Origin of the sequence: Pseudomonas sp. GM50 (genome assembly GCF_000282375.1) — a bacterium.
Classification (GTDB): domain Bacteria; phylum Pseudomonadota; class Gammaproteobacteria; order Pseudomonadales; family Pseudomonadaceae; genus Aquipseudomonas.
On record NZ_AKJK01000012.1, the window covers coordinates 1 to 55,359 of the forward strand.

At 59.6% G+C, this 55,359-nt stretch carries 56 protein-coding genes (1 of these 56 only partly in view); 23 read left to right on the plus strand and 33 right to left on the minus strand.

Annotated elements, in window-relative coordinates; all coding sequences use genetic code 11:
- Positions 1–178: 178 nt before the first annotated feature.
- Together PMI30_RS26645 and PMI30_RS26640 are read right to left on the minus strand one after the other, a co-directional pair.
- Positions 179–2,629: a penicillin acylase family protein gene (locus tag PMI30_RS26645; protein WP_008005782.1), complete on the minus strand. Its 2,451-nt coding sequence runs from the start codon at positions 2,627–2,629 to the stop codon at positions 179–181.
- A gap of 297 nt (positions 2,630–2,926) precedes the next feature.
- Positions 2,927–3,571 carry a glutathione binding-like protein gene (locus PMI30_RS26640; RefSeq protein ID WP_008005784.1) on the minus strand — a complete coding sequence of 215 codons (645 nt, stop codon included), beginning with the start codon at positions 3,569–3,571 and terminating at the stop codon, positions 2,927–2,929.
- A gap of 146 nt (positions 3,572–3,717) precedes the next feature.
- On the opposite strand from PMI30_RS26640, the gene PMI30_RS26635 reads away from it, so the two are divergent.
- Positions 3,718–4,275 carry a cysteine hydrolase family protein gene (locus PMI30_RS26635; RefSeq protein WP_008005785.1) on the plus strand — a complete coding sequence of 186 codons (558 nt, stop codon included), beginning with the start codon at positions 3,718–3,720 and terminating at the stop codon, positions 4,273–4,275.
- A 200-nt stretch (positions 4,276–4,475) separates the two neighbouring features.
- Here PMI30_RS26635 and PMI30_RS26630 read toward each other — a convergent pair whose 3' ends face one another.
- From PMI30_RS26630 to PMI30_RS26615, 4 genes are all read right to left on the minus strand, one after another.
- Positions 4,476–4,685 carry an SEC-C metal-binding domain-containing protein gene (locus tag PMI30_RS26630; protein ID WP_007906737.1) on the minus strand — a complete coding sequence of 70 codons (210 nt, stop codon included), beginning with the start codon at positions 4,683–4,685 and terminating at the stop codon, positions 4,476–4,478.
- A gap of 5 nt (positions 4,686–4,690) precedes the next feature.
- The gene (locus PMI30_RS26625; protein ID WP_008005786.1) at positions 4,691–5,176 is read right to left on the minus strand and encodes an LEA type 2 family protein; all 486 of its coding nucleotides are present in this window, start codon (positions 5,174–5,176) and stop codon (positions 4,691–4,693) included.
- Positions 5,177–5,289: 113 nt separating this feature from the next.
- Positions 5,290–5,766 (minus strand): YchJ family protein, encoded by a 477-nt coding sequence (locus tag PMI30_RS26620; RefSeq protein ID WP_008005787.1) that lies wholly within the window; start codon positions 5,764–5,766, stop codon positions 5,290–5,292.
- 4 nt (positions 5,767–5,770) lie between these two features.
- The gene (locus PMI30_RS26615; RefSeq protein ID WP_008005788.1) at positions 5,771–6,268 is read right to left on the minus strand and encodes a DUF6231 family protein; all 498 of its coding nucleotides are present in this window, start codon (positions 6,266–6,268) and stop codon (positions 5,771–5,773) included.
- A gap of 201 nt (positions 6,269–6,469) precedes the next feature.
- On the opposite strand from PMI30_RS26615, the gene PMI30_RS26610 reads away from it, so the two are divergent.
- The 4 genes from PMI30_RS26610 (at position 6,470) to PMI30_RS26595 (ending at position 9,162) form a co-directional block, all read left to right on the plus strand.
- Positions 6,470–7,165 (plus strand): OmpA family protein, encoded by a 696-nt coding sequence (locus PMI30_RS26610; protein WP_008005791.1) that lies wholly within the window; start codon positions 6,470–6,472, stop codon positions 7,163–7,165.
- A 90-nt stretch (positions 7,166–7,255) separates the two neighbouring features.
- Complete coding sequence (locus tag PMI30_RS26605) at positions 7,256–7,969, plus strand: OmpA family protein (RefSeq protein ID WP_008005793.1); 714 nt, start codon at positions 7,256–7,258, stop codon at positions 7,967–7,969.
- A gap of 163 nt (positions 7,970–8,132) precedes the next feature.
- Complete coding sequence (locus PMI30_RS26600) at positions 8,133–8,411, plus strand: DUF1145 domain-containing protein (RefSeq protein ID WP_008005795.1); 279 nt, start codon at positions 8,133–8,135, stop codon at positions 8,409–8,411.
- Complete coding sequence (locus tag PMI30_RS26595) at positions 8,404–9,162, plus strand: collagen-like triple helix repeat-containing protein (RefSeq protein ID WP_008005796.1); 759 nt, start codon at positions 8,404–8,406, stop codon at positions 9,160–9,162. The genes PMI30_RS26600 and PMI30_RS26595 overlap by 8 nt, the downstream gene beginning before the upstream one ends.
- 123 nt (positions 9,163–9,285) lie before the next feature.
- On the opposite strand, the gene PMI30_RS26590 is transcribed toward PMI30_RS26595, so the two are convergent.
- Entirely contained in the window at positions 9,286–9,750 is a 465-nt protein-coding gene (locus PMI30_RS26590) for a CopD family protein (protein WP_008005798.1), read from the minus strand.
- 99 nt (positions 9,751–9,849) lie between these two features.
- On the opposite strand from PMI30_RS26590, the gene dinG reads away from it, so the two are divergent.
- The 5 genes from dinG to pdxH all read left to right on the plus strand — a co-directional run bounded on the left by dinG (position 9,850) and on the right by pdxH (position 17,906).
- Positions 9,850–11,994 (plus strand): ATP-dependent DNA helicase DinG, encoded by a 2,145-nt coding sequence (dinG, locus tag PMI30_RS26585; protein ID WP_008005800.1) that lies wholly within the window; start codon positions 9,850–9,852, stop codon positions 11,992–11,994.
- A 96-nt stretch (positions 11,995–12,090) separates the two neighbouring features.
- A complete protein-coding gene (locus tag PMI30_RS26580; protein ID WP_008005802.1) occupies positions 12,091–14,613 on the plus strand; it encodes a beta-galactosidase in 2,523 nt (840 codons plus the stop codon).
- Positions 14,614–14,878: 265 nt separating this feature from the next.
- Positions 14,879–16,024 (plus strand): EstA family serine hydrolase, encoded by a 1,146-nt coding sequence (locus PMI30_RS26575; protein WP_008005804.1) that lies wholly within the window; start codon positions 14,879–14,881, stop codon positions 16,022–16,024.
- Between the two features lie 112 nt (positions 16,025–16,136).
- The gene (locus PMI30_RS26570; protein ID WP_008005806.1) at positions 16,137–17,234 is read left to right on the plus strand and encodes an OmpA family protein; all 1,098 of its coding nucleotides are present in this window, start codon (positions 16,137–16,139) and stop codon (positions 17,232–17,234) included.
- Positions 17,235–17,258: 24 nt separating this feature from the next.
- Entirely contained in the window at positions 17,259–17,906 is a 648-nt protein-coding gene (gene pdxH / locus PMI30_RS26565) for a pyridoxamine 5'-phosphate oxidase (protein WP_008005815.1), read from the plus strand.
- Positions 17,907–17,911: 5 nt separating this feature from the next.
- Here the strand turns inward: pdxH and PMI30_RS26560 are convergent, their stop codons facing one another.
- Entirely contained in the window at positions 17,912–18,148 is a 237-nt protein-coding gene (locus tag PMI30_RS26560; RefSeq protein ID WP_008005816.1) for a hypothetical protein, read from the minus strand.
- A 166-nt stretch (positions 18,149–18,314) separates the two neighbouring features.
- Here PMI30_RS26560 and PMI30_RS26555 point away from each other — a divergent pair, with 166 nt between their 5' ends.
- Positions 18,315–18,779 (plus strand): glycine zipper 2TM domain-containing protein, encoded by a 465-nt coding sequence (locus tag PMI30_RS26555; RefSeq protein ID WP_008005817.1) that lies wholly within the window; start codon positions 18,315–18,317, stop codon positions 18,777–18,779.
- Positions 18,780–18,837: 58 nt separating this feature from the next.
- Here the strand turns inward: PMI30_RS26555 and PMI30_RS26550 are convergent, their stop codons facing one another.
- The 4 genes from PMI30_RS26550 to nhaA form a co-directional block, all read right to left on the minus strand.
- On the minus strand, positions 18,838–19,110 hold the full coding sequence (locus PMI30_RS26550) for a pyocin S6 family toxin immunity protein (RefSeq protein WP_008005818.1): 273 nt from the start codon (positions 19,108–19,110) through the stop codon (positions 18,838–18,840).
- Positions 19,111–19,136: 26 nt separating this feature from the next.
- Positions 19,137–19,391, minus strand: a complete 255-nt coding sequence (locus PMI30_RS26545; RefSeq protein ID WP_008005819.1) for a colicin E3-like toxin immunity protein — start codon at positions 19,389–19,391, stop codon at positions 19,137–19,139.
- Positions 19,392–19,398: 7 nt separating this feature from the next.
- Positions 19,399–20,616 carry an S-type pyocin domain-containing protein gene (locus PMI30_RS26540; protein WP_008005820.1) on the minus strand — a complete coding sequence of 406 codons (1,218 nt, stop codon included), beginning with the start codon at positions 20,614–20,616 and terminating at the stop codon, positions 19,399–19,401.
- Between the two features lie 121 nt (positions 20,617–20,737).
- Positions 20,738–21,925, minus strand: a complete 1,188-nt coding sequence (nhaA, locus tag PMI30_RS26535) for a Na+/H+ antiporter NhaA (RefSeq protein ID WP_008005821.1) — start codon at positions 21,923–21,925, stop codon at positions 20,738–20,740.
- Positions 21,926–22,172: 247 nt separating this feature from the next.
- Between nhaA and PMI30_RS26530 the strand changes: the two genes are divergently transcribed.
- Complete coding sequence (locus tag PMI30_RS26530; RefSeq protein ID WP_177318828.1) at positions 22,173–23,270, plus strand: PLP-dependent cysteine synthase family protein; 1,098 nt, start codon at positions 22,173–22,175, stop codon at positions 23,268–23,270.
- A 125-nt stretch (positions 23,271–23,395) separates the two neighbouring features.
- On the opposite strand, the gene PMI30_RS26525 is transcribed toward PMI30_RS26530, so the two are convergent.
- From PMI30_RS26525 to PMI30_RS26515, 3 genes are all read right to left on the minus strand, one after another.
- Positions 23,396–25,009, minus strand: coding sequence for an NAD(P)/FAD-dependent oxidoreductase (locus tag PMI30_RS26525; protein ID WP_008005824.1), 1,614 nt, complete (start codon positions 25,007–25,009; stop codon positions 23,396–23,398).
- A gap of 95 nt (positions 25,010–25,104) precedes the next feature.
- Complete coding sequence (locus PMI30_RS26520) at positions 25,105–25,761, minus strand: COG3650 family protein (RefSeq protein WP_008005826.1); 657 nt, start codon at positions 25,759–25,761, stop codon at positions 25,105–25,107.
- 188 nt (positions 25,762–25,949) lie between these two features.
- Positions 25,950–26,549 carry a short chain dehydrogenase gene (locus tag PMI30_RS26515; protein WP_007906681.1) on the minus strand — a complete coding sequence of 200 codons (600 nt, stop codon included), beginning with the start codon at positions 26,547–26,549 and terminating at the stop codon, positions 25,950–25,952.
- Between the two features lie 106 nt (positions 26,550–26,655).
- On the opposite strand from PMI30_RS26515, the gene PMI30_RS26510 reads away from it, so the two are divergent.
- On the plus strand, positions 26,656–27,570 hold the full coding sequence (locus tag PMI30_RS26510) for a LysR family transcriptional regulator (RefSeq protein WP_008005828.1): 915 nt from the start codon (positions 26,656–26,658) through the stop codon (positions 27,568–27,570).
- A 118-nt stretch (positions 27,571–27,688) separates the two neighbouring features.
- Here PMI30_RS26510 and PMI30_RS26505 read toward each other — a convergent pair whose 3' ends face one another.
- The 12 genes from PMI30_RS26505 to PMI30_RS31205 all read right to left on the minus strand — a co-directional run bounded on the left by PMI30_RS26505 (position 27,689) and on the right by PMI30_RS31205 (position 37,020).
- The gene (locus PMI30_RS26505) at positions 27,689–28,192 is read right to left on the minus strand and encodes a DoxX family protein (RefSeq protein ID WP_008005830.1); all 504 of its coding nucleotides are present in this window, start codon (positions 28,190–28,192) and stop codon (positions 27,689–27,691) included.
- A complete protein-coding gene (locus tag PMI30_RS26500; RefSeq protein WP_008005832.1) occupies positions 28,189–28,947 on the minus strand; it encodes an HvfC/BufC N-terminal domain-containing protein in 759 nt (252 codons plus the stop codon). Before PMI30_RS26500 ends, PMI30_RS26505 begins: the two co-directional genes overlap by 4 nt.
- The gene (bufB, locus tag PMI30_RS26495) at positions 28,944–29,798 is read right to left on the minus strand and encodes an MNIO family bufferin maturase (protein ID WP_008005834.1); all 855 of its coding nucleotides are present in this window, start codon (positions 29,796–29,798) and stop codon (positions 28,944–28,946) included. Before bufB ends, PMI30_RS26500 begins: the two co-directional genes overlap by 4 nt.
- Before the next feature lie 25 nt (positions 29,799–29,823).
- Positions 29,824–30,129: a BufA1 family periplasmic bufferin-type metallophore gene (locus PMI30_RS26490; RefSeq protein WP_008005836.1), complete on the minus strand. Its 306-nt coding sequence runs from the start codon at positions 30,127–30,129 to the stop codon at positions 29,824–29,826.
- A 116-nt stretch (positions 30,130–30,245) separates the two neighbouring features.
- A complete protein-coding gene (locus PMI30_RS26485) occupies positions 30,246–30,938 on the minus strand; it encodes an RES family NAD+ phosphorylase (RefSeq protein WP_008005842.1) in 693 nt (230 codons plus the stop codon).
- Entirely contained in the window at positions 30,932–31,336 is a 405-nt protein-coding gene (locus PMI30_RS0129375) for an antitoxin Xre-like helix-turn-helix domain-containing protein (RefSeq protein ID WP_032834787.1), read from the minus strand. The genes PMI30_RS26485 and PMI30_RS0129375 overlap by 7 nt, the downstream gene beginning before the upstream one ends.
- A gap of 356 nt (positions 31,337–31,692) precedes the next feature.
- Positions 31,693–32,394 (minus strand): ABC transporter ATP-binding protein, encoded by a 702-nt coding sequence (locus PMI30_RS26480; RefSeq protein WP_007906649.1) that lies wholly within the window; start codon positions 32,392–32,394, stop codon positions 31,693–31,695.
- Positions 32,395–33,162, minus strand: coding sequence for a high-affinity branched-chain amino acid ABC transporter ATP-binding protein LivG (livG, locus tag PMI30_RS26475; protein WP_008005847.1), 768 nt, complete (start codon positions 33,160–33,162; stop codon positions 32,395–32,397).
- The gene (locus tag PMI30_RS26470) at positions 33,159–34,415 is read right to left on the minus strand and encodes a high-affinity branched-chain amino acid ABC transporter permease LivM (protein WP_008005849.1); all 1,257 of its coding nucleotides are present in this window, start codon (positions 34,413–34,415) and stop codon (positions 33,159–33,161) included. The genes livG and PMI30_RS26470 overlap by 4 nt, the downstream gene beginning before the upstream one ends.
- The gene (livH, locus tag PMI30_RS26465; protein WP_008005854.1) at positions 34,412–35,335 is read right to left on the minus strand and encodes a high-affinity branched-chain amino acid ABC transporter permease LivH; all 924 of its coding nucleotides are present in this window, start codon (positions 35,333–35,335) and stop codon (positions 34,412–34,414) included. The genes PMI30_RS26470 and livH overlap by 4 nt, the downstream gene beginning before the upstream one ends.
- 233 nt (positions 35,336–35,568) lie before the next feature.
- Positions 35,569–36,696: a branched-chain amino acid ABC transporter substrate-binding protein gene (locus PMI30_RS26460; RefSeq protein ID WP_008005856.1), complete on the minus strand. Its 1,128-nt coding sequence runs from the start codon at positions 36,694–36,696 to the stop codon at positions 35,569–35,571.
- Positions 36,697–36,873: 177 nt separating this feature from the next.
- Complete coding sequence (locus PMI30_RS31205; protein WP_157173008.1) at positions 36,874–37,020, minus strand: hypothetical protein; 147 nt, start codon at positions 37,018–37,020, stop codon at positions 36,874–36,876.
- A gap of 27 nt (positions 37,021–37,047) precedes the next feature.
- Here PMI30_RS31205 and PMI30_RS26455 point away from each other — a divergent pair, with 27 nt between their 5' ends.
- Positions 37,048–37,353: a DUF2288 domain-containing protein gene (locus PMI30_RS26455; RefSeq protein WP_008005857.1), complete on the plus strand. Its 306-nt coding sequence runs from the start codon at positions 37,048–37,050 to the stop codon at positions 37,351–37,353.
- 298 nt (positions 37,354–37,651) lie between these two features.
- On the opposite strand, the gene PMI30_RS26450 is transcribed toward PMI30_RS26455, so the two are convergent.
- Positions 37,652–39,847, minus strand: coding sequence for a hypothetical protein (locus tag PMI30_RS26450; RefSeq protein ID WP_008005858.1), 2,196 nt, complete (start codon positions 39,845–39,847; stop codon positions 37,652–37,654).
- 197 nt (positions 39,848–40,044) lie between these two features.
- On the opposite strand from PMI30_RS26450, the gene PMI30_RS26445 reads away from it, so the two are divergent.
- The gene (locus PMI30_RS26445) at positions 40,045–40,941 is read left to right on the plus strand and encodes an NAD(P)-dependent oxidoreductase (RefSeq protein ID WP_081501227.1); all 897 of its coding nucleotides are present in this window, start codon (positions 40,045–40,047) and stop codon (positions 40,939–40,941) included.
- Here PMI30_RS26445 and PMI30_RS26440 read toward each other — a convergent pair.
- On the minus strand, positions 40,832–43,114 hold the full coding sequence (locus PMI30_RS26440; protein WP_032834780.1) for a putative bifunctional diguanylate cyclase/phosphodiesterase: 2,283 nt from the start codon (positions 43,112–43,114) through the stop codon (positions 40,832–40,834). The genes PMI30_RS26445 and PMI30_RS26440 overlap by 110 nt on opposite strands.
- Before the next feature lie 148 nt (positions 43,115–43,262).
- Positions 43,263–43,628 (minus strand): YkgJ family cysteine cluster protein, encoded by a 366-nt coding sequence (locus PMI30_RS0129380; RefSeq protein ID WP_032834782.1) that lies wholly within the window; start codon positions 43,626–43,628, stop codon positions 43,263–43,265.
- A 371-nt stretch (positions 43,629–43,999) separates the two neighbouring features.
- On the opposite strand from PMI30_RS0129380, the gene PMI30_RS26435 reads away from it, so the two are divergent.
- Positions 44,000–45,349, plus strand: coding sequence for a spinster family MFS transporter (locus tag PMI30_RS26435; protein ID WP_008005862.1), 1,350 nt, complete (start codon positions 44,000–44,002; stop codon positions 45,347–45,349).
- Positions 45,350–45,536: 187 nt separating this feature from the next.
- Here PMI30_RS26435 and rapA read toward each other — a convergent pair whose 3' ends face one another.
- Positions 45,537–48,383 carry an RNA polymerase-associated protein RapA gene (rapA, locus tag PMI30_RS26430; protein WP_008005864.1) on the minus strand — a complete coding sequence of 949 codons (2,847 nt, stop codon included), beginning with the start codon at positions 48,381–48,383 and terminating at the stop codon, positions 45,537–45,539.
- 69 nt (positions 48,384–48,452) lie between these two features.
- Between rapA and PMI30_RS31470 the strand changes: the two genes are divergently transcribed.
- From PMI30_RS31470 to ccoM, 4 genes are all read left to right on the plus strand, one after another.
- Positions 48,453–48,608 carry a hypothetical protein gene (locus PMI30_RS31470; protein WP_008005867.1) on the plus strand — a complete coding sequence of 52 codons (156 nt, stop codon included), beginning with the start codon at positions 48,453–48,455 and terminating at the stop codon, positions 48,606–48,608.
- Positions 48,609–48,613: 5 nt separating this feature from the next.
- A complete protein-coding gene (locus PMI30_RS26425) occupies positions 48,614–48,955 on the plus strand; it encodes a hypothetical protein (protein ID WP_008005869.1) in 342 nt (113 codons plus the stop codon).
- A gap of 105 nt (positions 48,956–49,060) precedes the next feature.
- A complete protein-coding gene (locus tag PMI30_RS31475) occupies positions 49,061–49,222 on the plus strand; it encodes a hypothetical protein (protein ID WP_007935839.1) in 162 nt (53 codons plus the stop codon).
- A 144-nt stretch (positions 49,223–49,366) separates the two neighbouring features.
- A complete protein-coding gene (ccoM, locus tag PMI30_RS31955; protein WP_007906619.1) occupies positions 49,367–49,483 on the plus strand; it encodes a cytochrome c oxidase subunit CcoM in 117 nt (38 codons plus the stop codon).
- Positions 49,484–49,754: 271 nt separating this feature from the next.
- Here ccoM and PMI30_RS26415 read toward each other — a convergent pair whose 3' ends face one another.
- On the minus strand, positions 49,755–51,230 hold the full coding sequence (locus tag PMI30_RS26415; RefSeq protein ID WP_008005871.1) for an inorganic phosphate transporter: 1,476 nt from the start codon (positions 51,228–51,230) through the stop codon (positions 49,755–49,757).
- 378 nt (positions 51,231–51,608) lie between these two features.
- Positions 51,609–51,809: a hypothetical protein gene (locus tag PMI30_RS26410; RefSeq protein ID WP_007903846.1), complete on the minus strand. Its 201-nt coding sequence runs from the start codon at positions 51,807–51,809 to the stop codon at positions 51,609–51,611.
- Between the two features lie 668 nt (positions 51,810–52,477).
- On the opposite strand from PMI30_RS26410, the gene pcaR reads away from it, so the two are divergent.
- The 3 genes from pcaR to PMI30_RS26395 all read left to right on the plus strand — a co-directional run.
- Positions 52,478–53,320, plus strand: a complete 843-nt coding sequence (gene pcaR / locus PMI30_RS26405; protein ID WP_007903845.1) for a pca regulon transcriptional regulator PcaR — start codon at positions 52,478–52,480, stop codon at positions 53,318–53,320.
- Between the two features lie 288 nt (positions 53,321–53,608).
- Positions 53,609–54,955, plus strand: a complete 1,347-nt coding sequence (locus tag PMI30_RS26400) for an MFS transporter (RefSeq protein WP_008005874.1) — start codon at positions 53,609–53,611, stop codon at positions 54,953–54,955.
- Between the two features lie 271 nt (positions 54,956–55,226).
- A protein-coding gene (locus PMI30_RS26395; RefSeq protein ID WP_007903838.1) for a CoA transferase subunit A crosses the window boundary here: on the plus strand, positions 55,227–55,359 show its beginning. It continues 725 nt past the right edge of the window; 133 of the gene's 858 nt are visible here — the first part of the coding sequence; the start codon lies at positions 55,227–55,229; its stop codon lies off the right edge, out of view.

Genomic DNA, 55,359 nt, shown 5'->3' on the forward strand with positions numbered 1-55,359 from the left:
CCCGCTGGGGCGCGCAGCGGCCCCGAATCTGCCATCGAGGGAATCCAGATAGAACACCGACGTCGGTTTTGCGACTGCTTCGCAGCCGAGCGGGAGCAAGCTCCCTCGCCACAATGGATTTTCAACATCAATGGGACCGGCAGCATGCTTTCGCGAGCAGGCCCGGTCCCACTCGAGGTTACTTGCCAGGCGTCAGCGTCAACCGCGTCTTGCCGTAGACTTTGTCAAAGTTCTGCGGCTGCATCGGCAGGCTGATGTATTGCCCCTTGAGCCATGGCTCGACGCTGTCGAGATAGTGCGGGCTGGCCGGGTTGCCGGACTGGCCGGTACCGTTCTGGCCCATCAGCGGTTCGGCCTGGCCGAAATCGACGATAAAGCGCATGGCCGGCGCCAGCGTGGTGTTGAAGTCCTGACCCCAGGTGAATGCGGCGGTGTTGAGCGTGGTGTGGTCGCCGCCGGCTGCCAGCGGACCGCGCACGGTCTGGCCGCTGGCGTTCTTCCACTCGTAGCGATGCAGTTTGCCCCACTGCCAGGCTTTGTGATCGCCACCCAACTGGCTGTCACCCGCGCTGATCGCGGCCGCCAGGCTACGGGCGAGGATCGCCGGTTTGTCCTCTTTCTGCGCAGTGCGCGAGTCATCCCAGAACGGACTGTCCTCACGGCCCAGCAAGTGATCGGCCTGCGCCGCGTAGGACAACTTGCCGTTGGCGATAAAGGCTTTCCACGCCGGGCTGCTTTCCGGGCCCAGTTCGTCGAGGAAAATCTGTTTAGTGCTTTCCTGCAGGAACAGCTCGTAGATCGCCGCGTCGGCGGAGGTCGGGCTGAGTTTGCCGTCGAAGGCCATCAAGCGCGTATAAGCCTCGCGAGCCTTGCCGCGATCGGCAACCGGCAGCGCTTCGATGGCTTGCTTGAGTGGCTGGGACATGCCCGGTGCTTCAAACATCTTCTTCAGCTTGGCAGCGAAGGTGGTGGTCTGGTCGTATTGCATGGCGATCAGGCTACGCGTGTCGTGTTTGCCCACGCCTGCCAGTTCGGCCATGCGCTCACCGCGCTCCGGCGCCGACCAGGAATTGGACAGCTGCATGCCGTAGCCATGGGGAATGACCCGCTGGTTGGCGGTGCCGAGCCAGCCTTGAGCCGGGTCCTGGTCATACGGATGGAGCATTGGGTCGGCGTAACCGTCCCAGTCGTAACGACCTTCCCAGCCCGGCGACGGCAGCAAGCCTTCGCCTTCGCGACGGTTCGGGTAGCGACCGGTGACTTGCCAGCCGATGTTGCTGGCATCGGCAAACACCAGATTCAGGGCGATGGCGCGGATTTCACGGCTGGCGTCCGAGGCTTTCTCGACGCTCTGCGCTCGGGACAGGTCGAAAAAGGCGTCCAGGGTTTTGTCGTCGGTGAAGTTCGGCGTCTGCAAGGCCAGGCCGAAACCATTCGCCAACGCGGTGCCTTGGGCGCTGTTGAGCAGCGATCCGTGGCGGGTTTCGTACACCGCTTCGCGAATCGGCTTCTGGCCTTTGACGAAGTAGGTTTCGTTGCGCACGATCGCCGGTTGCCATTTGCCGCCGACCTCATACGTGAGGCCGTTGCCTTGGCGTTTGATTTTTTCCAGGAACAGGTCCTGGTTGTCGCCCATGACGGTGGTCATGCTCCACGCCACTTTGCCGTTGAAACCACCGAGCACCATCGGTAACCCGGCAATGGTCACGCCGGAGGCCTGGTATTTAGGCGCGCGAATCTGCACGTAACTGAACAGCGACGGTACGCCCAGCGGCCCGTGGCTGTCGCTGGCCAACAGGCTTTTGCCGCTGCGGCTGCGTTGCGGGGCAATCGCCCAGTTGTTCGAAGACGTGGCGCCCAGCAGGTTCAGGTCGGACAGTTGACCGGTGGCTTTGCTGATTTCGCTCAGCCCCGGGATTTGCCCGTTGAGTTTGATGCCCTGGAGTTTTTCGGCTTCAGCGACCGGCAGTTTTTCGTCAGGGGCGGACGGCGCAAGCCACGCCAGCTTGTCGGTACTGACCGTCTGGGCCAGCATCAATGAGGAAATTTCTTCCGGCAGGTTCGCCGATTGACTGAAATTCAGCAGGCAGAAAATCAGCGCCGAATCTTCCGGTTTCCAGTACTCAGGCTTGTAGCCAGTGGCGGCCAGGTCCGCCGGCAGTTTGTCGCGGTAGCGGAACAGGTAGGCGTTGACCCCACGGGCATAGACTTCGAAGAAACGCTTGAGGCGCGGCGAAGAAGCCTTGTACAGCTCACCCGCGCTTTTCTTCAGGTTGACCGCACGCATGTAGCGGTCGGCGTCGAGCAGGTCCGCGCCGGACATCTCAGCCAGACGGCCCTGGGCCAGCAGGCGCAGAGTGACCATTTGGCTGATGCGGTCGCTGGCGTGCACGTAGCCGAGGGTGAATAGCGCGTCGTGAAAGCTGTTGCTCTCGATCAGCGGCATGCCCATGGCATTGCGCCGAATCGAAACGTTCTGCGCCAGGCCCTTGAGCGGTTGCACGCCGGAGGCCGGCGGGAGGGTGTCTTGAGCGTTCCAGGTCTGACAACCGGTCAGGCTTAAAACACTGGCCACTGCTGCGGCAACGCCGAACCGGGGAAGAAAATGTGTGAGGGCTGGCGAGGCCATGGCAAAGCTCCTGCGGGGGTAGTGACGCAATAAAGGCGCTACGTTAGTGAGCAGGAGGTGGCCGCGCAAGCGGGGTATCGGGTTATTTCAATATTTGTCTGATAAACCACAAACTTGTCGGCGATGCATTACCTGTGGCGAGGGGGCTTGCCCCCGTTGGACCGCGAAGCGGTCCCAATACCGAGGACGATGTTCCCCAAGAGAACTGCGGTGATGGTTTCACGACTGCTGCGCAGCCGAACGGGAGCAAGCCCCCTCGCCACAGGGTTTGTGGATGCCTGAGGGGGTGTGTTGGCCTCAGGATTTCGGCGGATTGACCTTGGCCACCAGCGCATACGCCTTCACCGTCGCCGGGCGGTTCTGGATATGGTTGAACCAGCGCAGCACGTTGGGGAAGTCTTCCAGGTTCTGGCTCTGCCATTTGTGAGAAACGATCCACGGGTAGATCGCCATGTCGGCAATGCTGTATTCGCTGCCGGCGACAAAGTCATTGTTGGCCAATTGCTTGTCGAGCACGCCATAGAGGCGGGCGGTTTCGTCGATGTAGCGCTTGATCGCGTAGGGGATTTTCTCCGGTGCGAATTGGCTGAAATGATGATTCTGCCCGGCCATCGGCCCCAGGCCACCCATCTGCCAGAACAGCCATTGCAACGCTTGCTGGCGCCCATGCAGATCCTTGGGCAGGAACTTGCCGGTTTTCTCCGCGAGGTACAGCAGAATCGCCCCCGACTCGAACAATGCCAACGGCTCACCGCCATCGACCGGCTCATGATCGACGATGGCCGGAATTTTATTATTCGGCGAGATCTTCAGGAATTCGGGTTTGAACTGGTCGTTCTGGCTGATGTTGATCGGGTAAACGTTGTAGTGCAGGCCGGCTTCTTCCAGGAATATCGAAATCTTGTGGCCGTTGGGGGTGGTCCAGTAATACAAGTCGATCATGAAGTACTCCAAATCAAGAGACATCGTCAGGTACGGACAGCGACCGCCGGCATCAGGTCGTCCTGTTTGCGTTGGATGGCTTGCCAGTAGCAAGAGGTGATGCTGAAGTGCGGGAAATTCAATGCCCCAGCAGGAGAAAAGTCGGCATGGAGCTCAAGACAAACGCGGCGCTGATCATCATCGATCAACAAAAAGGCATCCTGCATCCCAGGTTAGGTCGTCGAAACAACCCTCAGGCCGAAGAGCGCATCCTGGAATTGCTGGGGCATTGGCGTCGAACCGGACGGCCGGTGATTCATGTGCAGCACCTGTCCCGCTCAGAGGATTCAGTGTTCTGGCCGCAGCAATCGGGGGTGGAGTTTCAGGAGCGTTTTCAACCATCGATGGGTGAGTGGCTGATTCAGAAGCAGGTTCCGGATGCCTTTTGTTCGACGGGGCTGGAAGCACGATTGCGCGAGGCGGGGATCGATCAGTTGATCATCGTTGGCGTGGCGACCCACAACTCGGTGGAATCCACGGCGCGAACGGCCGGGAATCTGGGGTTTGAAGCGTGGGTTGCTGAGGATGCGTGCTTTACCTTCGATAAGGCGGATTACTTTGGCAATGCTCATTCAGCCGAGGAAGTGCACGCGATGTCGCTGGGTAATTTGCATGGCGAGTATGCGACGGTGATCAGTACCGCAGAAATATTAACGGCTGGCTGAAAACCTGTGGGAGCGAGCCTGCTCGCGATAGCGGTCTAACGGCCAAATTGATAGCGAATGTGCTGCCATCATCGCGAGCAGGCTCGCTCCCACAGTTGATCGGCGGTGTTCACAATTTTGTGGTTCACAAAAGATCCCTGTGGGAGCGGGCTTGCTCGCGATAGCGATTCAACAGGCGAAAAAGATATCCGCCCGAAGCATCAAGCGCCGTGGCACTTCTTGAATTTCTTGCCGTTGCCGCATGGGCAAGGGTCGTTGCGGCCGACGTCTTTCAGGGCGTTGCGCACCGGTTCCTGGTGGGCATGGCCGCAGTTCGGGCCGTGGACATGGCCATGGTCGTGATCATGGTGGTCGTGATGGTCATGATCGTGGTTGCAGTCAGGGCCATGGACATGAGGTTGCTGGGTCATCGGGGTCACTCCGGAATTAAATCGGCGGCGATTATCACGCCATTACGCGCCAGGTGCACGTAGTGCGCGATGAATAAACCGGTTTCCAGTTCACCTTCCAGACGATAGGGAATGGGTTGGTCGGGTTTTTTCAGCAGCTTGACCAGGTCCCGGACTTTGGGCCACAGGTTGGTGCGGATCGGCACTTTAAAATAGGCGCTGCGTTTGGGGCCGACCGTGAACCAGTGTTCGTGCTCGCCTTCGGTCAGCAGTATGTCCCCCAAGTGAATGCGATATTCCAGGGCACGCACCGTCAGGTCTTGGTCATTGGGATTGTCGACGCGAAAATGCAGCAGGAATTTCTGCTCCAGTAGTTTGGCCCGCACCACCTCGACCTTGACCAGATGCACCTGCGGCTCCGGCAAGTCGTCGTCGAACCACGACGCACAGCCGCCGAGCCCCAGAAACAGGAGCAGGGTGAACAGCTGTAATGCGCGCCGTTGACGGGTCATGGTGAGGTATCTCCCTTGAGACCCAGTCTAGCCTTAAAAAGATCGCAGCCTTCGGCGGCGCCCACAGGCGCGTAGGAGCTGCCGAAGGCTGCGATCTTTTGCTGTTGGTCACCTCAAGCGCCAAAGTAACTCGCGCAGCACTTCTTGAACTTCTGCCCGCTGGCGCACGGGCACGCATCGTTACGTCCGGCCTTGAGTGACACGGTGGGGTCGATGAAATACCAGTGGCCGGCGTTTTGTACGAATGACGAACGTTCGCGGTGGCTGTGTTCGCCGCTGCTGTCGTGCCAGCGAGCGGTGAAGGTGACGAAGGCGTGTTCCGGCTGTCCGCCGAAAACCTCGGCGCTTTCCACCTCCAGGCCCAGCCAGGTGCTTTGGGCGCTCCAGTCGCTGATCGACTGGCGATCCAGGCCGGTCTGTTGCGCGGGCAGGGTGGTCGCCACCAGATAGTCGATCAACCCCAGTACATAGGCGCTGTAGCGCGAACGCATCAAGACTTCGGCGCTGGGGGCGGGGTGGCCGGCGTGGTAATGGCCACAGCAGGCATCGAGCAGTGTGCCGCTACCGCAAGGGCAAATGGATGTACTCATTGCGTTACCACCAATATTTCCCGAAGTTTTCCGGATTGGCCCAGAAGCGTGAATTCAGCCAGTCGGGCACCTGTTTATAGTCAAGCAGATCATAGGTAAACAGGGTCAGCACTTGATCATCGCGCTGGAAGCGTTCGCTGGCTTGCAGCGCCAGGGAGAAAAAGTCCGTTTCCTGCCAACCGCATGCCGGCAAGTCGGCCAGCACCGCAATGCGACTGGCATTGAGGTTGCGTATCCCGCCGAGCAGATTCAGGCCGTCGCGCTTGGGCAAGTGTTCAAGGCAATCGACCACCAGCGCCAGATCAAACCGCTGTGCTGCCTGTTCGGCGGGCAGTGGCCCGGGCGCAGCAAAGGCGACGATGCTGTCCGGGTGCGCGAGCTTGAATGCCTCAAGCGCGGGGAATTCGCTGGCACCAATCAGCAACAGACGCGCCGGGGCGTAACGATCAAGCAAAGCGGCCAACGCCTGCTGGGGCGTGCGCGAAGAAATACCTGCAATCATCGAAGATCCTCAATCAGAACGCCAAGACTAGCCTGCCCCAACGTCCGGGCCTAGTGTCCCGTCTCGCGGGTTTAGCCAAAAAGCGCCGATCTTCCGCGAACACGGGGCAAAACAGCAATGGCCTATTGCTGGCGGAGATTAAAAGACGGGTCTTTACTCCCTAGAATCGGTTTTAAGCCGATCCCTCAGGAGAAGAACTAGATGAGCATAATTCGGACAGCATTACCCTTGGTTCTGCTAACCAGTGTGTTGACTGGTTGCGCAGGTTTGCAGAAAACCGACTGGCCGACCTGTGCGGGTGTCGGTGGTGTCATCGGTGCAGGGCTCGGCGCGACCGAAAGCTCGGCATGGGCGGGGTATGGCGCGCTGCTGGTCGGCGGCACGGCAGCAGCCTGGTGCTGGGTGCACGGCGATGGCGATGAAGACGGCGATGGTGTGCTGGACAGCCGCGACAAGTGCCCGGGTACACCTAAAGGCGTGCGGGTCGATGCCGACGGCTGCCCTCCACCAGCGCCTGCGCCGGTGGTCGAGGAGAAAGCGGTGGTCAAGGAAGAAGTCATCGTTATCCGTGATGTGCACTTCCAGTTCGACTCGGCCAAGCTCACTCCTGCCGATAAAGACGTACTCAACACCATTGCCACGCGCCTGAAACAGGAGTCCTCCAGCGCCCAACTGACCGTGACCGGTCATACCGACAGCGTCGGCAGCGATGCCTACAACCAGAAACTGTCGGATAGACGCGCCCATTCGGTGGTGGAATACCTGATTTCCCAAGGCGTGCCACGCAGCAGTTTCGTGTCTGTGACCGGTGCCGGTGAAAGCCAGCCGGTGGCCGATAACAAAACCGCTGACGGCCGGGCGTTGAACCGTCGCACGGAAATCAAAATCAACCGCTAGACCTCTCGCATCCCGCGGCTTGTACAGTCGCGGATGCGGGTCTTTACTCCTGTGTGACCGGTATGGGCCGGTGACACAGGAGCATTCACAATGAGCGTTCTCACAAGGACCGTCTTGCCGGTTCTGCTGCTTGGCAGTCTTCTGACCGGTTGTGCGACTCACAGCGATGGCACCGCCCCCCTCAATCAACGTACCTGGCCGATCTGCAGCGTCATTGGCGGACTGGTCGGCGGCGGTTTGGGCGCGATCGAAAGTGGTGGCTGGGCAGCCGGTGGAGCGGCGCTCGGGATCTTGACCGGTGGCCTGATCTGCTACGCCCAGGATGGCGATGAAGACGACGATGGTGTCTTCGATCGACGTGATCGTTGCCCCGATACACCCGCCAATACACCTGTCGAACATCACGGTTGCCCGCTGCCGCAATACCCGGCCAGCGTGAAGCCTGTTGAAGCACCGGTCTCCGAAGTCATCACCCTGAACGGCAACGTGCTGTTCGCTTACAACCGATCCGAGCTGATGCCCGAAGCGCGCAGTGAGCTGGACTCGTTGATGGCCAAATTGCAGAACACCGACGTGGCGAGCATTAAAGTCATCGGTCATACCGACAGCCAGGGTTCGGACGCCTATAACCAGAAACTGTCGGAGCGTCGTGCCAGCAGCGTCGCTGCCTATCTGTTGAGCCAGGGAGTCGCGCCGAACAAACTCACCAGCGAAGGCCGGGGCGAAAGCCAGCCGGTGGCCGATAACGACACGGAAGAAGGACGGGCGCAAAACCGTCGCGTGGAATTGCACATCAATCGCTAAGCTCTGTGACTAATAACCGCGTGATAGAGCCGTCGGACAACGATTCGGGTTGATCCGGCGGCCAATCCGCGACCTTCTGGAAGAATTTTCTGTTGCCCTCTGGCTTATCCCGCGTGGAAGCCGTTACTGTGCGTGCAAAGAATAATTCTCAACGGAGGAGCGTATGAAGGTGTTTTGGGGGCTGGGGAAGTTGTTGACCCTGCTGTTCTGGCTGGTGGTGCTGGTCAATCTGCTCATACCGTTTGTTCATCCACTGCACCTGTTGGTCAATCTGGCGGGCAGCGTGTTGGCAGGGCTCCATCTTCTGGAGCTGGTGTTCTGCAACCGCAGCCTCAAAGGTCGAGCCCACCCTTGGCGTGATCGCCTGAAGATCGTCTTTTTCGGCGTTTTCCACCTGCAAACCATTCCGGCCCCGGCCGCTTCGAAGGCCTCCCATGCGTAAACTCTGTCTGCTCGCTGCACTTATCAGCCCATTGGCCTGCGCGCAGGTGGTGAGCGTCGAAACCAACTCGCTGATGCGCTTGCCCAACACGACCAGTACCTTGCAACTGGAACGGCTGGAAGTCGCCGATTACGGCACTTTGCTGATTCCCTCGAACGTGACCGAAGTGACGGTCGGCGAGCTGCACCTGGGGCGCGACGCGCGGATCGCCATTGTGCCGAGCGAACAAGCTCTGGCGTTGAAGGTCAGCCGTGCCGAATTGGCCGAAGGCAGCCAGATCACTGCACGTGGCGCGCCGGGGACTTACCTCAAGGCCGCTCGCTCCGGGCGTAATCTGGATTTGCAGATCAAAGCGTTGAACGCGCCGCAATTGTCGGTAGACGCTCGCGGTGGCGCGGGTGCTCCAGGTTTTGTCGGCCTTGACGGGGCCAATGGTCAAGCACCGGGTTGTACCTGGGGCCAGGCCGGTCGCGGCGCCGATGGCAGTAATGGCAGCGACGGCCAGCCGGGCGCACCAGGGGCGCTGGTTCGGTTGGAAGTGCCGCGTGATTACCCTGCGCAGCAGATCAAGGTCGAGGTTGCGGGCGGGGTTGGTGGCGCGGCAGGTCCGGGGGGTAAACCTGGGGCGGGCGGCAAGGCCAAGGGCTGCGTCGTCTATAAAGCCGATGGCGGCAAGAGCGGTCGTCCCGGTGTTGATGGCCAGCCAGGGCCTGCGGGAGTGGCGGGTTCGGTGAGCATTCAGCGGTTGTAAGTGGTTTCTGAAATGTTTGTTGTCTGACAGATAGCTTTCGCGGGCAAGCCTCGCTCCTACAGATTTTGCGTTGGTTCGCGAACGACATGAATCCTGTAGGAGCGAGTCTTGCCCGCGAAGCTCTTAGAACATCGGCCGAGCCGCAGCAATCGCCACCAGCACCAACCCGACCACCAAATTAATCCCCACCAACCGGCGAATCCTGCCCAGCACCGCCGCGCCCGTCGGCCAGTCCTGAGCCGCCACCGCCGTGCGCAGTTCCGGCAGCAGCAACGCCTGTATCCGGATAAACAGCGCGGTCATCACCACATACAATCCCATCATCACCTGCACATACCGCGGCGCCGCTTCAAACCCCGAGAACTGCAGATGAATCATGCCCACGCCACTGATCGGCAAAAGCACTACCGCGATCCAGACCCAGCGGAAAAAACCTTGAAACACTTCCACCCACAGCTTCAACCGGGCAGGGCCTTCCAGCGCCTTCATCGCCGCGGGGCGCAAGACCATCCAGGCGAAAAACATGCCGCCGACCCACACCAGGGCGGCGAGGACATGCAGGGTATAAACGATGCCAAAAGGTGTCATTGAGGTACTCCGTTCTGCGCGGGATTAATTAGCGGGGTATGATAGCGGCCGATCCGAACCACTGAAAATTTATCCAGCGTTTTTTGCGCCCGACAATCCATGATCAGCACTGAACTCAAAACCACGATCCAGGGCGCCTACTCGCGTTTTCTCGAAGCCAAGAGCCTCAAGCCGCGCTACGGCCAACGCCTGATGATCGCCGAAATTGCCAAGGTCCTCGGTGCCATCGACACCGACGACGAAGGCCGGCGCAGTGGCGACCCCGCGATTGTCGCGGTGGAAGCCGGCACCGGTACCGGCAAAACCGTGGCCTACAGCCTGGCGGCCATCCCAACCGCCAAGGCCGCCGGCAAGCGTCTGGTGATCGCCACGGCCACCGTGGCCCTGCAAGAGCAGATCGTCTACAAGGATTTGCCCGACCTGATGCGCAACAGCGGGCTGAATTTCAGCTTCGCCCTGGCCAAGGGCCGGGGGCGCTACATGTGCCTGTCCAAGCTGGATATGTTGCTCCAGGAAGGTCATGCGCAGACTGCCACCGCGCAGCTGTTCGAAGAAGAAGGCTTCAAGATCGAAGTCGATGAGGCCAGCCAGAAGCTGTTCACCAGCATGATCGAGAAGCTCGCCGGCAATAAGTGGGACGGCGATCGCGACAGTTGGTCGACGGCGCTGGAAGACGCCGATTGGGCGCGCCTGACCACCGATCACAGTCAGTGCACCAATCGTCATTGCCCGAACTTCGGCCAGTGCGCCTTCTACAAGGCCCGCGAAGGCATGGGCAAGGTCGACGTGATTGTCACCAACCACGACATGGTCCTGGCCGATCTGGCCCTGGGCGGCGGTGCGGTTCTGCCGGACCCGCGTGACACCATCTACGTGTTCGACGAAGGCCATCACCTGCCGGACAAGGCCATCGGTCACTTCGCTCACTACACGCGTCTGCGTTCCACCGCCGACTGGCTGGAAACCACCGCCAAGAACCTCACCAAACTGCTGGCCCAGCACCCGCTGCCGGGCGATCTGGGCAAGTTGATCGAGCAGGTGCCGGAACTGGCCCGGGAGATCAAGACCCAGCAACAATTCATGTTCAGCGCCTGCGAACAGGCCGCCGACTTCAAACCCGGCGAAGACGTCGAAGGCCGCGAGCGGCCGCGTCACCGTTTCGTCGGCGGGGTGATTCCCGAACACATGCGCGAAATGGGCATCGAGCTGAAGAAGGGCTTTGCCCGCCTGACCGACCTGTTCACCCGGCTCACCGAACTGCTCAAGGAAGGCATGGACGGCGAGGTCAATATCGGCATCGCCAGCAACCAGGCCGAAGAGTGGTATCCGCTGTTCGGCAGCCTGTTGTCCCGATCTTCGGGCAACTGGGAGTTGTGGACCGCCTTCACCGTCGAAGACCCGGAAGACAACCCGCCCATGGCCCGTTGGCTGACCCTGGCCGAAAGCGGTTCGCTGTTCGACATTGAGGTCAATGCCAGCCCGATCCTCGCGGCGGACATGCTCCGGCGCAACCTGTGGAACGTGGCTTACGGGGCGCTGGTGACATCGGCGACCCTGACCGCTCTCGGCACTTTCGACCGCTTCCGCATGCGTGCCGGCCTGCCTAAAACAGCCGTGACCGCAGTGGTCCCGAGCCCGTTTCACCATGCCGACGCCGGCGTGCTGCGGGTGCCGGACCTCAAAGCCGACCCGCGTGACGCTCCGGCCCACACAGCTGCAATCATCCGCGACCTGCCGCAACTGGTAGAAGGTTCACGTGGCACCCTGGTGCTGTTCTCCTCACGCAAGCAGATGCAGGACGTGTTCGACGGCCTGGATCGCGACTGGCGCAAGCAAGTGTTCATTCAAGGCAACCTGTCGAAGCAGGAAACCCTGAACAAACACAAGGCGCGGGTCGATGGCGGGGATTCCAGCGTGTTGTTCGGCCTGGCGAGTTTTGCCGAAGGGGTCGACTTGCCCGGTGCCTATTGCGAGCACGTGGTGATCGCGAAGATCCCATTCTCGGTGCCCGACGATCCGGTCGAAGCGGCGCTGGCGGAATGGATCGAGGCACGGGGTGGCAATCCGTTCATGGAAATCTCCGTGCCGGACGCCTCGCTGAAGCTGGTCCAGGCCTGCGGTCGCTTGCTGCGCACCGAAGAAGACCGCGGCACCATCACCTTGCTCGATCGACGCCTGGTCACCCAGCGTTACGGCAAGGCAATCCTCAATGCGTTGCCACCCTTCCGTCGTGAAATTTCCTGATACACCGGTGGGCAAATTTGCCCACCGCGTTGTCTATCTCTCTGCCATCGCTTTTCCACTGGCCCATTGAAGGTCGTTAGGGAGAACCTCGTTCCTATGATTCGCCGTTCGTTGCCTGCTGTTTTCGCTCTGATGTTCGCAGCCCCTTTGCTGGCGGCCCCTGCCGGCCAGCAGACGCTGTTCAACTTTGTGCGTCCCGCCGATGTGGTTCAGGTGGCGACCCAGGACGCCAGCCTGCCGCAATCCAATGCGGAGCAAACGGCCGAAGGAGAAGTGCTGCGCCGCGTGACCTTCAACCCGGCCGTCCAGCCGACCTTGCGCCTGACGCCGCAGACCGGTGCCTGGGACTGGTCGCAGTCGGGTGTCATGAGCCTGCGGATCCAGAGCGCGATGAACTGGGCCGTGACCCTGTACGTGAAAATCCAGAGCAACGACGGCAAGACCCTGGTCAGCCGTGTTGATCTGCCGGCCGGCCCTGCACAAACCCTGCTGGTACCACTGCAGCCGAGTACACCGTTGAGCCAGGGCATGAAAGCCGGCCCGCCGATGCCGATCAGCTTCGAAGGCCAGCGTGTATTGCTGGCCAGCAGCGCCGGTGAGCTGGACCGCAGCCAAGTGGTGTCAGTGACCTTGTCGATGGATCAGCCGAAAGTCGCCCAAAGCATCCTGCTCGAACGCTTCGGCGTGCAGGACGGCGAGGCTGTCACCAAGGCTGCTTATGGCGGTCTGGTGGACGTCTATGGCCAATCGACCCGGGCCAAGTGGCCAGAGAAGGTCAGCAGCGACGAGCAACTGAAGTCCGCTGTGGCCAAAGAACAGCAACAACTGAAAACCTGGCTGGCCGAGCGCGAGAAACAGTCCCTGGACAAGTTCGGCGGCTGGACCAAAGGCCCGGCATTCAAGGCCAGCGGCTTTTTCCGCACCGAAAAACGTGATGGCCGTTGGTACCTGGTGACCCCCGAAGGGCATCCGTTCTATTCCCTCGGCGTCAACAGCGTGACCCCGAGCGCAAACCAGACCTACGTCGCCGGTCGCGAGTGGATGTTCGAATCCCTGCCCAAACCCGACGAGCCCCTTGCCAGCTATTATGGCGAAGGCGACAACCGTGGCGGCAATGGCGCCGATCAGGGCCGAGCCTATAACGCCGGGCGCTGGTACGATTTCTATGGCGCCAACCTGCAGCGTCTGTATGGCAAACCTTGTGCACCGGGCAGCGACACCAAGGCCGGTGTCGCCGAAGCGGCGAAGGCCGATGCGGTCGAGGCGATGACCGATAAGGCTGCCGAGCAATCAGCCGCTCCTGCTGCGACCGAGTCCGTGGCTGGTGTTGCCGAAGCGGCCAAGACTGGCGCCGTTGAGGCGTCAGTCGAAAAAGCCGCCGAGCAAACAGCCGCCGAACCCTGCAAAGTGGTTTTCGACGAAAATCGCTGGGCCAGTCATACCCTCGATCGCCTGCAAGCCTGGGGTTTCAATACCATTGGCAATTGGAGCGCACCGGTGTTTGGCAACGCAGACCGAGTGCCGTACACCTTGCCACTGTCGATCGTCGGCGATTACGCCAGCATCAGCACCGGCACCGATTGGTGGGGCGGCATGCCTGACCCGTTCGATCCGCGATTCGCCATGGCCACCGAACGCGCCGTGGCCATCGCCGCCCGCGACCATCGCGACGATCCGTGGCTGATCGGCTACTTCGCCGACAATGAACTGGCCTGGGCCGGTCCCGGCGATGACCCGAAGGCCCGTTACGCGCTGGCCTACGGCACTTTGAAAATGACCACCGATGTGCCGGCCAAACGTGCCTTCCTCAAACAGCTGCGCGACAAGTACCGCAACCAGGCGGGCCTTTCCAAGGCATGGGGCATTGATCTGCCAGCCTGGGAATTGATGGAAGACCCGGGCTTCGTGCCGCCGCAGCCGAGCGCCGAGTACCCGGAAATCGAAGCCGACTTCAAATACTTCCAGAAAGTGTTCGCCGACACGTACTTCAAAACCGTCTCCGACTCGCTCAAGTGGCATGCGCCGAACCAGTTGTTGCTGGGTGGCCGTTTTGCCGTCAGCACCCCGGAAGCCGTCGAGTCCTGCGCGCAATACTGCGACGTGTTGAGCTTCAATATGTACACCTTGCAACCCCAGGACGGTTACGACTTCGCCAGACTGCGCAGCCTGGACAAGCCGGTACTGATCACCGAATTCAACTTCGGCTCGGCGGATCGCGGCCCGTTCTGGGGTGGCGTGACACAACTGGCGAAAGAAGAAGACCGCGGCCCGGCCTACGCCAACTTCCTCAAACAAGCGATGAGCGAACCGTCGATTGTCGGGGTGCATTGGTTCCAGTACCTCGATCAACCCGTGACCGGTCGCCTGCTGGATGGCGAGAACGGTCACTTCGGGCTGGTGGGTATTACTGACCTGCCGTTCCAGGGCTTTGTCGACACGGTGCGCAAAAGCAATGTGCAGACTGTCGATCAACTCGGCAAAGAGGCCGAGAAGGCCAGGACCGAGGCGGAAAAAGCCACCGGGAACCATGAAGGCGAGGGCGGCAAGCAAGGCGCTGCCGGAAAAGGTGCGGAGAAGGGCGCCGGCCATGCGGGTGGGCATTCGGGCAATGGTCATTAAGCACTGAGATCCCCCGTGGCGAGGGGGCTTGCCCCCGTTGGGGCGCGAAGCGGCCCCCATGTTTTTACAGATACACCGCAAATTCAGGCTTTGCGACCGCTTCGCAGTCGAACGGGGGCGAGCCCCCTCGCCACAGGGATCGCACCATCGATATCTGAGGCATTCTCACGGCGGGCGACCGCCCGGCCCGACCCTGTTCCCAAAACCCTCAAGGGCTGGAACAATGCGGGCCACTTTATAGAGCGTTTATCCGGGAGAGTTGTGGGTGCAGATTCAGGGTCATTACGAGCTTAAGTTCGAAGCGGTGCGCGAAGCTTTTGCGGCGCTGTTCGACGATCCTCAGGAGCGTGGCGCGGCGTTGTGCATCCGGATTGGCGGTGAAACTGTCCTCGACCTCTGGGGTGGTACCGCTGACAAGGACGGCACCGAAGCCTGGCACAGCGACACCATTGCCAACCTGTTTTCCTGCACCAAGACCTTCACCGCCGTGACCGCGCTGCAACTGGTGGCCGAAGGCAAGCTGCAACTGGATGCCCCAGTCGCCCGCTACTGGCCCGAGTTCGCTGCCGCCGGCAAAGAATCCGTGACCCTGCGCCAATTGCTCTGCCATCAGGCCGGCCTGCCTGCGCTACGCGAGCTGTTGGCTCCTGAAGCACTTTACGACTGGCAGACCATGGTCGATGCCCTGGCCGCCGAAGCACCATGGTGGACACCGGGTGAAGGTCACGGTTATGCGGCGATCACCTATGGCTGGCTGGTCGGTGAATTACTGCGTCGCGCCGACGGTCGTGGGCCGGGTGAATCCATCGTGGCGCGGGTCGCGAAGCCTTTGGGGCTGGACTTCCACGTCGGCCTCGCCGACAAAGAGTTCCATCGCGTGGCACACATTGCCCGCAGCAAGGGCAATCTCGGTGATGCCGCGGCCCAGCGCTTGCTGCAAGTGACCATGCGCGAGCCGACGGCCATGAGCACCCGGGCTTTCACCAACCCGCCGTCTATAATGACCAGCACCAACAAACCGGAATGGCGGCGCATGCAGCAGCCGGCCGCCAATGGCCATGGCAATGCCCGTAGCCTGGCCGGGTTCTACGCCGGTTTGCTCGACGGCAGCCTGTTGGAAAGCGAAATGCTCGACGAGCTGACCCGCGAACACAGTGTCGGCGAAGACAAGACTTTATTGACCCGGACCCGCTTCGGCCTGGGTTGCATGCTCGATCAACCGGACGTACCCAACGCCACCTACGGCCTCGGCCCACGGGCGTTCGGTCACCCCGGCGCCGGCGGTTCCATCGGTTTTGCTGACCCAGAACACGATGTGGCCTTCGGCTTTGTGACAAATACCCTGGGGCCGTACGTCTTGATGGATCCACGAGCCCAACAGCTTGTGCGAGTACTGGCCACTTGTCTGTAAATCACGCTCAAGGGGGCCAGGGCCGGAACCCGAAAGCCTTTGTGGTTTCAAAGCGCTGTTTATCCGGGTTAACCCGGTCTGATTCTTCATTACTTCATTTTGTGGATATCCAATGTCATCCAATAAAACTCTCGCCCTGGCCCTGTGCTTCGCTATTACCGGTTGCGCACAAACCCCACAAAATGACGCAGACGGCGGCAGCTGGTGGCCGTTCGGCTCTTCCGACAAGGTTGCGACCAAAGAGCCGGCCCCGGCCCCGCTGAAACCTGCTGCAACAGCACCCGTCGCCAAGGCTGAAAGTGCATCCCCTTGGTACTGGCCGTTTGGTTCCGATGACGCTGCCGACAAAGTGGCCAAACCGGACGTGAAACCAGACGTTAAACCTGAAGCCAAGCCGGCCGTTGTAGCCAAGGCTGAAGCCGATGCCGGTGGCAATTGGTGGTGGCCGTTCGGCGGCAAGGAGCAAAGCACCGCCAAGGCCGTGCCGATGCCCGACCCGAAAGTCACCCAAGCCTGGCTCGACGACTACGAACCGCGCCTGCGTGAGGCGATCAAGGACAGCAATCTGAAACTCGAGCGCCGTGAAAACGTGCTGGTCGTCACTGCACCGGTAGACGGCTCGTTCAACCCTGACCGTCCGGCCATGCTGCTGCCGGTGACACTCGGCCCGTTCACCCGTGTCGCGAAAATCCTCGAAGTCGATCCGAAGACTGCCGTGCTGGTACTCGGTCACAGTGATACGTCGGGCGCCGCTCCGGCCAACGTGAAACTGAGCCAGGAGCGCGCCCAAGCAGTGGCGGCGATCTTCCGTCTCAGCGGTCTGCAGCGTGATCGCCTGATGCTGCGTGGCATGGGTGGTGAGGCTCCGCGCGCCGCCAATGACAGTTCTGAAGGTCGTGCCTTGAACCGTCGCGTCGAGCTGTTGGTGACGCCGGCAAACACCATGGTCGCGTTGCTGAGCAAGTACAACATGCCGGCTCCTGCACCAGTGAAAACCATGGTCGCTGCGCAAGACATCAAGCCAGTGGCCAAGCCTGTGACCCCGGCGCCTGCTGCGAAGAAAGCGGCTGTGCCAGCGACGAAAAAGGCTCCGGCCAAGAAAGCGGCTGCCAAGGCTCCAGCCAAAAAAGCCGTGGTGAAAAAGACTGCGCCCGCCAAAGCCGCTGTCGACACCAAGAAAGTCGCTGTCGCCGATGACACAAAGAAGTGATTCGTTAACCAAAAGGAATGCGCCATGACCCGGCCCTTGGCAGATATGCGTCGCGACTACACCCGAGATGGCCTGACCGAGGCGCAAGCCCCGGCCGAGCCGTTCGCGCTATTCCATCAGTGGTTTGCCGATGCGGTGAAAACCGAGCAAGTACCGGTGGAGGCGAATGCCATGACGCTGGCCACCGTCGATCAGGACGGTCGGCCGCATTGCCGCATCCTGCTGCTCAAGGGCCTGGACGAGCAGGGCTTCACCTTCTTCACCAACTATGAAAGCGACAAGGGTCAGCAACTGGCAGCCAATCCATTTGCGGCCATGACGTTCTTCTGGCCAGCCCTGGAGCGCCAGGTGCGCATCGAAGGGCGAGTGGTGAAGGTCACGCCTGAAGAATCCGACGCCTACTATCAGGTTCGCCCTCTGGGCAGTCGTCTCGGAGCCTGGGCCTCGCCCCAGAGCCGGGTGATCGCCGATCGCGGTGAACTGGAAGCGTTGCTCAAGAACACCGAGCAACGTTTCAGCGACACCCAGCCTCACTGCCCCGAGCACTGGGGCGGCTATCGCTTGCTACCCGAGCGCATCGAATTCTGGCAGGGCCGTCCGAGCCGTCTGCACGATCGCCTCAACTACCGCTTGCAAGGCACCGACTGGGTTCGTGAACGCCTGGCGCCGTAAACAGTCTACCGATCGGGATACCCTGCCGCAGCGGCCTCAAGCCACTGAGGCAGGTCTCGTCGCTTGATCTTCTGCGTTTGAGCGTTCGCCAGTTGCTGGAGCATGAAGGCTCTTTTCTGTTCGTCTTTACCCGCCAGTGACAACGCCAGATCGCGGTCCATCCAGCGTTTGATCCGCACGTACAGCCACCAATGGAAGTACAAGCCGGCGACGGTCGTGACAACAATGATGAAGTAATCCATGAAAATCCTTGGGTCAGTGGCGCGGATTTTGTAATTTGGCGCTACTGTGTGCTGAGTTCGAAGTGCCTGTACTTGGCCTGAATGAAACCAATTTTATCCGGGCGACGCCGTGACAGGCGTCAAGCAGCGGAGTTTAATGGATACCTGTCCTATGGAGTTTGATGCTATGCGTAAGTCTGTTCTGCTGGTTGCTTCCTTTTCCACGATGGCGATGTTGCTCACTGGCTGCCAATCGAGCCTGACCGGTGACTCCTACTCCCGTGACGAAGCGCGTCGTGTGCAGACGATTCGCATGGGTACCATCGAAGCGCTGCGTCCAGTGAAAATCGAAGGCACCAAAACCCCGATCGGTAGCGCCGCGGGTGCAGTCGTGGGTGGTGTCGGCGGTAGCGCCATCGGTGGCGGTCGCGGCAGCATCGTCGCAGCGGTCATCGGCGCTGTTGCCGGCGGCCTGATGGGCTCGGCTGCCGAAGAAGGCCTGACCCGTACGCAAGGTGTTGAAATCACCGTGCGCGAAGACGATGGCAGCATGCGCGCCTACGTGCAGGAAGTTCAGCCAAACGAAGTGTTCCGCGTGGGCGAGCGAGTGCGGATTGCCACGGTTGATGGCACCAGCCGCGTTACGCACTAAGCGGAGCGAAGGGTAAAAGAAACCCCGATCAGGTCAGCTGGTCGGGGTTTTGTGTTTTTTAAGGGATTGTTCGCGCTACCGCACGGGTGCCGATGAAATATTCCAGTCCTTCGGGAAAGTCGACATCGAGCAATTGCTTTAATGCGAGAACCTGATTCTCGCTTAGCTCCAACTCACCGGGTTCCAGATCTGCCAATGGCTTTGACTCGATCAGTTGCGCGACGGCTTCGTTGAGTTCCAAACCTTCGATATCCAGTTCAAATTGCAGGGAGTCATCTTGCTTCTCGTCTGGGTAGAAACCGGTTATGTTCAAGCGTCGCATGCTAGCCATTTCGATTGTCCTTAATCGTGTGAAACCTACCAATTGTCACGATAGATGAACGCTACCTGGTAGTCGTAAGAGGATAAATTAATGACATGATGGAAGTGGGGCTGAAGAGTGCCAACCCAGTTGGAAGCAACGTCAAATCCACCGTTATTTATATTGTTTTCAATGGGCATTCCCAGTGCTTCAATAACGGAGCCATCATCGCCAAAATCTTTCGATAACTCTTCTCCTTGGCCTATTTCAGTTTTCTTGTCATACCACTCAAGTCTTATTTTCAGTCCCATAAAGTCCTCATAAGTATTTTTTAATGCTGCGTTTCTTCTTGGGTGGATCTAGCTGCTCACCCGTTTTATGGTCAAATGAACCTAGGTGGCTGCCATCACTTGAGCGATACGCTTCAAGCTCACCGTGCAGAAAGTCCCACTCGTAGATTGTTCTACCCTTTGCATCCATCCAGCGATCCCGAAGACCTCCTTTGTACGGGGTTTTCTTTTTTACCCGTGTTAGGCCAGGAAATGCGGTGATGTCTTCGGTTTCGGGAGACGGATGGTAGGTATGACCGGCTTCGGCCGTACCTTTGCGGCGGACACTCACCACAATATAAACCGGCAACACCCCCGAATCCGCCGGAAACACCAGAATGAAATCCTTGTACTCAGGCGGGTACACCGGATTCACGATGATGCTGTCAGCCGCCTTCGTCGGCGGGTAAACCCAGATGTGCGGCGCTTGCGGTGCGGCTTCCAGCGCGGGGATGCCGAGGATGTTTGAACCGTCCTCGGCCGGTGTCCAGATCAGCTCAACGCCGTCTCCAAGATCAGCCACCTGCTGACTGCCGCGCAAGGCGAATTGCACGACATCGACCATCTCCCAGTCACGGTTTTTACCGGTGTAGAAACCGTATCCCTTGAGACTGCCGTCAGCCTGTTGCTCGACTCTGAGGCGCACGCGGGAGCGGGCCTGTTTGAGGGCGCGCAGTTGGTCCTCGGTGTAGAGCGAGCTGTCGCCAAGGCTGGATGGTATGACCAGGGCCACCAGGCCTGCCAAGGTAGCCGCAGCGGTGCTGGCGGCGACGGCGGGCAGAGCGGCGAACGCTGAGCCGGCTAGCGCGAAGCTGCCGAAACCCGCCGGAATCGCAGTGCCACTGATTTTCTTGAGCGGGATGCCGCCGCTTTCATCGGCCTTGCGAGCACCGAGCAGGATCAGTTCGCCGTAGTCTTTCAGACTGTCAGTCGGAACAACGCCAGAGGGATTCGTGTAGTCGATGATTGCATCGGGCAGTTTGCAGGACTTGGCGAATACGCAGCCCGCGCGGACAACATTGTCCTTTTTCGCAGCGACTTGAAGGCTGTCTTCGAAGGCCTGCTGCCGGGCGAGCATGGCGTCGTAGGCATTTTGCCTGGCATCGCGCTCGGCCAGTTCAGTGGCCGTCATGAAGCGGTGGGTGACGTGATGCCCGTCGCCTGACGGCGGGTTTGGTACCCGGGGGATGTCCTTGTTGCCAGCCACTGATTGTCCTTTCGCTCGTCCATCGGCAACCCCTGAAAGAGGGGCTGCACGACGTTAACGAACGTGGCTAATCGTGGCTGTAGGACGAATCCTGAATATCGCTAAGAGTGTTCTCTATCGCTCAGGAAGGCAGTGCGGTGTTCTTGCGACTCGCTGCCGCCGTCACCGCATAACCGATCAATGCCGCCAGAATCGAGCCGGTCAGAATCCCCATGCGATCCATCCCGGCGTATTCACTGGTGCCGGGCACGAAGGCCAGGGAGCCGACAAACAGGCTCATGGTGAAACCGATGCCGCAGAGGATTGCCACGCCCAATACCTGACCCCAGTTGGCGCCTTGGGGCAGGGCGGCGATGCCGATTTTTACCGCCAGCCAGGTCAGGCCGAACACGCCGACGGTCTTGCCCAGCAGCAGGCCAACGGCGATGCCCATCGGCACGTCGTGGGTGAAGCTTTCGGTGGTCACGCCGCTCAGTGACAGGCCGGCGTTGGCGAAGGCAAACAGCGGCAGGATGCCGTAGGCCACCCACGGATGCAGGGCATGTTCCAGAGTCAGCAGCGGCGAAGGTTCGGCGTTTTTCGTGCGCAGTGGAATGCAGAAGGCCAGGGTCACGCCGGCCAGTGTGGCGTGCACGCCGCTCTTGAGTACGCAGACCCAGAGGATCAGCCCGATGATCATGTACGGCCCGAGCTTGACCACGCCGAGTCGGTTCATCCCGATCAAGGCCGCGATGCAGGCTGCGGCCAATGCCAGGGACAAGGTCGACAGTGCGCCGGAATAGAAGATCGCAATGATGATGATCGCGCCCAGGTCGTCGATGATCGCCAGGGTCATGAGGAACAGTTTCAGCGACACCGGCACGCGTTTGCCCAACAGGGCCAGTACGCCGAGGGCGAAGGCGATGTCGGTGGCGGTCGGAATGGCCCAGCCACTCAGGGCGGGCGGATTGTCGCGGTTGAGGAACCAGTAGATCAGCGCCGGCACCACCATGCCGCCAATCGCCGCCGCGCCGGGCAGGACGATCTGCGAGGGTTTCGACAGTTGACCGTCGAGGACTTCGCGTTTCACTTCCAGGCCAATCAGCAGGAAGAACAGGGCCATCAAGCCGTCGTTGATCCACAACAGCAGCGGCTTGGCGATTTTCAGTGCGCCGATCTGAGCCACCACCGGGGTGTCCAGCAGCCCGCTATAGAGCCACGACAGCGATGAATTGTTGATGATCAGGGCGAGAGCGGCCGCGGCGATCAATAACAGACCGCTGGCAGCTTCCAACTGAAAGAAACGCGTGAACGTGCTACGCAGAGGCAAGGTCGCTCTCCATGATGAATTCAAAAGGTGGCACACCCTAACCCGTACCGTTAGTTGTTAAAACAAAAGTTATATTCTTTTTTGTTATATGCCGTTACAACGTGGGCGGTCAGCAAAGGTCTGAGCCTAGCAGTTGCCGGACGTATTGGACCTCAGCTGTATCTGTGCATGATGTAGGTTCTTTCCTAAGCTTGTGGGCTGAGCCTTGCGACAAGGCCGACTCTTTGCCTGATTCAACGAGAAAACCATCATGAGCGACAACCGACAGTGGGCCCGCGAAGCCATCCGCATCATCGAAGCTGACTTCCAGCGCAGCGCCGATACCCACCTGATCCCCTTGCCGCTGCCGGGGTTGCCGGGCATCGAGTTGTATTTCAAGGATGAGTCGAGCCATCCCACCGGTAGCCTGAAACATCGGCTGGCGCGCTCGTTGTTTCTCTACGCCCTGTGTAACGGCTGGCTCAAACCGGGTGCGCCGGTGATCGAAGCCTCCAGCGGTTCGACGGCGATTTCCGAGGCGTACTTCGCCCGGATGCTGGGGTTGCCGTTCATTGCAGTGATGCCCGCAAGCACGTCCAAGGAAAAGATCGCGCAGATCGCTTTCTACGGTGGCAAGAGCCATCTGGTGGACGATCCGACGCAGATCTACGCCGAGTCCGAACGCCTGGCTCGCGAACACGACGGGCACTTCATCGACCAGTTCACCTACGCCGAGCGCGCCACCGACTGGCGGGCGAACAACAACATCGCCGAGTCGATCTTCCAGCAGATGCGCTTCGAGCAGCACCCCGAACCGAGCTGGCTGATTTCCAGCCCAGGCACCGGCGGCACCACCGCGACGCTCGGCCGTTATGTGCGCTATCGCCAGCACTGCACCCGCGTGTTGTGCGCCGATGCCGAGCGTTCGGTGTTCTTCGATTATTACCAGACTGGCGACGCCAGCCTGCGCCTGGATTGCGGTTCGCGAATCGAGGGGATCGGTCGGCCACGGGTGGAAGCGTCGTTCCTGCCCAAGGTGATCGATGCGATGGTCAAGGTGCCGGACGCCTTGTCGCTGGCGGCCATGCATTATCTGGCGCAGCGTTTGGGTCGGCATGTAGGCGGATCAAGCGGCACCAACCTGATTGGCGCGCTGATGGCGGCGCTACAGATGAAAGCGGCGGGGGAGTCGGGGTCGATCGTGGCTATTTTGTGCGATGGCGGCGAGCGCTATGCCACCACCTATTACGATCAGGCTTGGCTCAAGGCCCAGGGGTATGAGTTGAGTGGTTTGATGGATGCCGTGGCGGCGAGTGTCGAGCGTGGCGAGCCGTTGCCGGCCAGCGTGTTGCGCGCCAACATCTGACACCAAACACCGCCCCCTGTAGGAGCGAGGCTTGCCCGCGAAGAACGATAATGCGGTCTTTCAGAAAGACCGCGTCAACTTCTTCGCGGGCAAGCCTCGCTCCTACAGGGGCGTGTGATCGTTCCTTAGGCCTCGAGGCCAAGGATGTCTCGGGCCACCGCTTCGGCAATCCGAATCCCGTCGACACCCGCCGACAGAATCCCGCCCGCATAACCCGCGCCTTCACCGGCCGGGAACAAGCCCTTCACGTTCAGGCTTTGCATCGACTCGTTACGGGTAATGCGCAGTGGCGATGAGGTGCGCGTCTCGATCCCGGTCAACACGGCGTCGTGCAGCGAGTAGCCACGAATCTGCTTCTCGAACGCCGGCAAGGCTTCGCGAATGGCTTCGATGGCGAACGCCGGCAAAGCCAGGGCCAAATCACCCAAGGCAACGCCCGGCTTGTAGGACGGCTCGACGCTGCCCAACTCAGTGGACGGCTTGCCTGCAATGAAGTCACCGACCAATTGCGCCGGCGCTTCGTAATTGCTGCCGCCCAACACAAAGGCGTGGGATTCCAGGCGTTCCTGCAACTCGATGCCGGCCAGCGGGCCACCTGGATAATCGACTTCCGGGGTGATCCCGACGACGATCCCGGAGTTGGCGTTGCGCTCGTTACGCGAGTACTGGCTCATGCCGTTGGTGACCACGCGGTTCGGCTCGGAGGTCGCCGCCACCACGGTGCCGCCCGGGCACATGCAGAAGCTGTAGACCGAACGACCGTTGCTGGCGTGGTGCACCAGTTTGTAGTCGGCAGCGCCGAGTTTCGGGTGCCCGGCGTATTTGCCCAGGCGTGCGCGGTCGATCAGCGATTGCGGGTGTTCGATGCGGAAACCCACCGAAAACGGCTTGGCTTCCATATACACGCCACGACCGTGGAGCATGCGGAAGGTGTCCCGGGCGCTGTGGCCGAGGGCCAGGATCACGTGTTTGGAATGGATCTGCTCGCCGCCATTGAGCTCGACGCCGACCAGTTGGCCATCTTCGATCAAAACATCGGTGACGCGCTGCTGGAAGCGCACTTCGCCGCCCATGGCGCGAATCTGTTCACGCATGTTTTCCACTACACCGGTCAGACGGAACGTACCGATGTGCGGTTTGCTGACGTAGAGGATTTCTTCCGGAGCGCCGGCCTTGACGAACTCGTGCAAGACTTTGCGACCGATGAATTTCGGGTCCTTGATCTGGCTGTAAAGCTTGCCGTCGGAGAACGTACCCGCGCCGCCTTCACCGAACTGCACGTTGGATTCGGGGTTGAGCACGCTTTTGCGCCACAGGCCCCAGGTGTCCTTGGTCCGCTGACGCACTTCGGTGCCACGTTCGAGGATGATCGGCTTGAAGCCCATTTGCGCCAGCAGCAGCCCGGCGAAGATCCCGCAGGGGCCGAACCCGACCACGATCGGGCGCTGGCTCAGGTCGGCCGGCGCCTGGCCAACCACTTTGTAGCTGACATCCGGCGCCACGTTGACGTTACGGTCATCGGCGAATGTGTGCAGCACCGCCGCCTCATCGCGAACGTTGAGGTCAATGGTGTAGATGAAGCACAGTTCGGAGGACTTTTTGCGCGCATCGTAGCTGCGCTTGAACAAGGTGAAATCGAGCAGGTCATCATTGGCGATGCCCAGACGCTGCACGATGGCAGGGCGCAGGTCTTCTTCGGGATGGTCGATCGGCAACTTGAGTTCGGTGATTCGTAACATGACGGGATCCGGTTCGCGGGGCGCACAACTGCGCCAAGGCGTTTGAAGCCCGCGATTATAAGCCTCAAAGGATGATTCCCGTGAGGCAAAAACGATCAGTCGTCGCGCGATCCGCCAAAATACCCACAGCCGCGTTGCACCTGGCCGTCGATGCGTAGCTCGGCGCTCATGTGCTGCACGCTGCCGGTGCTGCTGTCGACGCAACGTTGCGGCGCGACCCAGAGCTCGATGCGCTGGTTATTGGCTTCGGTGCTGAGGTTGAAACGGCCATCGCCCAGTTGCTCTTCAACGTACGGCAGGGCCAGGGGCGGCTGGCCGGCGCGGTCGATGACCATGCCTTTGCCGCTGACTTTGACGTTCCATTCAGGGGCATGACCGGCGGCGCGCAGGATCAGCTGCTTGAAATTGGGATCGTCACACGCCGTGCCCGAGCGTTCGACGCGGTACAACTGCTCCAGATCCAACTGGCCGCTGGTGGTGATCCGGCCGCGCACGTCAGCAAACAACTTGCCCTGATCATCGGCCAGGGTTGCGGCCTCTTGCAGGACGCTGGTGCCGCCGGTGTCGTTGACCACATAACTGCGCTGTTCATTGCACGGTTGGAACAGCAACTTGCCGTCGGCCGCCGTCAACTGGCCCTGCAGGCGGGTCTGGCCCACATGGGAAGCACTTTCGCGCGGGCCATCAAGCAACTGGCAGGCGGCGAACAGCGGAAGCAGGGCAACAAGCACCAAGGAACGGGCAACACGCATCTTTGAGTCTCCTGACAAGTGTCGCCACGTTACTTAGCCTGACCGTTCATCACAACCCTGCAATGTCCTCGCGTTCCCAAAATCAAGATCAAAAGATCGTAGCCTGCGGCAGCTCCTACAGGGCGTACGCGGTGCTTTTGTAGGCGCTGGCGAAGCCTGCGATCTTTTGATTCCGGGGCGTGTTGGGTTTAGCCGACGCGGTAGGTCTGGCCGGTCTGCAAGCCTTCCACGCTTTTGGCGTAGGCCAGCGCCACTTCGGCGGCGGGAACCGGTTTGAAACCACGGAAGTACGGGGCGTAGCTACCCATGGCTTCGACCAGCACGTTGGGGCTGACCGAGTTGATGCGCAGGCCGCGTGGCAGTTCGATCGCCGCTGCACGGACGAAACTGTCCAGGGCGCCGTTGACCAGCGAGGCTGAGCTGCCGGTACGAATCGGATCGTGGCTGAGGATGCCGGTGGTGAAGGTGAATGACGCTCCGTCATTGGCGAATTCCCGGCCGATCAGCAGCAGGTTGACCTGACCCATCAGCTTATCCCGCAAGCCGAGCTCGAAGTCTTGTTCGGTCATGGTGGCCAGCGGCACGAAGTTGACGCTGCCGGCGGCGCAGATCAGCGCGTCGAAGTTGCCAGTCTGTTGGAACAATTTGCGGATCGAGGCGCTGTCACTGATGTCGACCTGAAACTCACCGCTTTTACGGCCGATACGGATGATTTCGTGGCGCTGGGACAGTTCATGGTCAATGGCCGAGCCGACGGTGCCAGAGGCGCCAATCAAAAGAATTTTCATCGCGATGTACCTGAATGGGTTTGGATTGAATTTAAGTTTAGAGTGGTTTTTTCCATAGATAAGCGGGCTAATAGGCAACCTTTGGTTTTCAAATGGAAACAATCCCATGAGCGAAATGGACGATCTGGCGGCGTTCGCGGTGTTGATCGAGGCGGGCAGTTTCACCCTGGCCGCTCAGCAATTGGGGTGCAGCAAGGGGCAACTTTCCAAGCGCATCAGTCTGCTGGAAACGCGGTTTTCCGTAGTGTTGCTGCAACGCACCACACGCCGCTTGAGCCTGACGGCGGCGGGTGCGGCGCTATTGCCGCAAGCCCAGGCACTGGTGATTCAAGTCGAGCGAGCGCGTCAGGCCCTGGCGCGATTGAAAGACGACATGGCCGGCCCGGTGCGGATGACGGTTCCGGTTTCATTGGGGGAAACCTTCTTTGACGGCGTATTGCTGGAGTTTTCCCGGCAGTACCCCGAAGTGCAGATCGAACTGGAGCTCAACAATAACTACCGTGACCTGTCCCGGGACGGTTTCGACCTGGCGATCCGCTCGGAAGTGGCCAACGATGAACGCCTGGTCGCCCGTCCGCTGCTGGCCTGGCACGAGATGACTTGCGCCAGCCCTGCGTACCTTGAGCGATTCGGTGAGCCACTGACGCCTCAGGCATTGGCGGAGCACCGCTGCCTGCTCAACAGCCATTACAGCGGTCGCGAAGAATGGCTCTATCACCAACAGCACGAGTTACTGCGGGTGCGAGTGTCGGGGCCGTTCGCCAGCAACCACTACAACCTCTTGAAGAAAGCCGCGCTGGCGGATGCGGGCATTGCGCGTTTGCCGTCGTATTTGCTGCAAGAGGAATTGGCTGACGGGCGTTTGCGCTGGCTCCTGCGCGATTATCAGACCCGCAGCATGCCGATGTACCTGGTGCATCCGTATCAGGGTGGTTTGCCGAAACGTACCCAAGTGCTGGCGGATTATTTGATGGGTTGGTTCAAGCGCAGTGGCGAGGCGTTGGATCGGCTTCAACGGTAACGTCTCACCACCCAACCCCTGTGGGAGCGAGCCTGCTCGCGATGACGGTGTGACATTCGGCATTGATGGTGGCTGACACTGCGCTATCGCGAGCTGACTCGCTCCCACAAGGGGATCTTCATCGTCTGGAGTTTTGAGGTCTGGCATACCGCTTGGCGATCAGGTGATCAATCGACAACTTGCCCGGCCCGGTCGCCATCAAGTACAGCAACACCGCAGCCCAAGTGCCGTGGGTCGGATAGGCATCGGGGTACACGAACAGCTGAATAGTCAGCGTCATCCCCAACAGCGCCAGGGCCGAAAACCGTGTGGCGAAGCCGATCAGGATCAGCACCGGAAAAAAATGCTCGGCGAAGGCTGCCAGGTGCGCCGCCAGTTCCGGGGAGAGCAATGGCAAGTGATATTCGCTCTCGAACAACGGGATGGTTGAGTCCGCCAGCCTTGGTACGCCGAGTTGAAACGTGCCGTCGATCAAGTCGATGGCCAGGCCTTCCACCTTGGTTTGCCCGGACTTCCAGAACACCGCGGCAATGGAAAAACGCGCGATAAAGGCGATCAGGCTGTGGGGGATTTTTTCCAGCCACTTGATGGCGCGGGCGATGGGGTTCTGATGGCGATTCATGGCGATACCTTGTGGTGTAAATGGGTAATGACGTTGTGGCTGATCAGCAGCGCCAGGGTTTGGCTGAGGTCGAAGTCGGGCGCTGTCTCTAACGCTTGGGTCAGGGAATGGCCGTTTCGCAGGTTCTGAATGAACGTGCTGGCGCCGTGGTCGATGGCGAAAACCTCAACTTCCAGACCATTGCGCAGCACCAGCGCGTTTTGCCCGTGGCCGAGGTCGATCCCGGCCAGCGTCGCGTCCTGTTGATGCGCGGCCCAGATAGCAATCACGGCAAAGGCTGAAGTCAGCAGATTCAGGGAGGGATGGAATCCGACCGTCAGCTCGTTCAGCGCCTGCGGGTCCGACAGCGCGGCGGCGATTTGTTCATGGCGCAAGGTCTGCGTGTCGGCGGCGTGATAGGCCTGAACGCGCAACCGCTCCAACCGCGCCATGTCGGCCAGATAAGGCACGCTGGCTGCCGGTTCAAAGCTGTCGATGAACTCGGCGAAGTCCTTGCCGTAATCGTTGATGAGTGGGCCTTGGGGCGGGCAATGCTGCACATACAGCCCCGCCATCGCCCGAAAGAACTCATCGCCCACCAATTGCGAAACCACTGGGTAACTGTCGGCCAAGGCGTTGATCAGCGAGCTCTGCACATTGTTGCGATACACCGCGAAACGGCTGGCGGGATCGGCGCCATTGGCACTGAACAAACCATCGGGGCAGGGCTGTTGCGGATCGAGCAGGGCGGCGGCAAACGCAGCTTGAGTGCTCATGATCGGCCCCCCGCGCAGTGCAGCCACTCATCGGCCTGACGGGCTTCGGCGTGCAGCACGCTGAAGGCCGGTAACTGGTTGTCACGCTCGATCAACGTGGCGATCGGGCCAACCCGTTCCAGCACCTGCCTGTACAGTGCCCATACCGCGTTATCGATGGGCGCACCGTGATCGTCGATCAGCAGACGGTCGCCGAGGCTGTCGGTGTCTTCGGCAAACCCGGCCAGATGAATCTCCCCCACCGCCTGCAGCGGTAGCGCATCGATGTAGGCCAGCGGATTTCTTTGATGATTGATGCAGGAGACGTAGACGTTGTTGACGTCCAGCAGCAGCCCGCAGCCGGTGCGGCGAATGACTTCGCGGATGAAATCAGCTTCATCGATTGTCGAGCGCTGGAACGCCAGATACGTCGCCGGGTTCTCCAGCAGCATCGGGCGTTTGAGGGCGCTCTGCACCTGATCGATGTGCTCGCAGACGCGGTTCAGCGTCGGTGCATCGTAGGCCAGGGGCAGCAGGTCGTTGAGAAACACCGGGCCATGGCTGGACCAGGCCAGGTGTTCGGAAAAGGATTGGGGTTGATAGCGTTCGATCAGCGCGGCAAGCCTTTGCAGGTGCTGAAGATCCAGCGGACCTTCGGCACCAATGGACAGGCCAACGCCGTGTAGCGAAAGCGGATACTGCTCGCGAATCAACCCCAGAAAATGATGAAACGGGCCGCCGGCCACCATGTAGTTTTCGGCGTGGACTTCGAAGAAACCGATGTCCGGTTGTGCACCGAGCACTTCACGAAAGTGCTCGGTCTTGAGCCCCAGCCCGGAGCGGGGCGGGAGCCCGGAGAATGAATGGTTCATGGTCGACACTCAGGCTGGGGGCTGATTACGACTTGGCTTTGTAGGCTTCCAGCTGACCGAAACCGGTTGGCGAAGTCTTGCTCATCGTGGTGGCGCAGGTGCCTTTAGGCACCAGTTTGAAGGCGTTTGGCTGGTAGTCGGTTTTTGCCGTGCCGGCGCAAGTGGTGCCAGCGCCTGCAGCGCAATCGTTATGGCCTTTCATGGCCACGCCGAAGCATTTTTCCATGTTGGCGTCAGCGGCATGGGCAGTGGAGACAGCGGCAATGCTCAGGGCAGAACCGAGGGCCAGAACCAGGGCGGTGGCGGACAGGGTGCGGGTGGTAGCAGTCATGATGTTTCTCCGAAATTGAGCTTGGGTTGGCAAGCGTTTGTGCTTGCTTACTGCTCTAGAGAAACGACAGGGCGATGCGTTACAGGCCACCCGAAAAATTTTTGCCGATAAAGTCGTCAGGCAATGCTGATTTTACTGACGCTGGTGATCTGACCGTTCCAGATCATCTCGTAGTGGGCTGTTTGAGTGATTGATGAGAGGGGGCTGGGGGTCATCAGTGCCCAGCAGTAGCTCCCATGCTTGCGCACGGAGTTGTACCGCAGACCAGGGACCCCAGCATCCTTGATGGCCTTTCCCAAGCGATGGGAGTGTGTGTAATCGACAGGGTCGTAGATAGGATCGTCCATCGGAATGGATACGGCATCCCTCATGGCTTCGTCAACGAAAGTGCAGGATAACCCCCGGAAAACAAACCTCTCGTAATTGAGACTCTGGACTTTCGACCAATACTGATTCTGATGATGTTGCACCTCAGCCAGCGCGGTTTCCATCGAGTCAGCCAAGTACAACACGCCAAAACTGCCATCGCTGAAACGCGAACCCGCTGGGTTGATGTGGGTGAAAGGAGCTGTTGCGTAAGAGCACCCGGGGATGCCAAAGGGAATCTGCGAACGGGGTATCAGCTCAAGCCGACCGACTTCATTTTGCAGCCTCGGGTTTGTGAGGGCCTGGATCTGATACAGCACATCAAATTCGTCCGCGTTTGCCACGTCGTCAAACAGCGCAATGGGCGGAAATTTTGAATTGATCAATCGGTAGGCCTGCAACTGCTCACCGGCCAATACAGCCAGCTGGCTCACCGTTACCATTGTGCGCCTCGCAACACGTCGATCCGCCGAAACGTCTCGTACAGGGAAATCATATCCCCCTGAGACATGATTTCGAGCGGGCTACGCCCGTTGAAGAACTCGTTTTCGTTCGCCATCGCCGCAAAACCATAGACGTTCTCAGGGTTATCAAAGACAAGACGCAGGGCGGCATGGATGTTGAGGATAAAACTGATGCGCTGCATCTGGTCTGAATCCAGGCTTACGGACCAATCGGGATCGCGCTGCTTTGCCCGGGAGTACGTACTGCGGGAAATGCGCAAGATACGACAGGCCTGATCGCTCGACGCTTGCCACTTTTCGAGTATGCCTACAGCCGCTCGCAAACCAGTCACGCACTGGTCTTTGCTGAATGCTTGTGCCTGGGAGGTTGCTGTCATGGCGATCACTTTGATTTGGTCTGTAGATGCAAATATATTAAAAATGTATCTGTAGGGCAAGCTTGTATTGTGAATACGCAGCTCCTACGAGGGCGAACCGGTTACGTCAGGCGTTAGGATGTGTAGCTTGCAGGAAGTAACGCTGACACTGATTAAACACGTTCTCCCAAACACCCCAAAAAACCTGTGGGAGCGAGCCTGCTCGCGATTGCGGTAAGTCAGTCAATATCTCGGTTGAATGTGAAATTGCCATCGCGAGCAGGCTCGCTCCCACAGGGGATCTTCATTGTTGTGGGGTTTGTGGCAGGCATAAAAAAACGGCCTGCGAAGGCCGTTTTTTTGTTTACCGCAATCGCTTAACCACCGAGGTACGCTTCGCGCACTTTCGGGTCGGTCAACAGCGCTTCACCGGTGCCAGTCATCACCACCCGGCCGTTTTCCAGCACGTAGGCACGGTCGGCGATTTTCAACGCCTGGTTGGCGTTTTGCTCCACCAGGAACACCGTCACACCGTCCTTGCGCAGTTGTTCGATGATGTCGAAGATCTGCTGGATGATGATCGGTGCCAGGCCCAGCGATGGCTCGTCGAGCAGCAACAGCTTGGGCTTGCTCATCAGCGCACGACCGATGGCGAGCATTTGCTGTTCGCCGCCAGACATGGTGCCGCCGCGTTGGGCGAAGCGTTCTTTCAGGCGTGGGAAAAGTCCGAGAACCTTGTCCATCTGTTCCTGATAATCGCCCTTGTCGGTGAAGAATCCGCCCATGGCGAGGTTCTCTTCCACGGTCAGACGGGCAAACACTCGACGACCTTCCGGGACCACGGCGATGCTTTTACGCATGATGTGCGACGAGTCCTGGCCGACGAGCTCTTCACCCATGTAGCGGATGCTGCCGCTGTGGGCTTGCGGCGAACCGCAGAGGGTCATCAGCAGGGTCGACTTGCCGGCACCGTTGGCGCCGATCAGGGTCACGATCTCGCCTTGGCGAACCTCGACGTTGACGCTGTGCAGCGCCTGGATCTTGCCGTAGAAGGTGGAAACGTTTTCGAACTGCAGCATTTACGCTTCCCCCAGGTAGGCTTTGATCACTTCAGGATTGTCGCGGATCTGTTCCGGCGTACCGTCGGCCAGAGGCGTGCCCTGGTTGATCACGAAGATGTGGTCGGAAATACTCATGACCAGTTTCATGTCGTGTTCGATCAGCAGCACGGTCACATCATGCTCTTCACGCAGGATGCCGATCAGTGCCTTGAGGTCTTCGGTTTCCCGCGGGTTGAGACCGGCAGCCGGTTCGTCGAGCATGAGGATCCGCGGGCGGGTCATCATGCAGCGAGCGATTTCCAGGCGACGTTGCTGACCGTAGGCCAGGGTGCCGGCCGGACGGTTGGCGAACTCCTTGAGGTTGACCTTTTCCAGCCAGTACTCGGCGTATTCCATGGCCTCGCGTTCGCTTCTGCGGAACGCGGGGGTCTTGAACAGACCGGCCAGGAAATTGGTGTTCAGGTGACGGTGTTGCGCGATCAAGAGGTTCTCGACTGCTGTCATTTCCTTGAACAGCCGCACGTTCTGGAAGGTGCGCACCACGCCTTTGAGGGCAATCTTGTGGCCCGGCAACCCTTGGATCTGCTCGCCGTCCAGCACGATGCTGCCTGCGGTGGGCTGGTAGAAGCCGGTCAGGCAGTTGAACACGGTGGTCTTGCCGGCGCCGTTGGGGCCGATCATCGATACCACTTGTTTCTCTTTGACGGTCAAGGCCACGCTGTTGACCGCCAGCAGGCCGCCGAAGCGCATGCTCAGGTCAGTGACTTTCAGGATCTCACGGCTCATTTGCGCAGCTCCATGTGGGGGCGTTGCATCGGCAGCAGACCTTGTGGACGCCAGATCATCATCAGCACCATCAAGGCGCCGAACATCAACATGCGGTATTCACTGAACTCACGCATCATTTCCGGCAACAGGATCATCACCGTGGCGGCGAGTACGACGCCCAGTTGCGAGCCCATGCCGCCCAGCACCACGATGGCGAGGATGGTCGCCGATTCGATGAAGGTGAAGGACTCCGGTGTCACCAGGCCTTGGCGCGCGGCGAAGAAGCTACCGGCGAAACCGGCGAAGCAGGCACCGAGGGTGAAGGCCGACAGCTTGATGACCGTAGGATTGAGACCCAGTGCACGGCAGGCAATTTCGTCTTCACGCAGCGCTTCCCAGGCACGACCCAGAGGCATGCGCAGCAAGCGGTTGATGACGAACAGCGCGAACAACGACAACAACACCGCGATCAGGTAAAGGAAGATCACCTTGTTGATCGAGTTGTATTCCAGGCCGAAGTACTCGTGGAAGGTCTGCAGACCTTCTGCGGCAGTTTTATCAAAGCTCAGCCCGAAAAGCGTGGGCTTGGGAATGTTGCTGATGCCGTTCGGACCACCCGTGAGGTCGGTCAGGTTACGCAGGAACAGACGGATGATTTCACCGAAGCCCAGGGTTACGATTGCCAGGTAGTCACCGCGCAAACGCAGTACCGGGAAACCGAGCAGGAAGCCAAACGTGGCCGCCATCATCCCGGCGATCGGCAGGCAGATCCAGAAGCTCAAGCCGTAGTAGTGCGACAGCAGCGCGTAGCTGTAGGCGCCCACGGCGTAGAAGCCGACGTAACCGAGGTCGAGCAGGCCGGCAAGGCCAACCACGATGTTCAGGCCCAGGCCGAGCATCACGTAGATCAGCACCAGGGTTGCGATGTCCACCGCCCCGCGGGAGCCGAAGAACGGCCAGACCAGCGCGCCGATGATCAACGCGATGATGATCCAGCGCTGGGTAGTTGGCAGGGTCAGGAAGTTAGTGGCCTTGGCCGGGATCACCGGCAGGTTGGGCGAGGCTTTCCAGGCCGAGCTGATCTGCTGGTCGAACAGCACCCGCAGGAACATCAGCACCGAGCACACGGCGATGGTGATCAGCGTTGCAGTGCTGGTGCCATGGACTTCGAGGTTGATGCCGACAATGGTCAGTTTCAGACCGAGTACCGGGTAGGCAACAGCCCATACCAGCAAGGCGCTGAACAACGCCTGTTTAAGATTCCTAGTCATACTTTCTCAACCTCCGGACGGCCCAACAGGCCGGTTGGCCGGAACAACAACACCAGGACCAATAGACCGAACGCTACGACGTCCTTGTACTGGTCGCCGAAAATATCGGCACCAAAGGCTTCCGCCACCCCAAGCACCAGCCCGCCGAGCATCGCGCCGGGGATGCTGCCGATACCGCCCAATACTGCTGCGGTGAAGGCCTTGAGGCCGACCAGGAAACCGGCGTTCGGGTTGATCACGCCGTATTGCATGCTCAGCAGCACGGCCGCGATGGCCGCCAGTGCGGCACCGATGACGAAGGTCAGGGCGATGATGTTGTTGGTGTTGATACCCAAGAGGTTGGCCATCTTGATGTCTTCGGCACAGGCGCGGCAGGCGCGACCCAGGCGAGAGCGGGAGATGAACAGCGTCAGGCCGAGCATGGCGACCAGGGTCACCACGAACACCACGATTTGCATGTAGGAAATCAGCACTTCATGTGCGCCACCCGGCCCGATGGCGAAGTTGCCAGGGATCAGGTTGGAGATGGATTTGTCCTTGGAGTCTTGCGCCAGCAGAACCGTGTTCTGCAGGAAGATCGACATGCCGATGGCAGAGATCAGCGGGATCAGACGGTTGCTGCCGCGCAGGGGGCGGTAGGCGATCCGTTCGATGCTGTAACCGTAGGCACTGGTAACGACGATGGTCGCGATGAAAGCGGCGGTCATCAATAGCGGGACACTCTCGAGTCCCAGCATGGCCAGCCCGGCAATGGCGATGAACGCCACGTAAGAGCCGATCATGTACACCTCGCCGTGGGCGAAGTTGATCATTCCAATGATGCCGTAAACCATCGTATAGCCGATGGCGATCAGGGCATACGTGCTGCCAATGGTCAGACCATTAACCAGCTGTTGGAAGAAGTGATAGATGTCAGGCATTACAGCGCTCCTAAAAACCTGATACGCATTTCACTGGTGGAGTCATTTTCCCGCTCGAGCCCCGTGGATCTGCATCCACTTCGAATTCGAGGTTTGCCAGCGAACCGCTGATGACGGTTTTGAGATTTTCAGGTGGGGAGACTGGCGGATCACGCCAGCGCGGCCCAATACGTTCGTAAAATAAAGCCCACGGCACGCCGTGGGCTTTATTGGCAGTCAGTCAGGCCAAGGCCTTACTGAGGCGAAACTTCAGTTTTAGGTTTGCCGAAATGCCACTCGTAAACCACGAATTTGAAGTCCTTCAGGTCGCCCTTTTCGTCGAAAGACAGGTCGCCGGTCGGGGTTTTGAACGTGCCCTTGTGGATAGCTTCAGCCACTTTTGCGGTGTCTTCGCTCTTCGCGGCCTTGATGCCTTCGGCGATGACTTGCACAGCCGAGTAGGCCGGGAACACGAACGGACCGCTCGGGTCTTCTTTCTTGGCTTTGAACGCGTCAGCCAGGGCGATGTTGGCCGGATCCTGGTCGAAGGATTTCGGCAGGGTCACCAGCAGGCCTTCGGAAGCTTCCTTGGCGATTTGCGAAATGGAGTCGTTGCCCACGCCTTCCGGACCCATGAACTTGGCTTTCAGGCCTTTTTCCTGGGATTGACGCAGGAGCAGACCCAGCTCCGGGTGGTAGCCGCCGTAGTAGACGAAGTCGACGTTGGCTTGCTTGAGCTTGGAGACCATCGAAGAGAAGTCTTTGTCGCCAGCGTTGATGCCTTCGAACACCGCAACCTTGACGCCTTTGCCTTCCAGCGTTTTCTTCACGGCGCTGGCGATGCCTTCACCGTATTGCTGTTTGTCGTGCAGAACAGCAACGATTTTCGGTTTGACGTGATCGGCAATGTAGTTACCGGCGGCAGGGCCCTGGGCGCTGTCCAGACCGATGGTGCGGAAGATCATCTTGTAGCCGCGAGTGGTGATGTCCGGGCTGGTGGCAGCCGGGGTGATCATGATCACGCCTTCGTCTTCGTAGATGTCGGACGCCGGTTGGGTGGAGCTGGAGCACAGGTGACCCACCACGAACTTGACGCCGTCGTTGACGACTTTGTTCGCAACAGCAACCGCTTGTTTTGGATCGCAGGCATCGTCGTATTCAACAGCGACGAGCTTCTTGCCGTCGACGCCGCCCTTGGCGTTGATTTGTTCGATGGCCATTTTGGAGCCACTGAACTGCATGTCGCCGTATTGGGCTACAGGGCCGGTTTTAGGGCCGGCGATGCCGATCTTGATGGTGTCAGCGGCGAACGAATGGCTGGCAACCCCGGCCAGAACCATAGCGGCAAACAGTTTTGAAATCTGCTTAGTAGCCTTAGTCATAGTGCTCCACTCTTACTGTTGTAGTTTTTATAGTCCTGGCGCCGTAGCAGCAGAACCGGGTCAGATATCGTTGATATCCTCCGGAAAATGCCCCCGGCAACTGTACCGGTACAGTGTAGAGCGCCGATTGTTAGCCTGGGAAGCTGGCGCCCGGGGGCAAAACCTGAGGGTGTCGCTTTATTGAAAGAAAAAGACAGAATCACGGCGGGATGTTAGCTGGCTAATACTTGGATTCAGCAGCATTCCCTGGCTTTCCTGCATTTCTCGATCGGTAACGCAATTGCATCCGGGTTTTTCTGGCGCAATACCGACGTTATCATTCACGTCGTTTTTCATTGCGGACAGAAACCCATGACTCAAGAACCTAGCACCCTCTATGCCAAGCTGCTTGGTGAGACCGCATCTATTACCTGGAAAGAGTTGGAGCCGTTCTTTGCCAGGGGTGCCCTATTGTGGGTCGATCCAGGCCTGGATTTGATCGCTGCGGCAGAAGCGGTGGCAACCGATGAAGGTGAGAAAGTCGCTGCCTGGCTGGCCGCCGACAAGGTCGCCAAGCTGTCTGAAACGCGGGCGCTGGATCTTTTCGAGCGCGATCCCGAGCTGTGGGGCGTGGTGGTTTCGCCGTGGATTCTGATCCAGGAAAGGGCGACGAGCTGAGAGCGCGCACTTAATTGGTGCGCGGCTTTGCCGGTCAAAAGTGTGTAGCCGAGTAGCGTGATGGCATGTTGCCGTAGAGAAAGGCCACAGAAGGGTCTTGGCGAGGGTGACGTAAACGTAACGGGAACAGTTTATTGAGCAGCCGATTGGCTGCTTAATTGTTTCTGGATGTTGGGATTTGTGGTGATGCTTATGCCGCCATCGCGAGCAGGCTCGCTCCCACAATGTGATCGCATTCCTCCTGAAAGAATACGGTCCCTGTGGGAGCGAGCCTGCTCGCGATTGGGCGCGCCGCTGACTAAGCCGTCTTACCGGTATGGTTATTCAGCGAAATAACCTTGGTCTTGCCAATCCGGTGACGGTAAATCTCGCGCAGATACTTGATCGCCTTCTTCACGCAATCCCGGGACAAGCGGATGTCATTGATCGAGACAAACTTGTCCTTGTCGTTGATCAGTTCACGGTACTTCTTCTCGTACATCGGTTTGATCGCGTACCAGTTGGTATCGAGGATTTTCGCCGGGTTTTCGAATTCGTTGAGCAGTTCGTCGATCCGGTCTTCGTCGAAGTCTTCATTGATGATGAAGTCCAGGATCGAGTTGTCCAGCGTCTCGTCGAAGCGGTACGGGTTTTTCGCAAAGCAGCGCTTGATGAACGCCACGATCAGAGTCAGGAAGTCGTCCGACAGGCACGGGCTCTTGGCGATCAGGGTGGTCAGCGACAGGTTGGCCGAAGCGCCGATCACCAGTGCATAACGCTTGAGCGTGGTGTTGGGGAACAGGCTGTTGAGGTGGGTCTTCAACCGGTTCAGGTCCATGTAGGACAGCTTGTAGTCCTTTGGCAGCGAAACAATCGAGACCACCGACGAGCAGTTCTTGAAGAAGTGCAGGTCGTGCAACGCGGCCGCGTCATAGCCCGAATTCTTGTACTGCTCCAGCGAGGCGCGATAGCGCTTGGATTCGATCGGCAACAGGCTGATGCCTTCGATCGCCTGGGTCACTTTGTTGAAGTGCGGCAGGTCGATCGAGCGGAAGAACAGGTCGTCGATGTTCAGGCGCTGCGGCTCTTTCTCGAACACCTTGAACTTGTCGCTGCTCGGCGGCGGGGTTTCCGGCACCACGGACTCGGCGTAGGCAATCGCCACCGGGCCGGCCAGGCTCATGAACAGGTCGTTGGCGTCCAGGCGTATGGTTTCGCCAATGTCGATGCCTGCCCGGCGGAAATAGTTCTGGTCGTAGTCGGTGGTCACCGCCTGCGCTGTCAGAATGTTGAAGATCTGCTGTGAAATGTACTGGTTGGCGTGCTTTTCCATGGCATTGACATCAATGTTCTGGATGTTGCCGTCATCGCTTTCTTCGGCGTAACGCATGATGTCGTTGGAGATCAGCATCATCGCGTTCCATGGGCGGATACGGCCCATGACGCTGGCTTCGCTGCTGTCTTCGTTGGCGAAGTTGTAGGAGAAGTCCCATTCTTCCGACAGGTATTTGCACAGCAGGCGACCGGCGTTGATGTGCAGCGCCTCGGACATTTCGCTGCGGTGATCGGAAATGTTCGGCAGTACGCAAATACCGCTGGTGAAGATCGGCTCGAAGACGAAGGAATGACCGCTCTTGCCGTCGTGCTCGTCCATCGGCTTGGTGTCGAACGTTTTGTTCATGTACGAGTGCTGCTGAGCCAGGCCGAACTCCGAGGCCATGCCCGAACCGGTACCGCCGCCGGCACTGAAGATCGAGAAATACAGGCGCGACTGGTTGGCCTTGATCCCGCAGCTGTCGATCAGGTACGAGTGAATCATCTTCCAGTCAGGGCTGGAGAAGCGCTGGGTGTCCTTGTTCAGGATAATCTTGGCCAAGTACTGGCCGAGGATCGGCGCGTTACCGGCGCCACCGGCGTGGACTTCCGACAAGTCCATGATTTTCATTTTGCTGTAGTCGCGCAAAAAGCCGCTTTTTTCGCCCTTGCGCGAGAAGCGGATGCGACCGGCGATGTCCTTGTCCAAATCGCCGAGCATCACCAGCGGCTCGACCAGAAACACCGGTTTGCTGGCCTTGTTCGACCCCAGGCGCAGGTTGTTGCGAATCCACTGCGCCGGGCTGTAGCCTTTTTCGGCGTAGCGTTTATCCGGCGACAGACGGTCTTCGTTGTTGAATTCGTTGAGGTAGAACTTGCGGGCGTTGTACACCAGCTCCGCCACGTCCAGTGCGATGTTCGAACCACAGCGGCCGAGGCCGATCAGGCACACCGACGGGAATTCCTGATCGTTGTGCTGTTCGTTGTCGCCCTCCAAATGGGGCGGGCGCGGGAACACCAGGTCGCGCAGGCCGTCGAGGTTGTCGAGGATGCGGTCGGTATTGGTTTCTGTGAAGTACAGGTATTGCTGAGTCGCCAGCGGACGCGACGGGCTCAATGGCTTCGACGATGAGGGGCTGTTCGCCGCGGGGCTCAGGGTCAGGTCGGATACCGCGGTGGCCGGGTTATTTTTAGAAGTCATTGTGCGCCATATACCTGGACTGGTTGGCTCGGCGACAGGTGTCATCGAGTCATCACGGAATGGGATCTCGCGTCTTTTTGCTGCGCGAATATGACCCAAGCGTCAGGGCCTTGGCCTGAGCATCGCTCGGGGGAATCCTTTCCTTAATCATGATGAATCGGCCAGTATTCGATGATCTTTAATCAAAATGGGGCTAAATGATGGCAACGTTACCTGCACTGGGGTTTGCCGGAATCGGCCTGATGGGCCTGCCGATGTGCCGACGCTTGTTGGCGGCGGGTTATCCGCTGACGGTGTGGAACCGCAACCCGGGCAAGTGCGCAGCGCTGGTCGAGGCCGGCGCACGGCAAGTGGCGACACCGGCCGAACTGTGTCAGCACGCGGACCTGGTGATGCTGTGTCTGGCCGACACTGCGGTTGTACGTGAGGTGGTGTTCGGCCCGGCGGGCGTTGCCGAAGGGGCGAGAAGTGGACAGTTACTGGTGGATTTTTCCAGCCTGGAACCCACCGCGACGCGGGAAATGGCGAGCTCATTGGCCAGTAAAACCGCTATGAGTTGGCTCGATGCGCCGGTCTCCGGCGGGGTGGTCGGCGCCGAGGCCGGCAGCCTGGCGATCATGGTTGGGGGCGAAGCGGCAGACCTTGCACGCGTGCGGCCGGTGTTGTTGACCCTTGGCCAGCGCGTGACCCACATGGGCGCCGTCGGTGCGGGGCAGGTGACCAAGGCCTGCAATCAGATGATCGTCGCCTGCAATGCCCTGGTCATTGCCGAAGTGATGGCCCTGGCCGAGCGTTCCGGGGTCGACGCCCGCCTGATCGCCGAGGCGCTGGCCGGTGGTTTCGCCGATTCAAAACCGCTGCAGATTCTCGCGCCGCAAATGGCCGAAAGCCGTTTCGAACCGGTGAAATGGCACGTGCGCACGCTGCTCAAGGACCTCGACAGCGCCGTGAAATTTTCCCGCGAGCAGGGTTCGGCCACGCCGATCAGCGGATTGGCCGCACAACTGATGCGCCTGCATGGGGGGCAGGGGTTCCTGGAAAAGGATCCGTCGACGTTAGTGCAGTTGTACCGCGAGCCAGACTCAAGGGATTGAAGGTGTGCACGTGCTTGCGCTGATTGATTTCGGCCAGCACCGGACGCAACTCGGCCAGCGGCACCGGACGGCTGAGCAGGTAGCCCTGAACGAAATCGCAGCCGTGGCGTTCGAGAAAGTCGTATTGCTCGAAGGTTTCGACGCCTTCGGTGACGACTTGCAAATGCAGGGTGTGGGCCATGACGATAATCGCCTGGACGATTTCCATGTCCTGGGTGGCCTTGGGGATGTCTTGAATGAACGAGCGGTCGATCTTCAACGTGTTTAATGGCAGGCGCCTGAGGTAGGCCAGGGATGAATAGCCGGTGCCGAAGTCATCGATCGACAACGAGACCCCGAGGGCACGAATCTGCCGCAGCAACACCAGGGTGTTGGTGATATTGCCCATCAGCGCATTCTCGGTCACTTCCAGTTCCAGCCGGTGTGGTGCCACCCCGAAGGCGTGCAGGGCGTGTTCGATTTCATTGGCCAGTTCTTCTCGCGCCAGGTTCAGGGGCGAGCAATTCACCGCGATTTTGAGGTCTTCGCAATCGTACCGGGACAGCTCGCCCAAGTCCTCGCAGGCCTTGCGCAGAACCCAGTTGTCCAGTTCGGCGATCAGGCCGTTGGCTTCGGCAATGGCGATGAACCGATCCGGCGTGAGCAATCCGTGAACCGGATGTTGCCAGCGAATCAGCGCTTCAAGTTTGGTGACTTGGCCGGCTCTCAGGTCATAGATCGGTTGGTAGTACAGCATCAGCCCGGTGTTTTCGCGCAGGGCGTGACGCAGTTCCTCTTCGAGTTGCAACTCCAGGGTGGCGCGGGTTTTCAGGTTTGCACTGAAAAAATGCAGGGCGTTACGACCGCAATCCTTGGACTGGTACAGCGCCAGGTCAGCGTTTTTCAGCAGTTCGTCACAGGTTTTGCCGTCTTCCGGAAACAGGCTGATGCCGATGCTGGTGGTCATGACCATGCGCCGTCCGGACAACTCGATGGGCTCCTTCATTTTTAGCATGATGCGCTGGGCCATTTGCCGTGCTTCTTCACGGTCGTACAGGGTGATGAGGATGCAGAATTCGTCGCCTCCGAAGCGCGCCACCACATCCTCATGACTGCGCACCGAGGCCTTGATGTGGCTGGCCAGGACTTTGAGCAATTCGTCGCCGGCGTCATGGCCGAGGCTGTCATTGATCCGCTTGAAGTGGTCGATGTCCAGGAACATCACCGCCAGCATGCCGCCTTCGTTGGTTTTCTCGATGAGTTTCTCGGCGAAGATCTGGTTGAAGCCCCGGCGGTTGATCAGATTGGTCAAGGGGTCGTAGTGCGCCACCTGTTGCAGTGACATGCGCGCCTGATCCAGTTGACTGAGCAGGGCGTTGACCCGCTGCAGGTCATGTTCCTTGTGTTGCAGCTTCTTGTCCGCCAGTGCGGCACTGATGCTGCTGCCGATGATCAGCAACGTGATTACCGCCACCGTCAGCCCCAGTTGCAGGTGATTATTGTCGTCGGGCAACGGCTGGAGACTGCCTAGGGGCAGCACCAGGTTGAACGCCGCCATGCCGGTGAAATGCATGCTGACGATGCCGGCCCCGAGCACCAGGCTGGCGGTGTACTTGAGCAATTGATGAAACACGCCGGTGCCATCGCGCAGATGGCTGGAAATCAACAGGGCGGCCAGGCTGGCACTGATGGCGATCACAATGGACAGCCCGAACAGGACGGGTTGGTAGTAGGCCATCGCATTCGATCGCAGGGCGGCCATGCCCACGTAATGCATGGTTGCGATGCCCAGGCCGATCCACACTGCGGCCCGCAGGTATTGCCAGAAATTCAGCTGAGGATGGCTGAGGGTGTGCATGGCCAGCCACGAGGCGGTCAGGGCGAATAATAGCGAGAGCAGGGTAGTGGGCAGGTGGTAATGGATTTCGATCGGCGCCTGGAACGCCAGCATGCTGATGAAGTGCATGGCCCAGATACCGCCCGCCAGGCACCCGGCACCGACCCAGCGCCAGAGACGTTGGGAGGCGGATTTTTCCACATGGCCGACCCGCTCGGTCATGTCCAGCGTGGCGAAGCCGGCCGCGCAAGCCACCAGATAGGCCAGCAACACCAGAAAAGGGTTATGGGTGCAATCGAGTATGACCTGCCCGCTCTCCGGTAGCCCGGTCATGAAATGCAAACCAAGCCACTCCATAGCATGCCCCATCTCTGAATCATCCTGGCCTGCGCCATGCGCGCTGGCGAATGCTTGCAGTATAGAGGCCTTGCACGGAGCGCAAGAGGTGATGGCACGGTGACGCCAATAATTTTGGTATTAGCGTGATAGCGATTGGCGCTAAGTCTCAAGCGCTCTGTTCATAAGGCATTTCGAACTCCGGTTGCAGGGCCGGCAACCCGAACGCGGCCCGGGCCGCGTCGCAATCCACGTTCGCCTCACCATTGGCCCACGAGGCGTCGAACTCCCGGCAGGTGCTGGAGCGCTGATCGTAAATCGAGCATTGCACCGTGCTGCCCACCTCACCCACCAGCCCGACGCAGCGGGTCGGTTTGCAGTCTGTGCCGAGCATGGCCACCCGGCTGGGACTGATGGGCGCGACCAGTTCATCGGGCACCGTCCCCCCTGCCGAGGTGCATTCACCCCAGAAAAAAGACACGCGAAAATGAGAACAGCAGGCACCGCAATTCAGACACGGACTGGCTTCGGACATGGGCGATAGTCAAAGAGGGATGGGGGACACGGTGGGCAGACAAGGCCGCTATTCTAGGCTTTGCCTTGGGCTTGGGAAGGGGGGCACAGAGGTATTTTTCAACGGTCGGTCGGGCCATGGAAAACACCGCCATTCTCCTGTGGGAGCGGGCTTGCTCGCGAAAGGCGGCGTGTCAGTCGGCATCATCGCAGGCAGGCACCCCGTCTTTCGCGAGCAAGCCCGCTCCCACAGGGTATTCTGGCGTTTGGGAGGGTTCGGTTGCCATGGGCTGATATCAGGCTGGCGAATGATGACAGACACGCCGCGCGCGCCTGACTAGATTGCAGTTTCCGGGGGCAGCGACGCCTTCATAACAATAAAGAGACGGACCCATGCAGAACTCGACCCAAGCGGCGAATGCCTGGCGCATTCTGTTCCTGCTGTTCCTGGCCAACCTGTTCAACTTTTTCGACCGCACCATCCCGGCGATCATCATCGAGCCGATCCGCATGGAGTGGCACCTCAGCGACTTTCAGCTGGGGATCATCGGCACCGCATTCACCATCGTTTACGCGATTGCCGGCCTGCCCCTGGGGCGATTGGCCGATACCGGTTCGCGCAGCAAGCTGATGGGCTGGGGGCTGGCAGCCTGGAGCGGGCTGACTGCGGTCAACGGGCTGGTGGGCAGTTTCTGGAGTTTTCTGATCGTGCGCATGGGCATCGGCATCGGTGAAGCCAGTTACGCGCCGGCCGCCAACTCGCTGATCGGCGATTTGTTCCCGGCTCATCGCCGGGCTCGGGCCATGGGCATTTTCATGCTTGGCCTGCCGCTGGGGTTGCTGCTGGCGTTTTTCACCATCGGCTGGATGGTCAAGACGTTCGACAGCTGGCGCGCGCCGTTCTTTATCGCGGCAGTACCGGGGCTGATCCTGGCGGTCTTCATGTTCTTCATCAAAGAGCCAAAACGCGGCGCGGCTGAAAGCGTGCAAGTGTCTCAGGAGCGCGTAGACCGGCCGATCCGTCGTGTGCTGGCGGTGCCGACTTTCCTGTGGCTGGTGATGGCGGGGCTGTGCTTCAACTTCGCCACCTATGCCTGCAACTCGTTTCTGGTGCCGATGCTGCAGCGTTATTTCCTGATGCCGTTGCAGGACGCGGCAGTGGCTACCGGTGTGATCGTCGGGGTGACCGGGTTGTTCGGCCTGACGCTCGGCGGCTGGATCGCCGACAAAATTCACCAGCGCGTGGCCAATGGGCGGCTGCTGTTCGCGGCATTCAGCCTGATCATTTCGACTTTGTGCACGGCTTGGGCGCTGCACGCCGGACGGATCGAGATCGGGGTGTTTGTCGCGGTCTTCAGCCTGGGGTGGTTATTCGCCTACAACTTCTATACCTGCGTGTACACGGCGATCCAGGACGTGGTCGAGCCGCGTTTGCGGGCCACGGCGATGGCGCTGTTCTTTGCCGGTCTGTATTTGCTGGGCGGCGGATTGGGGCCGGTGGTGGTCGGCGGATTGTCGGATCACTTTGCGCACACGGCCATGCTGTCGGCCGGCGCCGAACAGATGACTGAAGCGTTCAAGGCTGTCGGTTTGCATGATGCGATGTATTTGATCCCGGTGGCGCTGTTTTTCACGATGGTGTTTCTGTTCCTGGCTTCGCGGTGTTTTGTGCGCGATGCCAAGCGGATGAAGGAAGGATTGGTGGCGGTGGTTGAGCCTGCGGGGTCTGCGGTGACTGCTTAATCGCCATCGCGAGCAGGCTCGCTCCCACAGGTGATTAATGGTGTTCATAAATAGTGTGGTCACATCAGATCCCCTGTGGGAGCGAGCCTGCTCGCGATGAGGCCATCAGCAACTCCACAACAATCAAGCAGAAAAAAAAAGGCCCGCATCGCTGCGGGCCTTCTTGTTTCAGCGGTGGAGCAGGGGATTAACCCGCCACCAACACCCGAATCGCTTCCAGTCGCAGCGCAGCCTTGTCGAGCATGGCCAGGCCTTGTTCGCGTTGCTTGCGCAGGGCAACCAGTTCGCTGTCGCGCACGGTCGGGTTGACCGCTTGCAACGCGGTCAGGCGCGCCAGTTCTTCTTCGGTATCCGCTGCCAGGCGACGTTGCGCCTCGGCCACGCGCTCGGCGTGACGCGGGGTGATTTTCTCTTCGCCGGCGTTGATCCGTGGTGTCAGCTGGTCGCGCTGGGCCTGGATGAACTTGTTGGCGCTGGCGCGGGGTACGCTTTCCAGTTGATCATTCAGGGTTTCGAACGACACCCGGGTCGACAGGTCGTTGCCATTGGCATCGAGCAGGCAGCGCAGGGCGGCCGGCGGCAGGTAACGGCCCAGTTGCAGCGAGCGCGGAGCAACCACTTCGCTGACGTAGAGCAGTTCCAGCAACACGGTGCCCGGTTTCAGCGCCTTGTTCTTGATCAGCGCCACGGCGGTGTTGCCCATGGAGCCGGACAAGACCAGGTCCATGCCGCCCTGAACCATCGGGTGTTCCCAGGTAATGAACTGCATGTCTTCGCGAGACAGCGCCTGGTTGCGGTCGTAAGTGATGGTCACGCCTTCGTCGTCGCCCAGCGGGAAGCTGGCGTCGAGCATTTTTTCGCTTGGCTTGAGGATCAGCGCGTTTTCCGAATGGTCTTCGCTGTCGATGCCGAAGGCGTCGAACAGGGTTTCCATGTAGATCGGCAGGGCGAACTGATCGTCTTGTTCGAGAATGTCCTCGACCAGTGCATCACCTTCGCCAGCGCCGCCGGAATTGAGCTCCAGCAAACGGTCGCGACCGGTGTGCAGCTCGGCTTCCAGACGTTCACGTTCGGCGCGGGCTTCGTCGATCAGCGCTTGCCACTCGCCGTCATCGGCGGTTTCCAGCAGCGGCAGCAGCCGAGGGCCGAACTGATGCTGCAAGGCGTTGCCGGTCGGGCAGGTATTGAGGAACGCATTCAGCGCTTCGTGGTACCACTGGAACAGCCGTTCTTGCGGGCTGGTTTCCAGGTACGGCACGTGCAGTTCGATGATGTGCTTCTGACCGATCCGGTCGAGACGACCGATACGCTGCTCCAGCAGGTCCGGATGCGACGGCAGGTCGAACAGCACCAGATGGTGCGAGAACTGGAAGTTGCGACCTTCACTGCCGATTTCCGAGCAGATCAGCACCTGAGCGCCGAATTCTTCGTCGGCGAAGTAGGCGGCGGCGCGGTCACGCTCGAGGATGTTCATGCCTTCGTGGAAAACCGTGGCCGGAATACCGGAACGCACGCGCAGGGCGTCTTCCAGGTCCATGGCGGTTTCGGCGTGGGCGCAGATCACCAACACTTTGGTGCGCTTGAGCATCTTCAGGGTGTCGATCAGCCACTCGACACGCGGGTCGAATTTCCACCAGCGCTCTTCTTCGTTGGCGTCTGGCTGGGCCTGGAAGCTGACTTCCGGGTACAGCTCGGCGTGATCGCCCAGCGGCAGTTCGAGGTATTCGGCCGGGCATGGCAGCGGGTACGGGTGCAGTTTGCGTTCCGGAAAACCTTGCACGGCGGCGCGGGTATTACGGAACAGCACGCGGCCGGTGCCATGGCGGTCCAGCAATTCGCGGACCAGACGGGCGCTGGCTTCGGTGTCGCCATCATTGACGGCGGTCAGCAGGGCTTCGCCTTCGTTGCCAAGGAAACCGTGAATGGTTTTGTGCGCTTCAGGCGACAGGCGCCCTTTGTCCAGCAGCTCCTGAACGGCTTCGGCCACCGGGCGATAGTTTTCGCTCTCGGCGCGGAAGGCGTGCAGGTCATGGAAACGGTTCGGGTCGAGCAGGCGCAGACGGGCGAAGTGGCTGTCCTGACCCAGTTGTTCAGGGGTCGCGGTCAGCAGCAATACGCCGGGAATGACTTCGGCCAGTTGCTCCACCAGTGAGTACTGAGGGCTGACCTGGTCTTCGTGCCACACCAGGTGGTGTGCTTCGTCGACCACCAGCAAATCCCAGCCGGCCGCGAACAGAGCGTCCTGGGCCTTCTCGTCGTCCACCAGCCATTCGAGGGCAACCAATGCAAGCTGGGTGTCTTCGAACGGGTTGGCGGCATCGCTTTCGATGAAGCGTTCTTCGTCGAACAGCGCGACTTGCAGGTTGAAGCGGCGGCGCATCTCTACCAGCCATTGGTGCTGGAGGTTTTCCGGCACCAGGATCAACACGCGGTTGGCCCGGCCCGAGAGCAGTTGGCGATGGATCACCAGACCGGCTTCGATGGTCTTGCCCAGGCCCACTTCGTCTGCCAGCAGAACCCGCGGCGCGATGCGGTCGGCGACTTCACGGGCGATGTGCAACTGGTGCGCGATCGGTTGCGCACGCACGCCGCCCAGGCCCCAGAGCGAGGATTGCAATTGGCGGCTAGTGTGTTCCAGAGTGTTGTATCGCAGGGAGAACCAGGCGAGCGGGTCGATCTGTCCGGCGAACAAACGGTCGCTGGCCAAACGGAACTGAATGAAGTTCGATAGCTGGGTTTCCGGCAGCGTGACCACTTCGTTCTGCGCGTTGAGGCCGTGGTAGACCAGCAGGCCATCGACGTCGTCGACTTCCTGGACGGTCAGCTTCCATCCTTCGAAGTGAGTGATGCTGTCACCCGGCGAAAAACGCACGCGGGTGAGGGGCGCATTCCGTAGCGCGTACTGGCGAGTCTCGCCAGTGGCCGGGTAGAGCACGGTCAACAAGCGGCCGTCCTGTGCCAGAACGGTGCCCAAACCCAGCTCGGCTTCGCTGTCACTGATCCAGCGTTGCCCCGGTTGATACTGCTGCGCCATGCTGCCTGACTCCCACCTTGAAAAAGCGGGCTATCTTAACGGAATGAGCCTTCAGGACCAAAGGATTACATGCGCGCGCTGATGGAGGATGCGAACTTTTCGGGAGAAGAAGATCAAAAGATCGCGGGCTGCGCCATCTCCTGCGGTGCCAGGTGGATCACAAGTTTGCGACCGATGGCTCAAGTCGCCATCCCCGCAGCCGACAGCCTGCTGACAGGAGACTAATTAATATGTTGCCACCGATGCTCCCCTTGAGCGCCGTACCAATCACTTCACAGCAGGATCCGATTCGCCAGCGCCCGGATATTCCGCCTGTGGTGCCGGTGCAGGAAAGCGCCAACGAAAGCACCATCGACCTGCAGAACCGCGACCCTGAAGAGGCGCGCCTGCAGCTGCGCGAGGAACAGCGTCGGCAACAGGAGCGCGAGCGCCGTCGTCGTGAGGCCGATGAGGACCCTGAAGAGCACCTGGCGATTCCCGGTAATGAGCTCAATGCCGACAACACCGTACCGGTGGTGCCGTTGATGGAGAATCAGCCACGTCAGGGGTTGTGGGTCGATATCGAGATATGAAGTGTCGGATCACTGGTCAGCGCCCGCGCCAGACCGCATTATTGGCGTAATCCTGTCGCCTTCAACCGGCAGTTGAATTCATTTCCAAGCGATGCACTGAACGCCATGAGCCAAGATGACAAGCTGATCGACCTCAACTCCGAACGCGCCAAGCGGGTTCATGACCTTAATGAAAAGCGCCTGAACGAAGTGCGCCAGGCGTTCGAGCAGGCGATGCCATTGGGCAAAGCGAAGAAAAAGCCCAAGAACAAACCGAAAAAGCGTTGAAACACCCTGCATCGTTTGATGCAGGTCAGTTATTTCCCTTCCTTTTACGCCCGTCTGGGGCGGCATTGATCCCGGTCAATTTTCTCTCCTGCCCGATTGGTTAACTTAGCCCCATCGCAACAGGGCAAGTGCAGGAGGCCAGTCATGTTTTTCGACAACGTGGTGATCGCCGGAGTGCTGACAGTCGGCCTCATGGTTCTGTTTTTTGCAGGGTTTGGATTTTTTATCTGGAAGGATTCGCATAAGCGGAAAAAACCGTAGGGTCTTTCTGGAGCAATGAGCACGCAAGGCATTTTGGGCGACTTCGGTCGCCCTTTTTTTTGCCTGCGAAAATCTGTCGGACGTACATGGAACTACTGTGGGAGCGGGCTTGCTCGCGAAGGCGTCAGGTCAGCCAACATCAATGTTGAATGACACACCGCTTTCGCGAGCAAGCCCGCTCCTACATTTGATTTGTGGTGTTTTTTGGGAAGATTGCAGCAATAAAAAAGGCGCGAACCTCACGGAACGCGCCTTTTTCAGTATCGGTGTATCAGCTACCCAGTGCCTTCGACGCCAGCCAGAACAGGCCGGCCGACAGGGCCACGGTGGCGGGCAGGGTCAGGACCCAGGCCAGCAGGATGGTTCTGACGGTGCCGCCTTGCAGGCCGCTTTTGTTCGCGACCATGGTACCGGCCACACCTGAGGACAGGACGTGTGTGGTGGAAACCGGCAGGCTGAAGATGTTGGCCGCGCCGATCATGCACGCGGTGGTGATCTGCGCCGACATGCCTTGGGCGTAAGTCATGCCTTGCTTGCCGATCTTCTCGCCAATGGTCAGTACCACGCGTTTCCAGCCGACCATGGTACCCAGGCCAAGGGCCAGGGCGACCGCCAGAATCACCCAGAACGGGGCGTATTCGGTGGTGGTGGTCAGGTCCTTGCGCAGCTTGTCCAGGTCAGCTTTTTCACGGGCAGCGAGGCCAGGCAACTTGCTGACTTTTTTCGCCGTGTCGTCCAGGCAGAGCAGGTAACGACGCACTTCGATGCGGCTTTCCGACGGCAGCGAGTGGTAGTCGGCTACGCCCTTGAGGGTGTCGAGCAGGGCGGCGATGGTCGGTTCGGTCTGTTGCGGGTTGCAACGGAATTTCTCCGGCAGATCACCTTGCACGCTCTTGCCCAGGGCCAGGTATTCACCCAGCGTATCGGCATTGCGCTTGTAGAACTGGCTCAGGTGCAGGGTCGCATCGCGAGTACGTTCGATCTGGTAGGTGGTGCTGTTCAGGTCGAGAACGAACTGCGCCGGCACGATACCGATCAGCACCAGCATGATCAGGCCGATACCTTTCTGACCATCGTTCGAGCCGTGCACGAAGCTGACTGCCATCGCCGAAATCACCAGCACCAGACGGTTCCAGAATGGCGGGTGTTTCTTGTCGTCGATCTTGCGGCGCTGTTCCGGTGTCTTGTGCATCTTGGACAGCGGACGCCACCATTTAAGGCCGATCAGCACCAGGGCTGCGATCAGGAAACCAGCCATCGGCGAGAACACCAGGGACGCACCGATATCGATCGCCTTCTGCCAGTTCACGCCATCGGCCAACGGAATGTCGTTGATCAGGGCGTTGGCCAGGCCGACACCGAGGATCGAACCGATCAGTGTATGAGAGCTGGAGGCGGGGATACCGAAGTACCAGGTGCCCAGGTTCCAGGTGATGGCGGCGGCGAGCAACGAGAACACCATGGCCAGTCCGTGACCGGTGTTCACATTGATCAGCAGTTCTACCGGCAGCAAATGGACGATGGCATACGCCACGCCCACACCGCCCAGCAGCACGCCGAGGAAGTTGAACACACCGGAAAAGAACACCGCCAGATGAGGCGGCATGGCTTTGGTGTAGATAACAGTGGCCACCGCGTTTGCGGTGTCATGAAAGCCGTTGATGAACTCGAAGGCGAGGACAAAGGCCAGGGCGAGCAAGAGGCTCACAAGCACCCAAGCATCCAGTCCGCTGAATAAATCGATCATGAAGGTTTTCTGACCCGGTCGTAAGGGGGCGCGATTATGCCAGAAAAGACTGCTAATCGATGCACTAGCTGCTCATCGGTAACATTCTTCAACGAATTAATTTGTGGCAATCCCCCAGGCACCGGGGTTTTTCAGGGTTTTACAAGTCATTGAATTTACTTGCAAAGGCCGCAGCCACAAGGGTTTCTCCCGACAGGGCGAGAGGCTTGAACGCTTGTGTGAAATATCTGAGAAGAGGGCCGGACAGGAGCCATTTGCCTCATTCAATGGATGAGGGGGACCGCTGCCCGCTTGTAGCGGGCGCGAAAAGCATCATCCATACAACCCGCTTTTAACGGGTGCAGACGCAGGCTCTTGAAAGGATTCAAGCCGAGGCGGTCATGGCTCTTCGGCTTTGAGTTCCTTTTCCATCTTCTGCAATTCCTGGGAGAAGGCCTGGTCCTGAACGGTGGCGCGTTTACGCCAGGGTTTGCGTTCGGGTTCGGGCTGAGCGGCGTAGGTGGTGACTTCCCCGCCGTAAACTTCCTTGTAACGTTGTTCCTGGCGCTCAAGTTCCGCGCGCAGTTCGTCTTTCGTCACAGTGCTACCTGATTGAGTTGAGATTAATTCTGGTGAAACGCGCTGCATCGATTTATTGACCGCGCTCGTTGAAGGGACAATGCCTGACACGGCATCGTTCCCTCGGAGCAATCAATACGTCCTTGTTGCAGGCGGCCACGGCACCAGAGAAAAACAGCTGACGTAGCATCAGTCTCCTGTTTCAGCGAGCGCGTTGGCGAAGCATATGAAATGAGCGTCAGGCGCTTGCTGCGGACAGCGACAATGGATATTGCGCTGCCGGTTGGCGGAATCGGCACGTAAAAAACCGGTCGCCACTGAGATGTATTATAGCGGTCGATCCGAAGAACACTATCTCTTGAGAGTTAAAAGTAGTTCCTCGTGTGTGATTGTTTTGTTACTCGCAAACTTTTACCGGTAACTACGGTGCCGTGATGCCAGTTACAGCGATGACTTTCTGGCGCCATTTAGCCGAACGAATAAGTACACCCGTGCTTCTTTAAGTCGTGACCGAAAATAACAATCGTATTGCATGGGGAGTAAAAGCGGTATGGCTCACCCTAAGCAACCATTGATTGCGATTATCGGCCCATGGTTCGATAATCGCCCAATCTTGGTGGCCGGTGGCTTGTGTGTCAGGCCGGGAGCCGCTTGTAATAGTCGTTGATTCGTGTGGGAAACAACCTGATATGAACGATCAAATGCGCAATTCCTTCGCTTCAGTGGCACCGCCGATCGTTGCCTCGCCCGCCAAGCGAATCCAGGCCCTGACCGGTGACCCGGATTTCATGACCTCCCTGGCCCGTGGTCTGGCGGTGGTGCAGGCGTTCCAGGAGCGCAAGCGGCACCTGACTATTGCGCAGATCAGCCATCGCACGGAAATTCCCCGCGCCGCTGTGCGACGTTGCCTGCATACGCTGATCAAGCTCGGCTACGCCACCACCGACGGGCGCACCTATTCGCTGTTGCCCAAAGTACTGACCCTGGGCCATGCCTATTTGTCGTCGACGCCATTGGCGGTTTCTGCCCAGCCGTATCTGGACCGCATGAGCGAGCAACTGCATGAGGCCTGCAACATGGCCACGCTGGAAGGCGATGACATTTTGTACATTGCGCGCTCGGCGACCACCCAGCGGCTGATTTCCGTCGACCTCTCGGTGGGTGGGCGATTGCCGGCTTATTGCACTTCCATGGGCAGGATTCTTCTCGCCGCGCTGGACGACACGTCACTGCGCGAATACCTCGACCATGCAGAGCTGCAAGCCAAGACCAGTCGCACCTTGCATACCCCCGAGGCATTGCTCGAATGCCTGCAAGAGGTCCGGCAACAAGGCTGGTGCATCGTCGATCAGGAACTGGAGCAAGGCCTGCGCTCGATTGCCGTCCCGGTGTACGACGCTTCCGGCCAAGTGGTGGCGGCGTTAAACGTCAGCACCCACGCCGGCCGGGTCAGTCGCAGCGAGCTGGAACAGCGTTTCTTGCCCGGTCTGCTAAGCGCCAGTCGTGATCTGAGCGCGCAACTCTTTGCCTAAGCTGTTCGATAAACGCACAGAGTCGCGTTTATCGAATTGACGCTCTTTCCCTTGGATCATTAATGTCGCGGCAGCGTCATCCGGCACTGTTGGCCTTCAGTCAGGCGCCGGATCACGCCCCAATAATAATGAGAAGAGGCATTGTCATGCGCACGTTTCCCGACTGTCGCCGTTCCCACCGGTTTAGCTGCCGAAACCGGATCGCCTGATCCCGACCTCCTTTTCTTGTGACAGCGTCAGCCCCGGCTGGCACCTGTTCGACTGCGTTTTTTGCGTGGAATAAAAATAATGAACCAGCCTCAGTCTGCTGTAGGAAACTGCCTCGACGTGCAGTCCTTCATCAACGCTCAACCCATTTCGCGCTACCAATGGCGGGTGGTGATTCTATGTTTCCTGATTGTTTTCCTTGATGGCCTCGACACCGCAGCCATGGGGTTTATTGCGCCGGCACTGTCCCAGGACTGGGGCATCGATCGCGCCAGTCTCGGCCCGGTGATGAGTGCGGCGTTGATCGGCATGGTCTTCGGCGCCTTGGGTTCCGGCCCATTGGCTGACCGCTTCGGGCGAAAAGTCGTACTGGTGGGCGCGGTGTTGTTGTTCGGCGCTTTCAGCCTGGCCTCGGCCTACAGCACTAACGTTGATCAACTGCTGGTACTGCGTTTCCTTACCGGCCTGGGTTTGGGCGCCGGTATGCCGAACGCCACCACGCTGCTGTCCGAATACACCCCGGAGCGCAAAAAATCCCTGCTGGTGACCAGCATGTTCTGCGGCTTCAACCTCGGCATGGCCGGTGGCGGGTTCATCTCGGCCAAACTGATACCGGCCTTCGGCTGGCACAGTCTGTTGCTGATCGGCGGGGTTCTGCCGCTGATCCTCGCCGTCGTCTTGCTGTTCTGGTTGCCGGAATCGGCGCGCTATCTGGTGGTGCGCAATCGCGGCACGGACAAAGTGCGCAAGGCCTTGGCGCCGATCGACCCGACGGTGGTGGCTCAGGCTTCGAGCTTCAGCGTGCCGGAACAGAAAACCGTGAAGGCGCGCAATGTGTTTGCAGTGATCTTCTCCGGCACTTACAGCACCGGCACGTTGTTGCTGTGGCTGACGTACTTCATGGGCCTGGTGATCGTTTACCTGCTGACCAGCTGGCTGCCGACGCTGATGCGTGACAGCGGCGCGAGCATGGAGCAGGCCGCATTCATTGGTGCGCTGTTCCAGTTCGGTGGGGTATTGAGCGCGGTGGGCGTGGGCTGGGCGATGGACCGGTTCAATCCGCACAAGGTCATCGGCATTTTCTACTTGTTCGCTGGGGTGTTTGCCTACGCGGTAGGGCAGAGTCTGGGCAACATCACATTGCTGGCGACCCTGGTGCTGGTGGCCGGGATGTGCGTCAACGGCGCGCAATCGGCGATGCCGTCGCTGGCCGCGCGGTTTTACCCGACTCAAGGGCGGGCGACCGGTGTGTCGTGGATGCTCGGGATTGGCCGCTTCGGCGCAATCCTCGGTGCGTGGATGGGCGCAACCTTGCTGGGCCTGGGCTGGAATTTCGAACAGGTGCTGACGGCGTTGGTGATTCCGGCTGCGTTGGCGACCACGGCGGTGGTGATCAAGGGCATGGTCAGCCATGCGGATGCGACCTGAGGGCAGGTTTCAGATTCTTCAGCGAGTCTGATGGCCTCTTCGCGGGCAAGTCTCGCTCCTACAAGGATTGCGCATCAACCTGTGGGAGCGGGCTTGCTCGCGAAGCTTTTCATAATCGATAGCCAGACAACAATCTGTTCGATAAACGAACACTCAGTCGATTATCGGATTGTTTGGGTTTTTCCAGGGGCTTAATCTTCAGTCATTCCGGCGCTGAACCTCGCGCCTTTTTCTACCACTGTCGGTTCATAACAAAACGGGAGCCTGCCCCATGGCTGAAATCCTTTCGCTGCATGACGCGGTAAAGCAGTTCGTCAACGACGGCGATACCGTCGCGCTCGAAGGCTTTACTCACCTGATTCCTACGGCGGCGGGCCACGAGATCATCCGTCAGGGCAAGAAAG

Excerpts from the sequence above, each read along its gene's own strand:
- PMI30_RS26550 (WP_008005818.1), bottom strand. The coding sequence starts at position 19,110 with ATGGCTAGCATGCGACGCTTGAACATAACCGGTTTCTACCCAGACGAG.
- bufB (WP_008005834.1), bottom strand. The coding sequence starts at position 29,798 with ATGAACCATTCATTCTCCGGGCTCCCGCCCCGCTCCGGGCTGGGGCTC.
- dinG (WP_008005800.1), top strand. The coding sequence starts at position 9,850 with ATGATCAGCACTGAACTCAAAACCACGATCCAGGGCGCCTACTCGCGT.
- PMI30_RS26560 (WP_008005816.1), bottom strand. The coding sequence starts at position 18,148 with ATGGATTACTTCATCATTGTTGTCACGACCGTCGCCGGCTTGTACTTC.
- PMI30_RS26445 (WP_081501227.1), top strand. The coding sequence starts at position 40,045 with ATGATGGCAACGTTACCTGCACTGGGGTTTGCCGGAATCGGCCTGATG.
- livG (WP_008005847.1), bottom strand. The coding sequence starts at position 33,162 with ATGAGCCGTGAGATCCTGAAAGTCACTGACCTGAGCATGCGCTTCGGC.
- PMI30_RS26490 (WP_008005836.1), bottom strand. The coding sequence starts at position 30,129 with ATGACTGCTACCACCCGCACCCTGTCCGCCACCGCCCTGGTTCTGGCC.
- PMI30_RS26460 (WP_008005856.1), bottom strand. The coding sequence starts at position 36,696 with ATGACTAAGGCTACTAAGCAGATTTCAAAACTGTTTGCCGCTATGGTT.
- PMI30_RS26545 (WP_008005819.1), bottom strand. The coding sequence starts at position 19,391 with ATGGGACTGAAAATAAGACTTGAGTGGTATGACAAGAAAACTGAAATA.
- PMI30_RS26425 (WP_008005869.1), top strand. The coding sequence starts at position 48,614 with ATGTTGCCACCGATGCTCCCCTTGAGCGCCGTACCAATCACTTCACAG.
- livH (WP_008005854.1), bottom strand. The coding sequence starts at position 35,335 with ATGCCTGACATCTATCACTTCTTCCAACAGCTGGTTAATGGTCTGACC.
- PMI30_RS26450 (WP_008005858.1), bottom strand. The coding sequence starts at position 39,847 with ATGACTTCTAAAAATAACCCGGCCACCGCGGTATCCGACCTGACCCTG.
- PMI30_RS26590 (WP_008005798.1), bottom strand. The coding sequence starts at position 9,750 with ATGACACCTTTTGGCATCGTTTATACCCTGCATGTCCTCGCCGCCCTG.
- PMI30_RS31475 (WP_007935839.1), top strand. The coding sequence starts at position 49,061 with ATGAGCCAAGATGACAAGCTGATCGACCTCAACTCCGAACGCGCCAAG.
- PMI30_RS26630 (WP_007906737.1), bottom strand. The coding sequence starts at position 4,685 with ATGACCCAGCAACCTCATGTCCATGGCCCTGACTGCAACCACGATCAT.
- PMI30_RS26615 (WP_008005788.1), bottom strand. The coding sequence starts at position 6,268 with ATGATTGCAGGTATTTCTTCGCGCACGCCCCAGCAGGCGTTGGCCGCT.
- PMI30_RS26415 (WP_008005871.1), bottom strand. The coding sequence starts at position 51,230 with ATGATCGATTTATTCAGCGGACTGGATGCTTGGGTGCTTGTGAGCCTC.
- pdxH (WP_008005815.1), top strand. The coding sequence starts at position 17,259 with ATGACCCGGCCCTTGGCAGATATGCGTCGCGACTACACCCGAGATGGC.
- PMI30_RS26600 (WP_008005795.1), top strand. The coding sequence starts at position 8,133 with ATGAAGGTGTTTTGGGGGCTGGGGAAGTTGTTGACCCTGCTGTTCTGG.
- ccoM (WP_007906619.1), top strand. The coding sequence starts at position 49,367 with ATGTTTTTCGACAACGTGGTGATCGCCGGAGTGCTGACAGTCGGCCTC.
- PMI30_RS26640 (WP_008005784.1), bottom strand. The coding sequence starts at position 3,571 with ATGATCGACTTGTATTACTGGACCACCCCCAACGGCCACAAGATTTCG.
- PMI30_RS26625 (WP_008005786.1), bottom strand. The coding sequence starts at position 5,176 with ATGACCCGTCAACGGCGCGCATTACAGCTGTTCACCCTGCTCCTGTTT.
- PMI30_RS26570 (WP_008005806.1), top strand. The coding sequence starts at position 16,137 with ATGTCATCCAATAAAACTCTCGCCCTGGCCCTGTGCTTCGCTATTACC.
- pcaR (WP_007903845.1), top strand. The coding sequence starts at position 52,478 with ATGAACGATCAAATGCGCAATTCCTTCGCTTCAGTGGCACCGCCGATC.
- PMI30_RS26440 (WP_032834780.1), bottom strand. The coding sequence starts at position 43,114 with ATGGAGTGGCTTGGTTTGCATTTCATGACCGGGCTACCGGAGAGCGGG.
- PMI30_RS26520 (WP_008005826.1), bottom strand. The coding sequence starts at position 25,761 with ATGCGTGTTGCCCGTTCCTTGGTGCTTGTTGCCCTGCTTCCGCTGTTC.
- PMI30_RS26595 (WP_008005796.1), top strand. The coding sequence starts at position 8,404 with ATGCGTAAACTCTGTCTGCTCGCTGCACTTATCAGCCCATTGGCCTGC.
- PMI30_RS26505 (WP_008005830.1), bottom strand. The coding sequence starts at position 28,192 with ATGAATCGCCATCAGAACCCCATCGCCCGCGCCATCAAGTGGCTGGAA.
- PMI30_RS26605 (WP_008005793.1), top strand. The coding sequence starts at position 7,256 with ATGAGCGTTCTCACAAGGACCGTCTTGCCGGTTCTGCTGCTTGGCAGT.
- PMI30_RS26470 (WP_008005849.1), bottom strand. The coding sequence starts at position 34,415 with ATGACTAGGAATCTTAAACAGGCGTTGTTCAGCGCCTTGCTGGTATGG.
- PMI30_RS26400 (WP_008005874.1), top strand. The coding sequence starts at position 53,609 with ATGAACCAGCCTCAGTCTGCTGTAGGAAACTGCCTCGACGTGCAGTCC.
- PMI30_RS0129380 (WP_032834782.1), bottom strand. The coding sequence starts at position 43,628 with ATGTCCGAAGCCAGTCCGTGTCTGAATTGCGGTGCCTGCTGTTCTCAT.
- PMI30_RS26525 (WP_008005824.1), bottom strand. The coding sequence starts at position 25,009 with ATGTTACGAATCACCGAACTCAAGTTGCCGATCGACCATCCCGAAGAA.
- PMI30_RS26635 (WP_008005785.1), top strand. The coding sequence starts at position 3,718 with ATGGAGCTCAAGACAAACGCGGCGCTGATCATCATCGATCAACAAAAA.
- PMI30_RS26610 (WP_008005791.1), top strand. The coding sequence starts at position 6,470 with ATGAGCATAATTCGGACAGCATTACCCTTGGTTCTGCTAACCAGTGTG.
- PMI30_RS26500 (WP_008005832.1), bottom strand. The coding sequence starts at position 28,947 with ATGAGCACTCAAGCTGCGTTTGCCGCCGCCCTGCTCGATCCGCAACAG.
- PMI30_RS26455 (WP_008005857.1), top strand. The coding sequence starts at position 37,048 with ATGACTCAAGAACCTAGCACCCTCTATGCCAAGCTGCTTGGTGAGACC.
- PMI30_RS26555 (WP_008005817.1), top strand. The coding sequence starts at position 18,315 with ATGCGTAAGTCTGTTCTGCTGGTTGCTTCCTTTTCCACGATGGCGATG.
- PMI30_RS26480 (WP_007906649.1), bottom strand. The coding sequence starts at position 32,394 with ATGCTGCAGTTCGAAAACGTTTCCACCTTCTACGGCAAGATCCAGGCG.
- PMI30_RS26620 (WP_008005787.1), bottom strand. The coding sequence starts at position 5,766 with ATGAGTACATCCATTTGCCCTTGCGGTAGCGGCACACTGCTCGATGCC.
- PMI30_RS26435 (WP_008005862.1), top strand. The coding sequence starts at position 44,000 with ATGCAGAACTCGACCCAAGCGGCGAATGCCTGGCGCATTCTGTTCCTG.
- PMI30_RS26645 (WP_008005782.1), bottom strand. The coding sequence starts at position 2,629 with ATGGCCTCGCCAGCCCTCACACATTTTCTTCCCCGGTTCGGCGTTGCC.
- PMI30_RS26485 (WP_008005842.1), bottom strand. The coding sequence starts at position 30,938 with ATGGTAACGGTGAGCCAGCTGGCTGTATTGGCCGGTGAGCAGTTGCAG.
- PMI30_RS26515 (WP_007906681.1), bottom strand. The coding sequence starts at position 26,549 with ATGAAAATTCTTTTGATTGGCGCCTCTGGCACCGTCGGCTCGGCCATT.
- PMI30_RS0129375 (WP_032834787.1), bottom strand. The coding sequence starts at position 31,336 with ATGACAGCAACCTCCCAGGCACAAGCATTCAGCAAAGACCAGTGCGTG.
- PMI30_RS31470 (WP_008005867.1), top strand. The coding sequence starts at position 48,453 with ATGCGCGCGCTGATGGAGGATGCGAACTTTTCGGGAGAAGAAGATCAA.
- rapA (WP_008005864.1), bottom strand. The coding sequence starts at position 48,383 with ATGGCGCAGCAGTATCAACCGGGGCAACGCTGGATCAGTGACAGCGAA.
- PMI30_RS26510 (WP_008005828.1), top strand. The coding sequence starts at position 26,656 with ATGAGCGAAATGGACGATCTGGCGGCGTTCGCGGTGTTGATCGAGGCG.
- PMI30_RS26580 (WP_008005802.1), top strand. The coding sequence starts at position 12,091 with ATGATTCGCCGTTCGTTGCCTGCTGTTTTCGCTCTGATGTTCGCAGCC.